The organism is Streptomyces sp. NPDC086777 (assembly GCF_040702065.1).
Taxonomy (GTDB): Bacteria; Actinomycetota; Actinomycetes; order Streptomycetales; family Streptomycetaceae; genus Streptomyces.
Window position 1 is genome coordinate 195,339 of record NZ_JBFBJI010000007.1, and the last position, 57,671, is coordinate 253,009.

48 protein-coding genes (1 of these 48 only partly in view) are annotated in these 57,671 nt (G+C 72.1%); 32 read left to right on the forward strand and 16 right to left on the reverse strand.

Annotated features, from left to right (window positions below; all coding sequences use genetic code 11):
- The first annotated feature begins 7 nt into the window (after nt 1–7).
- On the forward strand, nt 8–1,459 hold the full coding sequence (locus tag AB0472_RS13055) for an NCS2 family permease (RefSeq protein ID WP_366356001.1): 1,452 nt from the start codon (nt 8–10) through the stop codon (nt 1,457–1,459).
- 10 nt (nt 1,460–1,469) lie between these two features.
- Here the strand turns inward: AB0472_RS13055 and AB0472_RS13060 are convergent, their stop codons facing one another.
- The gene (locus AB0472_RS13060) at nt 1,470–1,664 is read right to left on the reverse strand and encodes a ribbon-helix-helix protein, CopG family (RefSeq protein ID WP_366356003.1); all 195 of its coding nucleotides are present in this window, start codon (nt 1,662–1,664) and stop codon (nt 1,470–1,472) included.
- A gap of 153 nt (nt 1,665–1,817) precedes the next feature.
- On the opposite strand from AB0472_RS13060, the gene AB0472_RS13065 reads away from it, so the two are divergent.
- Together AB0472_RS13065 and AB0472_RS13070 are read left to right on the forward strand one after the other, a co-directional pair.
- Nucleotides 1,818–2,255 (forward strand): MarR family transcriptional regulator, encoded by a 438-nt coding sequence (locus tag AB0472_RS13065; protein ID WP_089101888.1) that lies wholly within the window; start codon nt 1,818–1,820, stop codon nt 2,253–2,255.
- 29 nt (nt 2,256–2,284) lie between these two features.
- Nucleotides 2,285–3,634 carry an MFS transporter gene (locus AB0472_RS13070; protein ID WP_366356004.1) on the forward strand — a complete coding sequence of 450 codons (1,350 nt, stop codon included), beginning with the start codon at nt 2,285–2,287 and terminating at the stop codon, nt 3,632–3,634.
- A 37-nt stretch (nt 3,635–3,671) separates the two neighbouring features.
- Here AB0472_RS13070 and AB0472_RS13075 read toward each other — a convergent pair whose 3' ends face one another.
- Nucleotides 3,672–4,190, reverse strand: a complete 519-nt coding sequence (locus AB0472_RS13075; RefSeq protein WP_366356005.1) for a GNAT family N-acetyltransferase — start codon at nt 4,188–4,190, stop codon at nt 3,672–3,674.
- 26 nt (nt 4,191–4,216) lie between these two features.
- On the opposite strand from AB0472_RS13075, the gene thpR reads away from it, so the two are divergent.
- The gene (gene thpR / locus AB0472_RS13080; RefSeq protein WP_366356007.1) at nt 4,217–4,789 is read left to right on the forward strand and encodes an RNA 2',3'-cyclic phosphodiesterase; all 573 of its coding nucleotides are present in this window, start codon (nt 4,217–4,219) and stop codon (nt 4,787–4,789) included.
- A 237-nt stretch (nt 4,790–5,026) separates the two neighbouring features.
- On the opposite strand, the gene AB0472_RS13085 is transcribed toward thpR, so the two are convergent.
- The 3 genes from AB0472_RS13085 to AB0472_RS13095 all read right to left on the reverse strand — a co-directional run bounded on the left by AB0472_RS13085 (nt 5,027) and on the right by AB0472_RS13095 (nt 7,475).
- Nucleotides 5,027–6,019: an aldo/keto reductase gene (locus tag AB0472_RS13085; RefSeq protein ID WP_366356009.1), complete on the reverse strand. Its 993-nt coding sequence runs from the start codon at nt 6,017–6,019 to the stop codon at nt 5,027–5,029.
- Between the two features lie 96 nt (nt 6,020–6,115).
- Entirely contained in the window at nt 6,116–6,703 is a 588-nt protein-coding gene (locus tag AB0472_RS13090; RefSeq protein ID WP_366356010.1) for a Uma2 family endonuclease, read from the reverse strand.
- A gap of 88 nt (nt 6,704–6,791) precedes the next feature.
- Complete coding sequence (locus AB0472_RS13095) at nt 6,792–7,475, reverse strand: GDSL-type esterase/lipase family protein (RefSeq protein ID WP_366356012.1); 684 nt, start codon at nt 7,473–7,475, stop codon at nt 6,792–6,794.
- 94 nt (nt 7,476–7,569) lie between these two features.
- On the opposite strand from AB0472_RS13095, the gene AB0472_RS13100 reads away from it, so the two are divergent.
- From AB0472_RS13100 to gcvH, 4 genes are all read left to right on the forward strand, one after another.
- Nucleotides 7,570–8,580 carry a WD40 repeat domain-containing protein gene (locus AB0472_RS13100; protein ID WP_366356013.1) on the forward strand — a complete coding sequence of 337 codons (1,011 nt, stop codon included), beginning with the start codon at nt 7,570–7,572 and terminating at the stop codon, nt 8,578–8,580.
- A 148-nt stretch (nt 8,581–8,728) separates the two neighbouring features.
- Nucleotides 8,729–9,274 carry a hypothetical protein gene (locus AB0472_RS13105; RefSeq protein WP_366356015.1) on the forward strand — a complete coding sequence of 182 codons (546 nt, stop codon included), beginning with the start codon at nt 8,729–8,731 and terminating at the stop codon, nt 9,272–9,274.
- Nucleotides 9,275–9,417: 143 nt separating this feature from the next.
- The gene (locus tag AB0472_RS13110; protein ID WP_366356017.1) at nt 9,418–10,935 is read left to right on the forward strand and encodes a cellulase family glycosylhydrolase; all 1,518 of its coding nucleotides are present in this window, start codon (nt 9,418–9,420) and stop codon (nt 10,933–10,935) included.
- Nucleotides 10,936–11,081: 146 nt separating this feature from the next.
- A complete protein-coding gene (gene gcvH / locus AB0472_RS13115; protein ID WP_366356019.1) occupies nt 11,082–11,465 on the forward strand; it encodes a glycine cleavage system protein GcvH in 384 nt (127 codons plus the stop codon).
- Nucleotides 11,466–11,520: 55 nt separating this feature from the next.
- Here gcvH and AB0472_RS13120 read toward each other — a convergent pair whose 3' ends face one another.
- A complete protein-coding gene (locus tag AB0472_RS13120; RefSeq protein WP_366356021.1) occupies nt 11,521–12,003 on the reverse strand; it encodes a hypothetical protein in 483 nt (160 codons plus the stop codon).
- A gap of 178 nt (nt 12,004–12,181) precedes the next feature.
- Entirely contained in the window at nt 12,182–13,300 is a 1,119-nt protein-coding gene (gene serC / locus AB0472_RS13125; protein ID WP_366356023.1) for a phosphoserine transaminase, read from the reverse strand.
- Nucleotides 13,301–13,456: 156 nt separating this feature from the next.
- Between serC and AB0472_RS13130 the strand changes: the two genes are divergently transcribed.
- From AB0472_RS13130 to AB0472_RS13165, 8 genes are all read left to right on the forward strand, one after another.
- The gene (locus AB0472_RS13130; RefSeq protein ID WP_366356025.1) at nt 13,457–16,357 is read left to right on the forward strand and encodes an FAD-binding and (Fe-S)-binding domain-containing protein; all 2,901 of its coding nucleotides are present in this window, start codon (nt 13,457–13,459) and stop codon (nt 16,355–16,357) included.
- A 75-nt stretch (nt 16,358–16,432) separates the two neighbouring features.
- On the forward strand, nt 16,433–16,630 hold the full coding sequence (locus tag AB0472_RS13135; RefSeq protein WP_366356027.1) for a hypothetical protein: 198 nt from the start codon (nt 16,433–16,435) through the stop codon (nt 16,628–16,630).
- Between the two features lie 150 nt (nt 16,631–16,780).
- Entirely contained in the window at nt 16,781–17,908 is a 1,128-nt protein-coding gene (locus tag AB0472_RS13140) for a peptidoglycan bridge formation glycyltransferase FemA/FemB family protein (protein ID WP_366356029.1), read from the forward strand.
- 286 nt (nt 17,909–18,194) lie between these two features.
- Nucleotides 18,195–18,326 (forward strand): hypothetical protein, encoded by a 132-nt coding sequence (locus tag AB0472_RS13145; protein ID WP_366356030.1) that lies wholly within the window; start codon nt 18,195–18,197, stop codon nt 18,324–18,326.
- Between the two features lie 108 nt (nt 18,327–18,434).
- Nucleotides 18,435–20,609: an ABC transporter ATP-binding protein gene (locus tag AB0472_RS13150; protein ID WP_366356032.1), complete on the forward strand. Its 2,175-nt coding sequence runs from the start codon at nt 18,435–18,437 to the stop codon at nt 20,607–20,609.
- 496 nt (nt 20,610–21,105) lie between these two features.
- Nucleotides 21,106–25,899: an RNase A-like domain-containing protein gene (locus AB0472_RS13155; RefSeq protein ID WP_366356033.1), complete on the forward strand. Its 4,794-nt coding sequence runs from the start codon at nt 21,106–21,108 to the stop codon at nt 25,897–25,899.
- A gap of 2 nt (nt 25,900–25,901) precedes the next feature.
- Nucleotides 25,902–26,579 carry a hypothetical protein gene (locus AB0472_RS13160; protein ID WP_366356035.1) on the forward strand — a complete coding sequence of 226 codons (678 nt, stop codon included), beginning with the start codon at nt 25,902–25,904 and terminating at the stop codon, nt 26,577–26,579.
- A 155-nt stretch (nt 26,580–26,734) separates the two neighbouring features.
- Nucleotides 26,735–27,757: an EamA family transporter gene (locus AB0472_RS13165; RefSeq protein WP_366356037.1), complete on the forward strand. Its 1,023-nt coding sequence runs from the start codon at nt 26,735–26,737 to the stop codon at nt 27,755–27,757.
- Here the strand turns inward: AB0472_RS13165 and AB0472_RS13170 are convergent.
- On the reverse strand, nt 27,727–28,554 hold the full coding sequence (locus AB0472_RS13170) for a TIGR03943 family protein (RefSeq protein ID WP_366356038.1): 828 nt from the start codon (nt 28,552–28,554) through the stop codon (nt 27,727–27,729). The two genes, AB0472_RS13165 and AB0472_RS13170, sit on opposite strands and share 31 nt — an antisense overlap.
- Nucleotides 28,551–29,528 carry a permease gene (locus AB0472_RS13175; protein WP_366356144.1) on the reverse strand — a complete coding sequence of 326 codons (978 nt, stop codon included), beginning with the start codon at nt 29,526–29,528 and terminating at the stop codon, nt 28,551–28,553. The genes AB0472_RS13170 and AB0472_RS13175 overlap by 4 nt, the downstream gene beginning before the upstream one ends.
- A gap of 379 nt (nt 29,529–29,907) precedes the next feature.
- Here AB0472_RS13175 and AB0472_RS13180 point away from each other — a divergent pair, with 379 nt between their 5' ends.
- The 8 genes from AB0472_RS13180 to AB0472_RS13215 all read left to right on the forward strand — a co-directional run bounded on the left by AB0472_RS13180 (nt 29,908) and on the right by AB0472_RS13215 (nt 40,099).
- The gene (locus tag AB0472_RS13180) at nt 29,908–30,702 is read left to right on the forward strand and encodes a TIGR03084 family metal-binding protein (protein ID WP_366356039.1); all 795 of its coding nucleotides are present in this window, start codon (nt 29,908–29,910) and stop codon (nt 30,700–30,702) included.
- Nucleotides 30,699–32,396: an acyclic terpene utilization AtuA family protein gene (locus AB0472_RS13185; protein WP_366356040.1), complete on the forward strand. Its 1,698-nt coding sequence runs from the start codon at nt 30,699–30,701 to the stop codon at nt 32,394–32,396. The genes AB0472_RS13180 and AB0472_RS13185 overlap by 4 nt, the downstream gene beginning before the upstream one ends.
- Nucleotides 32,393–33,991, forward strand: coding sequence for a carboxyl transferase domain-containing protein (locus AB0472_RS13190; protein ID WP_366356041.1), 1,599 nt, complete (start codon nt 32,393–32,395; stop codon nt 33,989–33,991). Before AB0472_RS13185 ends, AB0472_RS13190 begins: the two co-directional genes overlap by 4 nt.
- 8 nt (nt 33,992–33,999) lie before the next feature.
- A complete protein-coding gene (locus tag AB0472_RS13195; RefSeq protein ID WP_366356042.1) occupies nt 34,000–35,841 on the forward strand; it encodes a biotin carboxylase N-terminal domain-containing protein in 1,842 nt (613 codons plus the stop codon).
- A gap of 83 nt (nt 35,842–35,924) precedes the next feature.
- A complete protein-coding gene (locus AB0472_RS13200) occupies nt 35,925–37,091 on the forward strand; it encodes an acyl-CoA dehydrogenase family protein (protein ID WP_366356043.1) in 1,167 nt (388 codons plus the stop codon).
- Between the two features lie 58 nt (nt 37,092–37,149).
- On the forward strand, nt 37,150–38,745 hold the full coding sequence (locus tag AB0472_RS13205) for a 4-coumarate--CoA ligase family protein (protein WP_366356044.1): 1,596 nt from the start codon (nt 37,150–37,152) through the stop codon (nt 38,743–38,745).
- The gene (locus AB0472_RS13210) at nt 38,742–39,500 is read left to right on the forward strand and encodes an enoyl-CoA hydratase family protein (RefSeq protein ID WP_366356046.1); all 759 of its coding nucleotides are present in this window, start codon (nt 38,742–38,744) and stop codon (nt 39,498–39,500) included. The genes AB0472_RS13205 and AB0472_RS13210 overlap by 4 nt, the downstream gene beginning before the upstream one ends.
- Entirely contained in the window at nt 39,488–40,099 is a 612-nt protein-coding gene (locus AB0472_RS13215; RefSeq protein WP_366356048.1) for a TetR/AcrR family transcriptional regulator, read from the forward strand. The genes AB0472_RS13210 and AB0472_RS13215 overlap by 13 nt, the downstream gene beginning before the upstream one ends.
- Nucleotides 40,100–40,128: 29 nt before the next feature.
- Here AB0472_RS13215 and AB0472_RS13220 read toward each other — a convergent pair whose 3' ends face one another.
- A complete protein-coding gene (locus AB0472_RS13220; RefSeq protein WP_366356049.1) occupies nt 40,129–41,229 on the reverse strand; it encodes a citrate synthase 2 in 1,101 nt (366 codons plus the stop codon).
- A gap of 121 nt (nt 41,230–41,350) precedes the next feature.
- Here AB0472_RS13220 and pdxH point away from each other — a divergent pair, with 121 nt between their 5' ends.
- From pdxH to AB0472_RS13235, 3 genes are all read left to right on the forward strand, one after another.
- The gene (gene pdxH, locus AB0472_RS13225; RefSeq protein WP_366356051.1) at nt 41,351–42,067 is read left to right on the forward strand and encodes a pyridoxamine 5'-phosphate oxidase; all 717 of its coding nucleotides are present in this window, start codon (nt 41,351–41,353) and stop codon (nt 42,065–42,067) included.
- A 658-nt stretch (nt 42,068–42,725) separates the two neighbouring features.
- Nucleotides 42,726–43,172, forward strand: a complete 447-nt coding sequence (locus tag AB0472_RS13230) for a GNAT family N-acetyltransferase (RefSeq protein WP_366356146.1) — start codon at nt 42,726–42,728, stop codon at nt 43,170–43,172.
- A gap of 114 nt (nt 43,173–43,286) precedes the next feature.
- The gene (locus tag AB0472_RS13235; RefSeq protein ID WP_366356053.1) at nt 43,287–44,705 is read left to right on the forward strand and encodes a PAS domain-containing protein; all 1,419 of its coding nucleotides are present in this window, start codon (nt 43,287–43,289) and stop codon (nt 44,703–44,705) included.
- Nucleotides 44,706–44,713: 8 nt separating this feature from the next.
- Here the strand turns inward: AB0472_RS13235 and AB0472_RS13240 are convergent, their stop codons facing one another.
- Together AB0472_RS13240 and AB0472_RS13245 are read right to left on the reverse strand one after the other, a co-directional pair.
- Entirely contained in the window at nt 44,714–45,610 is an 897-nt protein-coding gene (locus AB0472_RS13240; RefSeq protein WP_366356055.1) for an aminoglycoside phosphotransferase family protein, read from the reverse strand.
- 51 nt (nt 45,611–45,661) lie between these two features.
- A complete protein-coding gene (locus AB0472_RS13245; protein WP_366356056.1) occupies nt 45,662–46,417 on the reverse strand; it encodes an SIS domain-containing protein in 756 nt (251 codons plus the stop codon).
- Between the two features lie 454 nt (nt 46,418–46,871).
- Between AB0472_RS13245 and AB0472_RS13250 the strand changes: the two genes are divergently transcribed.
- Both AB0472_RS13250 and AB0472_RS13255 read left to right on the forward strand, forming a co-directional pair.
- Complete coding sequence (locus tag AB0472_RS13250; RefSeq protein ID WP_093501586.1) at nt 46,872–47,564, forward strand: metal-dependent transcriptional regulator; 693 nt, start codon at nt 46,872–46,874, stop codon at nt 47,562–47,564.
- A gap of 488 nt (nt 47,565–48,052) precedes the next feature.
- On the forward strand, nt 48,053–48,925 hold the full coding sequence (locus tag AB0472_RS13255) for an alpha/beta hydrolase (RefSeq protein WP_366356058.1): 873 nt from the start codon (nt 48,053–48,055) through the stop codon (nt 48,923–48,925).
- Between the two features lie 53 nt (nt 48,926–48,978).
- Here AB0472_RS13255 and AB0472_RS13260 read toward each other — a convergent pair whose 3' ends face one another.
- The 3 genes from AB0472_RS13260 to AB0472_RS13270 form a co-directional block, all read right to left on the reverse strand.
- The gene (locus AB0472_RS13260; RefSeq protein ID WP_366356059.1) at nt 48,979–50,571 is read right to left on the reverse strand and encodes a transporter; all 1,593 of its coding nucleotides are present in this window, start codon (nt 50,569–50,571) and stop codon (nt 48,979–48,981) included.
- On the reverse strand, nt 50,568–51,341 hold the full coding sequence (locus AB0472_RS13265) for an ABC transporter ATP-binding protein (protein ID WP_366356060.1): 774 nt from the start codon (nt 51,339–51,341) through the stop codon (nt 50,568–50,570). Before AB0472_RS13265 ends, AB0472_RS13260 begins: the two co-directional genes overlap by 4 nt.
- A gap of 284 nt (nt 51,342–51,625) precedes the next feature.
- Nucleotides 51,626–52,288 carry a bifunctional DNA primase/polymerase gene (locus AB0472_RS13270; protein WP_366356061.1) on the reverse strand — a complete coding sequence of 221 codons (663 nt, stop codon included), beginning with the start codon at nt 52,286–52,288 and terminating at the stop codon, nt 51,626–51,628.
- A 274-nt stretch (nt 52,289–52,562) separates the two neighbouring features.
- On the opposite strand from AB0472_RS13270, the gene AB0472_RS13275 reads away from it, so the two are divergent.
- Nucleotides 52,563–53,948 carry a transcriptional regulator gene (locus tag AB0472_RS13275; protein WP_366356063.1) on the forward strand — a complete coding sequence of 462 codons (1,386 nt, stop codon included), beginning with the start codon at nt 52,563–52,565 and terminating at the stop codon, nt 53,946–53,948.
- Nucleotides 53,949–54,147: 199 nt separating this feature from the next.
- A complete protein-coding gene (locus AB0472_RS13280) occupies nt 54,148–55,776 on the forward strand; it encodes a hypothetical protein (protein WP_366356065.1) in 1,629 nt (542 codons plus the stop codon).
- A 30-nt stretch (nt 55,777–55,806) separates the two neighbouring features.
- On the opposite strand, the gene AB0472_RS13285 is transcribed toward AB0472_RS13280, so the two are convergent.
- Nucleotides 55,807–57,123 carry an ABC transporter substrate-binding protein gene (locus AB0472_RS13285; protein WP_366356066.1) on the reverse strand — a complete coding sequence of 439 codons (1,317 nt, stop codon included), beginning with the start codon at nt 57,121–57,123 and terminating at the stop codon, nt 55,807–55,809.
- Between the two features lie 172 nt (nt 57,124–57,295).
- On the opposite strand from AB0472_RS13285, the gene AB0472_RS13290 reads away from it, so the two are divergent.
- Nucleotides 57,296–57,671, forward strand: partial view of a hypothetical protein gene (locus AB0472_RS13290; protein ID WP_366356068.1) — the 5' portion only. The gene runs 71 nt beyond the window's last position; the window shows 376 of its 447 coding nt (coding positions 1–376); the start codon lies at nt 57,296–57,298; the stop codon falls past the right edge of the window.

The window sequence follows — 57,671 nt, forward strand, 5'->3', positions numbered from 1 at the left end:
ACCTCCAATGTCGACCCCGGCTTCCACTCAGGCCCCCGCCCCCGAACAGCCGGGTGCGACCCCCGCGTACGGCGCGCTGGATCGTTACTTCAAGATCTCCGAGCGGGGCAGCACCCTGGCCCGCGAGGTGCGCGGTGGCTTCGCCACGTTCTTCGCGATGGCGTACATCATCGTGCTGAACCCGATCATCCTCGGCAGCGCGAAGGACATGTACGGCCACCAGCTCGACCACGGTCAGCTGGTCACCGCCACCGTCATCACCGCGGCCTTCACGACGCTGCTGATGGGCGTCATCGGCAACGTCCCGATCGCCCTCGCCGCCGGCCTCGGCGTGAACTCCGTCGTCGCCCTCCAGCTGGCGCCCCGGATGTCCTGGCCGGACGCCATGGGCATGGTGGTGCTCGCCGGCATCGTCGTGATGCTGCTGGTCGCCAGCGGTCTGCGGGAGCGCGTGATGAACGCCGTCCCCTACAGCCTGCGCAAGGCGATCTCGATCGGTATCGGCCTGTTCATCATGCTGATCGGCCTGGTGGACTCCGGTTTCGTCACCCGTATCCCGGACGTCGCCCAGACCACCGTCCCGCTCCAGCTCGGCGCCGACGGTCACCTCAACGGCTGGCCGGTGCTCGTCTTCGTGCTCGGCGTGCTGCTCACCCTCGCGCTGATCGTCCGCAAGGTCTCCGGCGCGATCCTGATCTCGATCGTCGCGATGACCGTGCTGGCGCTGGTCATCAACGCCGTGGCGCACGTCACCACCTGGGGCCTGACCGTTCCGAAGTGGCCCGGCAGCCCGGCCGCCACCCCGGACTTCGGCCTGCTCGGCAAGGTCAGCCTGTTCGGCGGCTTCGGCAAGGTCGGCGTGCTGACCGGCATCCTCTTCGTCTTCACGGTCCTGCTGTCCTGCTTCTTCGACGCCATGGGCACGATCATGGGCGTCAGCGACGAGGCCAGGCTGACCGACGCCCAGGGCTACATGCCGGGCATCAACAAGGTCCTGTTCATCGACGGGGTCGCGGTCGCGGTCGGTGGTGCCAGCTCCTCCTCGGCCACCACCTGCTTCGTCGAGTCGACGGCGGGCGTCGGCGAGGGCGCCCGCACCGGCTTCGCCAACGTCGTCACCGGCGGCCTGTTCACCGTGGCCCTGTTCCTCACCCCCGTCGCCACGATGGTCCCGTCCCAGGCGGCCACCCCGGCGCTGTTCGCGGTCGGCTTCCTGATCCTGGCCGGGTCGATCAAGGAGATCGACTGGGCCGACCACACGCTCGCGATCCCGGCCTTCGTGACCATGGTGATGATGCCGTTCACCTACTCGATCACGAACGGCATCGGCATGGGCTTCATCACCTTCGTGGTGCTGCGCCTGGCCGCCGGCCGGGCCAGGGAGATCCCGGTCGCGATGTACGTGGTCTCGGCGGTGTTCGCCTTCTACTACCTGATGCCGGCCCTCGGCCTCACCTGACCGGCCGGGGTCAGGTGACCTTCACCTGGTCGCCGTAGAACCTCTCCGTCTCCTCGACGGCGGCCGAGAACCGTTCGTCGAAGTCGTCCCGAATGAGCGTCCGGACCACGTAGTCCTGGACGCTCATTCCTCTTTTTTCCGCATGACGCCGGAGCCGGTCGAGCAGCTCCTTGTCTATCCGCAGGCTGAGCACACTGGTCCCCATGGGTACGAGGGCGCCACATCCGCGCGCCCGATGCGTCACTTTCCGGACTTGACTCACCCGTAAGGGTGACGAAGAGGTTCAGTGGCCGAGGTCACGGGCATATCGGCGTGTCCGAGTGGTCTTTAGAGAGAGTAATGAGTTACTCTAAAGAACATGCCGGACCTTACCCATGGCGACGACGCGGCCGCCGTGAACTCCCTCCGCTCCGCCGTGATGCGACTCTCGCGACGGCTCAAGCACCAGAGGGTCGACGAGTCACTGAGCCCCACCGAGATGTCGGTGCTGGGCACCCTCTCCAACTGCGGCCAGGCCACCCCCGGTGAGCTGGCCCGCAAGGAGCACGTACAGCCGCCCTCGATGACCCGCATCGTCGCGCTGCTGGAAGCCAAGGGACTGGTCCGGCTGGAGCCGCACCCCGAGGACCGGCGCCAGAAGGTCGTCACCAGGACCGAGCAGGCCGAGGCGATGCTCGAGGAGAGCCGTCGCAAGCGCAACGCGTTCCTGGCCGGCCTGGTCGACGGCCTCGACGAGGACGAGTGGGCGAAACTCCGCGCCGCCGCCCCCGTGCTGGAGAAGCTCGCCCACCTGTAACAGCCGATAGAAGGAGGAGGCGAATCCGTTTGAGTACGGGATCCGGAACACCTTCCGCCCCCGCACCGACCGCCCCTACTACCCCCACAGCCCGGAAGTCCTCGATGTTCAGCTCGCTGAAGGTCAGGAACTACCGGCTGTTCTTCGCCGGCCAGGTCGTCTCGAACATAGGCACCTGGATGCAGCGCATCGCGCAGGACTGGCTGGTCCTCAGCCTCACCGGCTCCGCGACCGCCGTCGGCGTCACCACCGCCCTGCAGTTCCTGCCGATGCTCCTCTTCGGCCTCTACGGCGGGGTCCTGGTCGACCGCCTCAACAAGCGGCGCGCCCTCCTCGTCACGCAGACCTCGATGGCCCTCACCGGCATCGCGCTGGCCCTGCTGACCCTCTCCGGCCACGTCCAGGTCTGGCACGTGTACCTCGCCGCCTTCGCCGTCGGCCTCGCCACGGTCGTCGACAACCCGGCCCGCCAGTCCTTCGTCTCCGAGATGGTCGGCCCGGCCCAGCTGCAGAACGCGGTCAGTCTGAACTCCGCGAACTTCCAGTCCGCCCGCCTCGTCGGCCCGGCCGTCGCCGGCCTCATGATCACCGGCGTGGGCACCGGCTGGGCGTTCCTCTTCAACGGGCTGTCGTTCGTCGCCCCGCTCGTCGGCCTGCTGCTCATGCGGGCGCGCGACCTGCACGTCGTGCGGCGCACCCCGAAGGGGAAGGGCCAGCTCAGGGAGGGCCTGCGCTATGTCGCCGGGCGCCCGGACCTGACCTGGACCATCATCCTGATCGGGTTCATCGGCACCTTCGGCTTCAACTTCCCCGTCTACCTCTCCGCCTTCGCGGACGACGTCTTCCACGCCGGTGCCGGCTCCTACAGCCTCTTCAACACCCTGATGGCGGTCGGCTCGCTGGCCGGTGCCCTGCTCGCGGCCAGACGCGGCACGGCGAAGATGCGGGTGATGCTCGCGGCGGCGGTGGCCTTCGGCGGCCTGGAGCTGGTGGCCGCGACCGCCCCCTCCCTCTGGTTGTTCTCGCTGCTCATGGTCCCGATCGGCATGTTCGGCATGACGGTCAACGTCACCGCCAACACCACCGTCCAGATGGGCACCGACCCTGCCATGCGGGGCCGGGTGATGGCCCTCTACATGATGGTGTTCATGGGCGGCTCGCCCATCGGCGCGCCCATCGCCGGCTGGATCACGGACGCCTACGGCGTCCGGGCGGGCCTGGCCGTCGGCGGCGCGATCGCCGCGGCCGCGGCGATCGGCATCGGCCTCGTGCTGGCCCGGGTCGGCAACCTCCGCCTGTCGGTCGGCTGGCACGGCGGCCACCCGCGGGTCCGCTTCGTCCCGAGAGAGCAGCAGGAAGAACTCGCACCGGCGGCCTGAGCCACCTCCAGCCGCGACTGCCGGCCCGGAGGCGGACTCACAGCCTCCGGGCCAGTACCTGTCCCGGCCAGTCGCGCGTCGCCGTGTAGGTGTCGGTACGGGTGAAGCCGTTGCTCTCGTAGTAGCGGACGAGTTTCCCGTCGGCGCCCGCGTAGCAGTCCACCCGCAGCAGCGCGACCCCGGCCCGCCGGGTCTCCTCGGCCGCGTGCGCCAGCAGGGCGCTGCCGATGCCGTGGCCCTTGAAGCGGCGGTCGGAGGCGAGCCAGTGGATGTACCGCTCGGGCTCACCGGGCGACGGCAGATGGGCCAGGTAGGCGCCGGGCGCGTCGGTGAGGGTGAGGGTGGCCGCCGGCACCCCGTCCGCCTCGGCGAGGTAGGTCACCCCCTCGGCCATGTACCGGGCGACCGACTCCACGGTCTTCTCGTTCGCCGACAGCGGTGTCGTCCCCCACTGCTCGGTCCGCCCCAGCCCCACCAGCCACTCCACGCAGCTGTCGAGCATGCCGAGGATCGCGGGTATGTCGTCGGGTCCGGCTTCTCTGATAGTGATCCGCATCGCCCCATGATGGCAGGGTGGTCGGCATGAGACTCTTCGCCGCCGTGCTGCCCCCGGACGACGTGGCCGCCGAACTCGCCGGGTGCGTGGCCGAGTTGAAGAAGCTGCCCGGTGCGGGGGCGCTGCGCTGGACCGGCCGCCCCGGCTGGCACTACACCCTCGCGTTCTACGGCGAGGTCGACGACGACGTCGTACCCGACCTCTCGGACCGCCTCGCCCGCGCCGCCCACCGCACCCGACCCTTCGCGCTGGCCGTCGCGGGCGGCGGGCAGTTCGGACACGGCAGGGCGCTGTGGGCGGGGGCCGACGGCGACCTGGACACCCTCCGCCTGCTGGCCGACCGCGCGGAGGCGGCGGCCCGGAAGGCGGGCCTGCCGATGGGGGAGCACCGCCGCTACAAGGCTCACCTGACGGTGGCCCGCAGCCGGGACGCGGCCCAGGTACGGCCGTACGTGGACCTGCTCGCCGGGTTCGCGAGCCGGAGCTGGACGGTCGGGGAGCTGGTGCTGGTGCGGAGCAGCCTGCCGACGTCGGGGGTGCCGGGGGAGCAGCCGCGGTACGAGGCGGTCGGCCGCTGGCAGCTGGGGGCGGCCGGTTAGGCTCGGTGCCGTGGACCCGAAGACCCGGAACCGGATCATGGCCGGTGCGCTCGTGTTGTTGTTCGTGGTGGTTGCCGTGGCCTCCGCCATGAGGTGAGGGCCGGCCGGCTGGGGAACTGCGGCCGCCGTTGTCGGCCGCGGGCCCGGCGGTGGCTGGTCGCGCAGTTCCTCCCCCACCCTTCGGCCGGGGCTGCCCCGAGCCCCTACGGGGCTGCCCCCAGCTTTCCTACGGGGCGCTTACCAGGCGAAGGCCTCCGGGGACGGGCCCGGGCCCGGGAAGATCTCGTCCAGTCCGGCCAGCAGCTCCTCGCCCAGTTCGAGCTCCACGGCCCGCAGCGCCGACTCCAGCTGCTCCGCGGTCCGGGGACCGACGATCGGGCCGGTGACGCCGGGGCGGGTGAGCAGCCAGGCCAGGGCGGCCTCGCCCGGCTCCACGCCGTGCTTGTCCAGCAGGTCCTCGTAGGCCTGGATCTGGGCGCGGATGGTGGTGTTGGCGAGGGAGTCGGCGGCCCGGCCACCGGCCCGGCGCCCGCCCTCGGCCTCCTTCTTGATCACACCGCCGAGCAGCCCGCCGTGCAGCGGCGACCAGGGGATGACCCCGAGGCCGTACTCCTGCGCGGCCGGGATGACCTCCATCTCGGCGCGGCGCTCGGCGAGGTTGTAGAGGCACTGCTCGCTGACCAGGCCGATGGTCCCGCCGCGCCGGGCGGCGATCTCGTTGGCCTGGGCGATCTTGTAGCCGGGGAAGTTCGAGGAGCCGACGTAGAGGATCTTCCCCTGTGTGACGAGGGTGTCGATCGCCTGCCAGATCTCCTCGAAGGGGGTCCGCCGGTCGACGTGGTGGAACTGGTAGACGTCGATGTAGTCGGTCTGCAGCCGCTTGAGGCTGGCGTCGACCGCGCGCCGGATGTTCAGCGCGGAGAGCTTGTCGTGGTTGGGCCAGGCGTCCCCGTCGGCGGCCATGTTGCCGTACACCTTGGTGGCGAGCACGACCTTGTCGCGGTGGACGGGGCTCTTGGCGAACCAGTTGCCGATGATCTCCTCGGTCCGCCCCTTGTTCTCACCCCACCCGTACACGTTGGCGGTGTCGAAGAAGTTGATGCCGGCGTCGAGGGCCGCGTCCATGATCGCGTGGCTGTCGGCCTCGTCGGTCTGGGGGCCGAAGTTCATGGTGCCGAGGACGAGTCGGCTGACCTTGAGTCCGGTACGTCCGAGCTGCGTGTACTTCATGGTCACCCAGCCAACGGCGTGGAGTGCGCTCTAGGCAAGGGCTTCGGGGCGGTCGGCCGGGGGGAACTAGTCGGTCGGGAACTAGTCGGTCGGGAACTAGTCGGTCGGGAACTCGTCGGTCCTGAGGACGAGGCCGACCACCGTGCCGGTCAGGTCGACGTCGGTGCCGAAGGCGACCCTCGTCTCGGTCGCGTAGTCCTCGCCCTTGGGGTGGGTGAAGACGTGGCAGCGGCGCTGGTAGGGGTCGGCGATCAGGTAGACGGGGACCTCGGCCACGGCGTACGCGGTCTTCTTGAGGCCGTAGTCGTTGGCCGCGGTGCCCTTGGAGATGACCTCGGCGACGAACTCGACGTCCTGATGCCGCCAGAGCCCGCTGTCCGTCCTGGCGGCGTCCTCGGTCATCACCGTCACGTCCGACGCGAACCCGTTGAGGTGTCCCGGGTAGTCGATCCGGACGTCGGACTTGACCCGCTTCCGGGGATACTTGGTCCGCAACTGCTCGACGACGTCCAGGATGATCTCCCAGTGGGTGTCCCGCTGTGGCGACATGAAGACGGTCCCCTCGACGATCTCGACCTTGTATCCCTCGGGGGCGGGCATCTTCTCGATCTGCTCGAACAGCTCGTCGAGCGTGATCTCGTCGTCGCTCTTGGCCATCGCGATCCTGTCTTCGAGGACGGTCATCCTGGCGCTCCTCCCCGGCTGCTCCCCGCACGAGTGCAGCCGCGCGGTTCAACGATACGCAGGGTGACCGGGAAGCGGCCGAAATCGGTCAACTGCTTCCGGCCGCGTACTCCCCGCCCAGGTCCCAGGCCTGCCACAACGCCTCCGCGAACGCCCCCGCGATCCGGTGCTCGCCGTTCGCGTTGGGGTGCGTGCCGTCGTAGGTGTCCGTGTCGATGTCGTACGGCTCCGGCGGTGCGGCCATGAGGACCGGGGAGCGGGGCTCGTCGAGGTCCGCTGCCGTCTTCGCCAGGAGTTCGTTGAAGAGGGCCACCTGTTCCGCGAACGGCTCGTCCGTCGTGGCGCGGATGTTCGGGATCACCGGCAGCAGCACCATGTGGATGCGCGCGTTGGCCTCCCGCGCCGCCGCGACGAAGGTGCGCGCGTTCGCCGCCGTCTGCTCCGCGTTCGTGTAGAAGCCCAGGTCGATCAGGCCGAGGGAGACGAGGAGGACGTCGGCGCGGCAGGAGCGCACCGACTCCCCGACCAGCGGCGCCATGTGCAGCCAGCCCTCGCCCCAGCCGGCCAGGTGGGCGCGGGGGAAGCCGGGGTCGGCGTAGGCGTACGAGGTGGGTGCCTCGGCCTGCTTGTCGTACAGCGTCTCGCGGGGGCCGACCAGCGTGAACGGGCCGCCGTAGGTCGCGCACAGGTGCTGCCACATGCGGTACCGCCATGTGTGCTCGCCCGCGCTGCCGATCGTCATCGAGTCCCCGACGGGCATGAACCTGAGCATCCGCTCATGATGGACGATCAGCGGGAGCGGCGGGGTGTGAGGACCGACACGTCCGCCGCGTCCGGACACAGCGCGGGATGGCAGGCTTGGGCCCATGCGTCCACGATCGCTCGCCCTCCTCGCCGGTGTCCTGCTCACGGGTGCCCTCGCCGCCGCACCCGCCTCCGCCGCCGACGGCTCCGGTGGCGGCACCGGTGACAAGGGATTCACGATCAAGGACCCGCGGATCGCCGAGTCCAGTGGTCTGGCCGCCTCCCACCTGCACCCCGGCATCTACTGGACGCACAACGACAGCGGCGACGGCCCGTACATCTACGCCGTCGACAGCGCCACCGGGAAGACCGTCGCCAGGATCACGCTCAGCGGCGTCGGCACGCCCCGGGACGTCGAGGCCATCTCCATCGGCCCCGACGACCAGATCTACGTCGGCGACATCGGCGACAACCTCGACGGCAGCTGGCCCTACGTCTGGATCTACCGGCTGCCCGAGCCGAAGAAGCTGGTCGACCAGACCGTCCGGGCCACGCAGTACGTCGTCAAGTACTCCAACGGCGCCCGGAACGCCGAGTCGCTGGTCGTCCACCCCAGGACCGGGCGGGTGTACATCATCGACAAGAAGGAGGACGGCGGGCACCTGTACGAGGGCCCGGCGACCCTCTCCCCGACGGGCACGAACATCTTCCGGCCCGTCGCCTCCGTCGACCTCTGGGCCACCGACGCCGCCTTCTCGCCCGACGGCACGCAGCTCGCCGTACGCGGCTACTTCGGCGGCATCTACTACGACTGGAACGGCGGGAAGATCAAGCGCGAGGGACGGCTCGACGTGCCGCTCCAGAAGCAGGGCGAGTCGATCACCTACTCCGCCGACGGCACCAGGCTGCTGTACGGCAGCGAGGGCGCCGACAGCCCGGTGCAGGCGGAGGACGTGCCGGGTGGGTCGGGCAAGACGTCGTCGCCGTCGGCCGGCAGCGGTTCGGCCGCCGGGGGTGACGGCGGGAGCTCGCCGGGCGCCGGGGCCAAGGTCGGTGCCGTCGCCGTCGGGGTCGCCGTGCTCGCCCTCTTCGGACTGCGCCGGCTGCGGCGCCCGTCCGCCCGCCGGCACTGACCGGGCGCACCCCGGACGCCCGCCGGGCGTCACTCGTCCGGCCCACCGGCCGGGCGGCGTCGCACCGGGCCGGGCAGGCTGGAACCGTCCGCGGGACGGGTCGGCAACCAGGCGGCACCGGGTCCCGCCGCACGGAACGGGAGCACCCATGCGCCGTAACGCCCCGCGCCCGGCCGCACGCGTCTGCCTGCTCACGGCAGCCCTGGCCCTGACCGTCCCCGCCACCGCGGGCCCCGCCACCGCGGGCGCCGGGCCGGCCCCGACGGCCCGGGCCGCTGCCGCCGCCGTCCCGCAGGTCCGCACGGTGAGCCTGCCGGTCAAGGGCACCTTCAAGGGGCCGAGCGGGAACATCGCCGTCACGGGCACCCTCGACGTCTCCGTCGTCACCGTCCCGGACGCCGCCGGCGGCGGCACCGCGCAGATCATCAGCAGCCTGGACGACACCTCCGGCACCGGCGCCCCCGGCGGCGGGACGTACGACCTCGTCGGCGCGGACCGGGGCAGCCTGCCCTTCTCGGCGGCGGCGACCACGACGCTCAAGATCAAGCCCCGCTTGCTGCTGATCTCCCCCGTCGTGCCGCCGAACCCGGTCGTCCCGCCCAACCCGATCCGGCCGGTCACGGTCTCGGTCGTCCTCGGCAGCACCGGCACGATCGGCGCCGTCACCGCCACGGTCGGGGACCCCGGCGCCTGACACGCCGCGCGGGCAGCCGGGGCGCCGTACGTCTTGACGTAGTGACGGTGTGTCAGTTTCCTGGGAGGTGCGCGGTGAATGGGAGCGCTCCCATCAGTTCCGGGGCCGCGCCTCACTCATGAGACTCCGAGAGGAACAGACACATGTTCCGCTTACGCAGCCTGCGAAGAGCACTGTGCGCGGCCGCCGCGCTCCTGCTGCCCCTGTCCGCCGGCCTCGCCGGCGCGACGGGCGCCGCGCACGCGGCGGACGCTCCCGGCGCCGGCTACTGGCACACCAGCGGCCGGCAGATCCTGGACGCGGCCGGGCGGCCGGTCCGGATCGCCGGGATCAACTGGTTCGGCTTCGAGACGGCCAACTACGTGGTGCACGGCCTCTGGTCGCGCGACTACAGGAGCATGATCGACCAGATGAGATCGCTGGGCTACAACACCGTCCGGCTGCCCTACAGCGACGACCTCTTCAAGACCACCACCGTGCCCAACGGCATCGACTTCAGCAACGGCAAGAACGCCGACCTGCAAGGGCTGAACTCGCTCCAGGTGATGGACCGGATCGTGGCCTACGCCGGGCAGGACGGACTCAAGGTCATCCTGGACCGGCACCGGCCGGACAGCGGTGGCCAGTCGGCGCTCTGGTACACCTCGTCCGTCCCCGAGTCGACCTGGATCGCCGACCTGAAGGCGCTCGCGGCGCGGTACGCGGCGAACCCGGCCGTCATCGGCATCGACCTCCACAACGAGCCCCACGATCCCGCCTGCTGGGGCTGCGGGGACGTCTCCGTGGACTGGCGGCTGGCCGCCCAGCGCGCCGGGAACGCCGTCCTGTCCGTCAACCCGGACCTGCTGGTCTTCGTCGAGGGCGTGCAGACCTACGACGGCGTCTCGGGCTGGTGGGGCGGCAACCTGATGGGCGTCGGCCGGTACCCGGTGCAGCTGTCCGTGCCGAACCGCGTGGTGTACTCGGCCCACGACTACGCCACCAGCGTGGCCCAGCAGAGCTGGTTCAGCGATCCGGCGTTCCCCGCCAACATGCCGGGGGTGTGGGACTCGTACTGGGGCTACATCTTCAAGCAGGACATCGCCCCGGTGTGGGTGGGCGAGTTCGGGACGACGCTCGCCTCGGCCGTGGACCAGAAGTGGCTGGCCGCGCTGGTGGACTACCTCCGGCCGACCTCGGCGTACGGCGCGGACTCCTTCCAGTGGACCTTCTGGTCGTGGAACCCCAACTCCGGTGACACGGGCGGGATCCTGAAGGACGACTGGGTGACCGTGGACACGGTGAAGGACGGGTATCTGGCGAGCGTCAAGGCACCGCTGTTCCCGGGCACCGGGGGCGGCGGAGGCGGCGGGGGCACGACGGCCTCCTGCGCGGCCTCCTACGCCGTCAGCAGCGACTGGGGGAGCGGCTTCAACGCCGCCGTCACGGTCACCAACACCGGTACGACCGCGATCGGTTCATGGCGCGTGAGCTGGACGTGGAGCGGGTCGCAGCAGGTGACGAACATGTGGAACGCGTCGTACACCCAGAGCGGCGGGACCGTCACCGCCGTGAACGCCGCGCACAACGGGTCGGTCCCGGCCGGCGGCTCGGTGAGCTTCGGGTTCGGCGGCGCGCCCGGCGGCGGTGCCGTGCCGGGCGTGACCTGTACGGCGGCCTGAGGCGGGCGGCGGCGCCTCCCGCGCCGCACGGGAGGCGCCGCGCCGTCACCTGCATGGTCGACCGTGGCGCCGGAAATGCGCGGATGCGCGGATATGTGGCGTCAGGCTGTCCCTGATCGCACCGCGACCGCCGAAGGAGCCCTGACATGTCCCAAGTGCCCGCCGACCTGCGCTACACCGACGAACACGAGTGGATCCGCACCGAGGCCGACGGCAACCTGACCGTCGGTATCACCGACCACGCCCAGAACACGCTGGGTGACATCGTCTTCTTCGAGCTGCCCAAGGTCGGCAGCAAGGTCCAGGCGGGTGATGCCATCGGCGTGGTCGAGTCGGTCAAGGCCGCGTCCGACATCTTCAGCCCGTTGGACGGCGAGATCGTCGCGGTCAACGAGGAGGCCGTCGAGACCCCCGAGGACGTCAACTCCGGTCCCTACGACACGTGGCTCTTCAGGATCAAGGCCATGGGCGGGACGTCCTCCAACGGACTGCTCGACGCAGAGGCGTACCGCAAGCTCATCGGGGAGTGACGGCGTGAGGGGCGCCCGCGGTGATCCGCCGGGCGCCCCTCGGTGCGCCCGGCGCTCAGCCCTTCACGGGTCTGATCGCGTGCCTGCGCCGTGGTTTGGGGGCGTCCAGCAGGCTGACGCCGTTGTAGACGCGGCTTCGGATGGCGAGCGCCGGAGTGACGGCGAACGTGACGAAGACCGAGACGATGCTGATCGGGAACAGGGCCGGCAGCGACTGGCCTTCGGGCAGGGTCCTGCCGCCCTCGTGGACGGCGTAGACCAGGGCCGAGAAGAAGGCGATCGCGCAGAGGGCGGCCAGGACGCCGAAGACGACCCTGGCCCTCCGGGCGTGGGCCTCGGTGCGGACCTCGGCCAGCAGGGACGCGTCACAGACGGGGCAGGTGAGCTCCACGGTCTGCTTGCCGGACTGCGGGCGACGTACCCGGAAGACGCTGTCCCGCCAGGTGATGCTGCGGGTCCGGACGAGGAAGCCGGTGACCTTGTCGCTGAGGATGTGGCGCACCGCGACCTCGACGGTGCCCGGTATCGGTCTGTTCATGTACGCGTGGATCTCCTTCGTCGCACGGTCCGGCGGGGACACATGGGGCACATAGTGTCCGGTGTGCGACGAAGGGGACTCAACGGCACGCGGCAGGCTTTGCCTTGATCATGCCTTCTGCGTAAACCACCAGCTTGTTACGGGAGTTGCCGTCCTCGGGCTTCGGCCCGAGGTGCGGTCAGAGCTTCTCGATGACGTAGTCGACGCACTTCGTCAGTGCCTCGACGTCCGCCGGGTCGACGGCCGGGAACATCGCGACGCGGAGCTGGTTGCGGCCGAGCTTGCGGTAGGGCTCGGTGTCGACGATGCCGTTGGCGCGCAGGGCCTTGGCGACGGCGGCCGCGTCGATCTCGTCGGCGAAGTCGATCGTGCCGATGACCTGGGAGCGCTTGGCCGGGTCGGAGACGAACGGCGTGGCGTACTTCGACTCCTCCGCCCAGGTGTACAGGCGGGTCGAGGAGTCCTTCGTGCGGCCCGTGGCGAAGGCGAGGCCGCCCTGCCCGTTGAGCCACTCCAGCTGCTGGTTGAGCAGGAAGAGGGTGGCCAGGGCCGGGGTGTTGTACGTCTGGTTCTTGCGGGAGTTGTCGATCGCCGTGGGGAGGCTGAAGAACTCCGGGACGTGGCGGCCGGAGGCGTGGACGCGCTCGGCGCGCTCGATCGCGGCCGGCGAGAAGACGCCGATCCACAGGCCGCCGTCGGAGGCGAAGGACTTCTGCGGGGCGAAGTAGTAGACGTCGGTCTCGGCGACGTCGACCGGGAGGCCGCCGGCGCCGGAGGTGGCGTCCACGAGGACCAGCGCGCCCTCGTCGGCGCCCGCGACCCGCCTGATGGGCATGGCGACACCGGTCGAGGTCTCGTTGTGCGTGAAGGCGTAGACGTCGACGCCGGGCTCGGCCTGCGGCTCGGGGTGGGTGCCCGGGTCGGAGGCGATGACGGTGGGCTCCGCCAGCCAGGGGGCGAGCTTGGCGGCCTTGGCGAACTTGGAGGAGAACTCGCCGAAGTTCAGGTGCTGCGACTTGGCGTCGATCAGGCCGTGGGTGGCGACGTCCCAGAAGGCGGTGGAGCCGCCGTTGCCGAGGACGACCTCGTAACCGTCCGGGAGGGAGAAGAGGGAGCTGATGCCCTCGCGGACCTGGCCGACCAGGTTCTTGACCGGAGCCTGGCGGTGGGAGGTACCGAGGAGGGATGTACCGGTGGCGGCCAGCGCGTCCAGCGCCTCCACCCGCACCTTGGAGGGACCCGCGCCGAACCGACCGTCCGCGGGCTTGATGTCAGCAGGAATCTGGATGTCAGCCACGAGTCGGAGGGTAGCCGTTGGGCGAAACGGGACGGAACCGTGTCCGTTCGATGAGACGAGATCACCAAGCCCTGGACTTGTGAGGTTGTACGACGATATTGGCGTGGCTGTGGAAAAGGATCGGTGACTGAGCGTGATCGGATGCATCCTGGACGCATGACGGATCTGGCGGGACTCGAGGCGGAGCTGAGGGGCGCGGTCCGGGGCGAGGTCGGCTTCGACGTCACGTCCCGGGCCCTGGTCACCATGGACGCGTCCAACTACCGGCGGGTTCCGGCCGGGGTCGTGGCCCCCCGGGACGCGGACGACGTGGCGGCCGTACTGGAGGTGTGCCGGGCCCGCGGCGTGCCGGTGGTCGCGCGCGGCGGCGGCACGTCGATCGCGGGCCAGGCGACGGGCACGGGCGTGGTCCTGGACTTCACCCGTCACATGAACCGCCTGGTCGGCCTCGACCCGGCCACCCGTACGGCCGTCGTCCAGCCGGGTCTGGTCCTCGACCGTCTCCAGGAGGCCGCCGCCCCGTACGGCCTGCGGTTCGGCCCGGACCCCTCCACGCACGGCCGCTGCACGCTCGGCGGGATGATCGGCAACAACTCCTGCGGCTCGCACAGCGTGGCCTGGGGGACCACCGCGGACAACGTCCGGGCCCTGGACGTGCTCACCGCACGGGGGCGGCGGCTGCGGCCCGGGCGGGACTGGGCCGGGGCGCCGGAGGGCCTGCGGGAGCTGGTCGAGGGGGAGTTGGCGCGGCTGCGCACGGGCTTCCCCGACCTCCCCCGCCGGATCTCCGGCTATGCCCTGGACGCCCTCCTCCCCGAGCATGGCGCGGACGTCGCCCGCTCCTTCTGCGGCAGCGAGGGCACCCTGGGGATCCTCACGGAGGCGACCGTCCGGCTCGTGGACGCGCCCCGCGCGCGGGCGCTGGCGGTGCTCGGTTACGGCGACGAGAGCGCGGCCGCGGAGGCGGCGGCCGGGCTGCTGCCGCACGGCCCGCTCACCGTCGAGGGCATGGCGGCCGACCTGGTGCCGTCCCCGGCCGGCCTGCCCCGCGGCGGGGCCTGGCTGTTCGTCGAGACGGGCGGCGGCACGGCGGCGGAGGCACGCGCACGTGCGGAGAGCATCGTCCGGGCCGCGGACGTCCTGGACGCCCTGGTCGTCACCGAAGCGGCGGGGCAGCGCGCGCTGTGGCGCGTCCGCGAGGACGCCTCCGGCACGGCCACCCGGATGCCGGACGGCACGGAGGCCTGGCCGGGCTGGGAGGACTGCGCGGTGCCGCCGGCCCGGCTGGGCGCGTACCTGCGCGACTTCCGTGCCCTGCTGACGGCCCACCGGCTGCGCGGCACGCCGTACGGCCACTTCGGCGACGGCTGCATCCACGTCCGCATCGACTTCGACCTGCTGAGCGAGGCGGGCGTGGCCCGCTTCCGCCGGTTCTCGGAGGAACTGGCCGACGTGGTGGTGGCCCACGGCGGCTCGCTGTCCGGGGAGCACGGGGACGGCCAGGCGCGGGCGGAGCTGCTCCCGAGGATGTACGGCGCCGGACTGGTGACCCTGTTCGAGCGGGCGAAGGGCATCTGGGACCCCGACGACCTCCTGAACCCGGGCATGCTGGTCCGCCCCGCCCCGCTGGACACGAACCTCCGCTTCGCCGTCCTGCCGCGCGAGCCGGTGCCGGTGGCCTTCGGCTACCCGTCCGACGGCGGCGACTTCTCGGCCGCGGTCCGCCGGTGCGTGGGCGTGGCGAAGTGCCGTACGACCGGGCCGTCCGGCCCGTCCGTCATGTGCCCGTCCTTCCGGGCCACGGGCGAGGAGGCGCACTCCACACGCGGCCGGGCCCGGTTGCTGCACGAGATGCTGGCGGGCGACCTGGTGACGGACGGCTGGCGCTCGACGGAGGTCCGCGACGCCCTCGACCTCTGCCTGTCCTGCAAGGGCTGCCGGTCGGACTGCCCGGTCGGGGTGGACATGGCGACGTACAAGGCGGAGTTCCTGCACCACCACTACGCGGGCAGACGCCGGCCGGCCGGCCACTACAGCATGGGGTGGCTGCCGAAGTGGCTGGGCTGGGCGGCCCGGACCCGCACGGCGCGGCTGGTCAACGCGCTCGCCTCGGTCCGGCCGCTGGCGGCGCTCGCCAAGCGGCTGGGCGGGATCGCTCCGGAGCGGCGGATCCCCCGCCTGGCGGCGCAGCCGTTCAGCCGCTGGGAGCGGCGCCGGGAGCGCGGGCGCCCGCGGGAGCGGACGGCGTACCTGTGGCCGGACACGTTCACCGAACACCTGGCGCCGTCCGCCGGCCGTGCCGCCGTACGGGTCCTGGAGGCGGCGGGCGTGACGGTCCTGCCGCTGCCGGACCGGCGGCGCATGCGCGGTGTCGGCGTGTTCCCGTGGGCGAGCCGCCGGAAGCGCCCCTGCTGCGGACTGACGTACCTGTCGACGGGGCAACTGGACCGGGCCCGCGCGGTCTCACGCCGGACGCTGGACCTCCTGGAGCCGCTGCTGGCGTCGGCCGCCCCGGCACCGGAGCCGGCCGACGGGGCCGGGGACCCGCCGCCGTTCGTCGTCCTGGAGCCCAGCTGTGCCGCGGCCCTCCGCGCCGACCTGCCGGAGCTGCTCCCGGACGACCCCCGGGCCGCCCGGCTCGCCGCGCGGGTGGTCACCTTCGCGGAGGCACTGGAACGCCTGGCGCCCGACTGGACCCCGCCCCGCCTGGACCGCCCGGTCACCGGCCAGACCCACTGCCACCAGCACGCGGTCCTCGGCGACGCCCCCGACCGCCGTCTTCGCGAGGCCGCCGCCCTCACCGGCGACCTCGTCGGCGGCTGCTGCGGGCTGGCCGGCAACTTCGGCTTCGAGAAGGGGCACTTCGAGGTGTCCAGGACGTGCGCGGAGGAACAGCTCCTGCCGGCGGTACGGGACGCGGAGCCCGGCACGGTGGTCCTGGCCGACGGCTTCTCGTGCCGGACGCAGCTGGACCAGCTTGCCGGGGTACGGGGGAGGCACCTGGCGGAGGTGCTAGCCGAGGCGCTCGACGAGGCGCTCGACGAGGAGGGCGGGTGACGGTCGCCGGGGCCGGGTTCGGCCGGGTGGCGGTGGTCTCCGACGTCCACAGGGGGGTGTTCCTGCTTCCTGCGGGTGCTTCCTGCGGGCCGGGGCCTCGCGGGGGGCCGGCCCCGGCGCCCGCCGTGCCGCGGGGGACACAGCGTCACCCTGGTCAAGGACGCCACCGGCGCCTTCGTCCACGAGGGCATGCATGCGGCCCACGCCATCAACGGCCCGACCTTCGCCCACGCCATCCTCACGACCGAGGAACTGCTCGCACAGCTGGGATGACGCCCGCGGCCGGACCTCTCCCCGCGCGGGGTGCCCGCCGTCCCCGGCCGCCGCCGACGCGCCTTCGCCCACCTGCGCGCCGAAACGATTCCCGGCAGGCCCGCGTCTGTTGTCCTTGAAGCCGACGCCGACCTGCCGAGGAGCACGCCCATGACCGCACCCCTCCGCCTCCAGCCCATCTCCCGTGCCGAGCACCTCGCCTTCGCCGGGTCCCGGCCCTCCGTCAGCCATATGCAGCTGCCGTCCTGGGGGGACGTCAAGCCCGACTGGGCGGCCGAGAGCCTGGGATGGTTCGACGGGGCGGGCCGGATCGTCGGCGCCGGGCTGGTGCTGCTGCGGGCGGTGCCCAGGACGAAGCGGTGTCTGGCGTACCTGCCGGAGGGACCCGTCATCGACTGGCACGACCCGGAGCTGGAGCGGTGGCTCGACCCGCTGCTGGCGTACCTGAAGGGACGCGGGGCGTTCACGGTGAAGATGGGGCCGCCGGTCGCCGTACGGCGGTGGAGCGCTGAGGCGGTGAAGGAGGCCATCGCCGATCCGGCCGCCCGGCGGCTGGGGGACACCGAGCCGACGTCGTACGACGCCCTCGGCGCCGGCCTCGCCGAGCGGCTGCGCCGGACGGGGTGGCGGCAGGCCGAGGCGGGCGGCGAAGAGGGTTTCGCGGCCGGGCAGCCCCGGTACGTGTTCCAGGTGCCGTTCGCGGGGCGGTCGTTGGAGGACATCCAGCGCGGGCTCAACCAGCAGTGGCGGCGCAACGTGAAGAAAGCGGAGAAGGCCGGGGTCAAGGTGGTCCGGGGCGGTTACGAGGACCTGCCCGCCTTCTACGGCCTGTACACGGAGACCGCCGAGCGCGACCGCTTCATCGCGCGCCCCCTCACCTACTTCCAGCGCATGTGGACCGCGCTCACCGCCGAACACCCCGACCGCATGCGCCTCTACCTCGCCCACCACGACGGCGACGTCCTCGCCGCGGCCACCATGCTCACCGTCGGCGACCACGTCTGGTACTCCTACGGCGCCTCCACCAGCCGCCGCCGGGAGGTCCAGCCCAACAACGCCATGCAGTGGCGGATGATGTGCGACGCCCACGAACTCGGCGCCGCCGTCTACGACTTCCGGGGCATCACCGACACCCTGGAGGAGTCCAACCACCTGCTCGGACTGCTCCGCTTCAAGGTGGGCACCGGCGGCGAGGCCGTCGAGTACGCCGGGGAGTGGGACTTCCCGCTCAACAAGCTGCTCCACAGGGCGTTCGACCTGTACATGGCCCGCCGCTGAGACCTGTCAGGGGCTCGCCCGGTCCGGCTTCATAAGCCGGCTCTCAGGTTCATAAGAGAACTCTCAGGTTCGGGCTCGTTATACAGCTGTTACCCAGGTATTCACAGCACCTGTTTGCCGTTCGGAAGCCGACTTTGCCGGTGCTTGGGAGCTGGGCCGTGTAAGTTTCTCGGTGTCGGGCGGCGGGGATTGCCGAGGATGACGATCCGAAATCCCCGGACGTTGCCCCAAGAGAATTCTCGTACCATCTCGCACCACTTGCACTTCGAACTCTCAAGGAGTCGGAATGAGCCTCAAGAAGCTCGCCCCGCTGCCCCCCAAGCCCAAGAAGCAGCTGCCCCCGCCCCCGCCGCCGAAGCCCAGGAAGAAGGCTCCGAAGCCGGCTCCGAAGCCGATCCCCGGCGGCCAGGACAACTGAGCCGGCCGTAAAAAGGACCGACGGTTCGCCGTCGGTCCTTTTTCGCTCGCGAATATCGGTGACGCGGTTGTTCGGTAATTCTGGCTCGGCGGACGGAGGTAGTGTGAAATGCGCGCGAAGGGGAGTGCGGGAGCGGAATTCGAGCAAGAAGTCGTCGGCTCGGAACACGACGACGAGTATGCGGACGAGGACGCCGGCGAGGACGGCGACGCGTACACGCCCACCATCCCGGCCCGCGTGGCCTTCCGCCGTTTCTGGCCGCTGACCAGGGGGCTGCGCGGCCGGCTGGTGATCGTCTGGGTGTGCACGGTGATCGCCGCGCTCGCCGAGACCGAGGCCATCCTGCTCTTCGGCGACCTCACCGACCACGCCCTGCAGAAGGGCTCGCTGAGCGCCTTCTGGAGCCCGGCGGCACAATGGCTGGCCGTCGCGGTCGTCGGCGCGATCGTCGCCTACGCCGGCAACTCCACGGCCGCCTGGGTCACCGAACGCTTCGTCATGAGGCTGCGCGAACACGTCTTCGACCACGTCCAGCAACTGCCCCCGCACTTCTTCCAGCGCCACCGCCAGGGCGACCTGCTCTCCCGCCTGACCGGCGACGTCGAGGCCATCGAGACCATGGTCGTGTCCGGGCTCGTCGGCGCCGCGTCGGCCCTGTTCAGCGCGATCTTCTACGCGGCCGCCGCGTTCTGGCTGCGCTGGGATCTGGCCGCCGCCACCTTCGTCCTCGCGCCCCTGTTCTGGCTGGCCGCCCGCCGCTTCTCCGGCTCCATCAAGGACGTCTCACGGGAAGGCCGGGTCGCCGACGGCGCGATCACCTCCGTCGTCGAGGAGTCCCTCGGCAACATCGTGCTGACGCAGGCTTACGACCGGCGCGACGCCGAGCGCCGCCGCCTGAACGAGGAGGCGAGCGCCTGGTTCCGCGCCTCCGTGCGCTCCACCCGCCTCAACGAGGCCTACGAACAGCTCGTCCAGGTCATCGAGACGATCTGCGTCCTCGCCGTCATCGGCATCGGCGCCTGGGAGATCTCCACCGGCCGTATGACCCTCGGTCAGCTCCTCGCCTTCTCGGCCTTCCTCGGCTACCTCTACCCGCCCGTGCGCGGGCTCGCCCAGCTCGGGCTCACCGTCACCGCCGCCACGGCGGGCGCGGAACGGCTGATCGAGATCCTGGACGTGCGGCCGTCGGTCACCGACCCCCGCCGCGGCACCGGCACCGACGCCGGCCGCCCGGACGGCGCCGTCGAGGTCCGCGACGTCGGCTTCCGGTACCCCGGCGCCGACCGGACCGCCCTGGAGGGCCTCTCCTTCGCCGTCAGTCCCGGCGAACTCGTGATCATCACCGGACCCAGCGGCGCGGGCAAGTCCACCGTCTCCAAGCTGCTGCTCCGCTTCTACGACCCGGACAGCGGCGAGATCCTCCTCGACGGCGTCCCGATCCGCGACTTCCCGCTGGCCCGGCTGCGCGAGTACGTCACCCTGCTCCCCCAGGAGACCCTCGTCCTGCACGACACCGTCCGCGCCAACATCGCCTGCGGCCGACCCGGCGCCAGCGACCAGGCCATCGAGGACGCCGCCAGGGCCGCCGACGCCCACGACTTCATCGTCCGGCTCCCCGACGGCTACGACACCCGGGTCGACCCCAACTCCGCCCGGCTCTCCGGCGGCCAGCTCCAGCGCCTGGCCATCGCCCGCGCGATCCTGCGCGACGCCCCCGTCCTCGTCCTCGACGAGCCGACCACCGGCCTGGACGCGATGGCCGCCCGCCGGGTGGTCAAACCGCTGCGCCGCCTGATGGCCGGCCGCACCACCATCATGATCACCCACGACCTCAACCTCGCCCCGGACGCCGACCGCATCCTCGTCGTCGACCGCGGCCGCGTCGTCGAGACCGGCCACCACGACGAACTCCTCGCCCGCGGCGGCGCCTACTCCCGCCTCCACCGCTCCCAGAACAACGCGGTGATGGACACCGGCGAGCTGCGGCTGCCGCTGTTCGTGGAACAGGGCGGCCCGGCACCGGCACCGGCGGCAGAGGCCGTGGGGGCGGGAGTGGGGGCGCCCCAGGCCGGCGGGTACACCTACCAGCAGCCGTACGGGAACATGTACGACTACAACGCGTACGCGACCGCGGGGCCATGGCCCCAACCCATGTACGAGCCTCATACGGAGACCTACATGGAGGCCGCCCACATGGACGTCGGCGACGGGGCGGATGTGCCCACCACACTCCCCGACGGCCGCCCGCTCTTCCGCGACGAGGAGCCCTGGCCGGGCATCTGAGAAGACAGAGCTTTTACCGTGGCGGGTCGCCTCTTGGCCTTGCTTTGGTTGCCATTTTTTCACGTGCGTTCACCTGGGCTACACATCGTGTCGTGACCATGATCAATGCCCTGGTTCGGGGTTCGGCTTCGGCCGGACCCTCCCGGGCTGCCAATTGGGCGACGGGGGGCCGGTTGCCGCAGGCGGGGGATTTGGTCATGCCGTGACACGTGTCGGTCTCGCGCACCCTGGAGGCCGGTGGGTGACGGGAAAGGCTCTCCGCGCCTGAACGGGCCTTCTGTCCGCCTCCGTCACGGAGAGGGACAGTCCTTTGCTGTTCAGACGTCTGTACAGACCCTTCCACCGCCCTCCCGCGGCCGAGCGCCCGCCGGGTGCCTCGTCCGGTGGTCGGCTCGCACGGCGACGCCGTGCCAACGGCTCTCTCGTTCCGCTGGTCGTCGCCACCGCGGTTCTCGGGGGACTGCTGGGTGGCAGCCCCGCACCGACGGCGGCCGCCATGACGAACGTGGCGGACGGCTACGACGGCTTCGACGCCGCGGCCGCCGAGCAACTGCGCCAGGACCAGTGCCTGATGGCCGACGCGCTGCGGCTCGGCGGCACCTCCACGGTGCCGCTGGCACAGAACGCCCTGAACCAGACCGCCGACCAGTTGCACACCGCCGCCAACCGCGAGTACTGGAACGACACACCGCTGTCGACCGCGTTCCAGCAGGACCGGGACACCATCGACGCCGCGAGCGACGTGCTGCCCACCCGGCTCGCGGCCTGGCAGACACCACTCAAGGGCCTGTCCTTCCCCGCCAACTTCGCCACCGACGCCGAGTTCTACTGGCCGCCGGGCGTCCCAGCCACCACGGACAACTTCTTCGACCAGGTGGGCTACGGGAAGTGGCTCGGCGCGCAGTGGTGGAAGACCGAGGGCGACCTCTACAAGGACCCCACCGCGCCGGCCGACGACGCCACCGTCCAGGCCGTGAAGGCTCTGGGCACGCCTCTGTACGGGACCGTCGACCCGTCGCTGCCCACGCCGCAGTGGCAGCAGGCCTACGCCGAGCATCAGGCGTTCGAGCAGCTGGTCAGCGACTACAACGGGACCGGTGCCGACGACGCCCGGATGTTCCTGTCCTCCGGCGGTTTCCCCCGTACCGCAGCCGAACCGGGCAGCCTTGAGTTCCGGATCGCCGTCGAGGACCTGAAGTCCCGGTTCGCGGCCTGCGCCTGGCGCAACCCGATCGACCCGAACAAGGTCCTGGGGCAGGAGGTCGCCACCGCATCGGCGGAGTGGCAGCAGGAACTGGCCGCACAGGCCACCCAGCGCAACCAGATCCTCGACGCGAACACCTCCGCGACCAAGGCGCTCACCACGACCGCGCAGGCGCTCGGTGAGATGCTCGGCCAGTCCTGGATCGCCGACCACCTGGCCCGCTGGCAGGACTACTGGTCCGCCGGGGGCGCCGGCTGGATCGGGGACAGTCCGATGGCCATCCACGTCCACGGATCCTCCGACAAGTGCCTTGAGGTCGGCGGGAATTCGACCGCCAACGCCGCCATCGTGCAGATCTACACCTGCAACGGCAACGCGAACCAGCAGTGGCGGATCTCCGGCGACACGCTGGTCAACGTCAACTCCGGCAAGTGCCTGGTACCGAAGGCCTCCGCGAGCGCGGACGGCACGGCGATGGTGCAGGGGGCCTGCGACGTCAGCAGCACCAGCGCCAACCGGTGGAAGTACAACCCGCACGCCACCACGCCGCTGACGAACCTCGCCAACGGCAAGTGCCTGAACCTGCCGTCCTACACCAACAGCCAGGACGCCACCCTGGCGACCTGCTCCGGCAGCGCCTTCCAGAAGCTGGACCTCGTCCCTGTCGGGCACAACGGCACCGACGACCTCGACTACCCGACCTCGGCCCAGTTCCTCCAGGCCACCAAGGGCATCGCCGCTGCCCAGTCCGCCGCGCAGACCCAGCTCACGCTGATCCAGAAGCAGGCGCAGACCGCCACCTCCGCCGTCACCAGCACCGACACCTCGCTCAACGCTGCCTACGCGATCGCCGACCAGGCGGGCGCGCCACGGGGCCGGGGCCTGCTGGTCGGTCTGCAGAAGGCGCAGGTGACCAAGGCGTCGTCGGCCGCGATCAACGCGATGCAGGCCGCCGCCCAGACCGCGCTCTCGGCGACCAAGGCGTCCGCGGCCGACAGCGCGACCATCGCCGCCCGCGCCGTGACCCAGGGCGCGGCCTCGACAGCGGCGTTCCGCAACGCTGCCGCCGAGGCGGCGAAGGAGCAGGCGAAGGCCGCCGCCGACGCCGCCGCGGTCCAGGCCGGCAACGCCAAGGCCGCCCGCGACACCGCCAAGGCCAAGCTGGCCGTGGCCGTACAGGCGGAGACGGACGCGAAGGCCGCCGCGGCCACCGCGCACGCCCGCCGCCTTGACGCGGAGGCCGAGGAGGCCACCGCCGAGGCGGAGAAGGAGACCGCCGCCCAGAAGCAGGCGGAGGCCGCCGAGCACAAGACCAAAGCCCAGGGCTACGCGAGCCAGGCGGAGGACGCCAAGGACAAGGCCGAAGCGGCCGACGCCACCGCCACCGCGAAGCGGCAGGCCGCGGAGACCGCCTCGGACAACGCGAAGGACCTGCGCGACAAGGCCTGGGACGCCAAGCAGAAGGCGGACGCCGCCCGCGCGAAGTCGTACGCCAAGGAAACCTTCGCCGAGGCACACGAGTCCGACGACCAGGCCCAGTCGTCCCGGCAGGCCGCGGATGCCGCGGACGCCGCCGCCGACGACGCGGAGAGCGCCGCCGACTCGGCCCGCTCGGAGGCGGACGCGGCCACCCAGGCCGCGGCCGACGCGGACGCAGCCGCCACCCGCGCGGAGGCCGCCGCCAAGCGGGCCCACGCCGACGCCGACGCCGCCCAGTCCGCCAAGGAGGACGCGGACGCCGCCGTCGCCACCGCGACCAGCGCCGCCGCCGACGCCATCGCCGCTTCCAGGACGGCGGCCACCGCCGCGAGCGCCGCGGTGAAACTCGCCGACGAGGCGGAGGGGCACGCAGCCGACGCCAAGGCACAGGCCGACGCGGCCAACACGGCCGCCCAGACCGCGATCGCCGGCGCCAACGTCGCCACCGGCCACGCCTACGCCGCCTCCCAGGCCGCCGTCGACGCCGGCAACGCCGCCCGCCAGGTGGCCGCCCCCGCCAACGACGCCGTCCAGCTCGGCGCCCCCTATGTCACCACCGACTCCGCCGCCGGCCTCGCCGTCCTGACCGGGCAGTCCAGCAGGACGATCGCCGAGCAGCAGCAGGCCGTCGCGGAGGCCCACGCCCAGAACGCCCAGGAAGCCGCCGCCCAGGCGACGAGCACCGCCAACGCGGCCACCGGCGACGCAAAGGCCGCGTACACCCTCGCCGCCGAAGCCGCCGGATACGCAGCCGACGCCCGCGCCTCCGCGAAGCAGGCCCTGGACTACTCCGCCGAAGCGGCCGGATACGCCTCGCAGGCCGCCCAGTCCCTCGCCCGCACCATCGCCTACGACAAGCAGGCCACCGACGACGCCAAGGCCGCCGACGACGCCGCCGGCCGCGCCGACGGCTATGCCGCGCAGGCCCGCGACTCCGCGGACGCCGCCGCCCTCGACGCCCAGGCCGCCCGCGATGCCGCCAGTCAGGCGGAACAGGCGGCCGAGGACGCCCGGGCCGCCGCCAAGGACGCCGACGCCCAGGCCACCGCGGCGGAAGAAGCCGCCAAGGACGCCCAGAAGTACGCCGAATCCGCCCAGCAGGCGGCCACGGAGGCGGCCAACGCGCAGGCCAACCAGCAGGTCGGCGCCGGTGCGGGAACGGGCATCGGCGGCACCTTCTACGTCGTCGACAAGGACACCATCAACGTCACGGACGTCAAGCAGGACAAGCCCTGCGAGATCCCACCGGGCTTCGGCACCAGTTGCACGGTGACCTTCACCTACACGTTCGACGTCTCGGTCGACTTCTACCTGTGCGTCAACCCCGACGTACCCGCGACCGCGGCCGGCTGCCCGGACGAGGACACCCTGTTCCTCAAGACCGAGCGGCTCAAGGGCCTGACGAAGGACGACACCAAGACCTTCACCCAGCTCGACATCCTCAAGGGCCTGCTGAACACCTACCAGACCATCGGCAAGGAGATCCTGGTCCAGGACTTCGTGGACTGCTGGCACGGCAGTGCCGGCGGCTGCGCCTGGGCCGCCTCCAACTTCATCCCCGGCAAGACTCTGGAGAAGATCGCCGAGGGGTTCCGGGCTCTCGACGCGGCGATGCAGGCCGGCACCGGCATCCGGGACGCGTTCGACGCCCTGAAGGTCATCGACGGCCTCGACCCCTCGACGCTGAAGCACATCGAGGACGCCGTCGACGAACTCGAAGACGTCATCTCGGTCTGCACCAAGGACAGCTTTCCTGCGAGCACGGGCGTGGTGCTGGCCGACGGCTCCGTGAAGAGCATCCGAGCGGTCCGCAGCGGCGACCTCCTTCGCACCACGGATCCGGTCACCGGCCGGACCGTCACCGAACCGGTGATCTCCACCCACCGGCACGACACCTCCGCACTCACGGACGTCACCGTCGGCGGCGCGCTGGTCACCAGCACCACAGGCCACCGCTTCTACGTCGAGGGCCGTGGCTGGACTGCGGTGTCGGACCTGCGCGTCGGGGATCTGCTCCGCGCTTCCGACGGTTCGCTCAGCCCGGTGACCGCCCTGCGCGAGCACGGCGTCCTCGCGCCCCGCGATGTGTACGACCTCACCGTCCAGGGCACGCACACCTTCTACGTCCGTGCCGACGGATCCCGGTCCCGGGACGTCCTCGTCCACAACTGCACCGACATCATCGGGGACGAGGGGCTGGGGGGCGCACACACCCTCAGGGACCACGTCGAAAAGTCGGACCAGCAGATGTTGGACAAGGCGAATGCCGAGACGAAGGGCGTCGCCACCCGGTGGACCGACGAGGCGACGGCTGCCGAAGCGGTCAACAAGGCCGTCACCGCCTGGACGGAGAAGAACGCCGTTCAGCTCCAGAACTGGGTGACGAGGCAGGCACAGCGGATGGGGAAGAAACAACTGCTGGAGCCGAAGTCGTTCACCTGGGACGTCCGGGACATGGGCCCCTCGCTGGGCAAGGTCTGGGTACGTGGCGGTTCTCTCGCGGGGGAGGCGGCCGGGACCAAGGTGGTCGTCACTCTGAAATACGTTGGTAAGGTCCAGGGCCACTCGGAGAAGTGGGTCGTCTACACCGCGTACCCGGAGGGGTGATCATGACGGCGGAATTCGGGCTCTCCTGGCTGTCCATGCAGTGCGACGGCCTGGAGCAGACCCTGACCGTGGCGGAACTGGACTGCCTCGTGGAAAGCGGCCCCAGGACCTCCCTGCTCATGATCGCTGCCCGTTCGGTGACCGACCTTCCTGCGCCGCGCCACACCTTGCTCGGCCGGGACGTACGACGGCTGCTGGAGTCGCCTCTCGACGACACAGTGCTGCGCACGGTGTGGGCCGGAGGCACGGACAGTGCCTTCGATCCCGCATGGAACGAGGAGAGCATGCGGGACTGGCTGGCCGGGATCCAGGCGGCGTGGCTGGACGCCGAACGGCTGACGGACCCGGGCTTCGTCCCGCCTCCGCCGGCGTCGGCGCCTGACCCGGGTCTGCGCGCGGCGGTCCTGGAAACCATCGACGGCGTGGCGCCCAGGCTGGCGGCCGCGACGGAGAACCGCGTCTGGCGTCCAGCGCTCACAGGCCTGGTGGCCGCTCTGACCGAGGTGGTCGAGAGCGTCGACGAGGACCTGGGTTTCCGGCTCTTCCTCCGGGTGCTGAAGGCTTCGGCCCTGCCCGTGGACCCGCGTGAGCACCAGGTGTGCCTCGCGGTCGGCGAACGGTTCGGCTACCCGGACCTGGTCGACGAAGGCTACCTCCACGTCGTTCCGGCCGTGCCCTAGGTACGGCTCGCGGCAAGGCGCGGGGCCCCGGTACGGCAACCAGCCGTACCGGGGCCCCGCGCTTGACGCGCCGACATCTCACCATCCAGGACAGCCCCATAAGGGGTTCACGCGCCTGTCGAAGTCCATTACCCTGGACTGAGAAGTGCACCGTAATGAACAGCTACCCTCCTGGACCGCCCGTGACCACCTCACAGCCGACGCCGACGTCCACGCCCGCCGCCACCGGTGTCCCGGGCCGGCTCGGCGCGCTCGGTCCCGTCGGGCTGGTCCTGGCAGGCGGGATCTCCGTGCAGTTCGGCGGCGCCCTCGCGGTGACCCTGATGCCCCGGGCCGGCGCGCTCGGCGTGGTGACCCTGCGGCTCCTCGCGGCCGCGGTGATCCTGCTCGTGGTCTGCCGGCCACGGCTGCGCGGCCACTCCCGCACCGACTGGGGCACGGTGATCGTCTTCGGCATCACCATGGGCGCGATGAACGGTCTCTTCTACGAGGCCGTCGACCGCATCCCGCTGGGCCTCGCCGTCACCCTCGAAGTGCTCGGGCCGCTCGCCCTGTCCGTGCTGGCCTCCCGGCGCCTGATCAACGCCCTCTGGGCGGGACTGGCGCTGGGCGGTGTCTTCCTGCTCGGCGGCGGCGACTTCAGCGGCCTCGACCCCGTGGGTGTGGGCCTGGCCCTGGGCGCCGGCGCCATGTGGGCCACCTACATCATCTTCAGCGCCCGTACCGGCCGCCGCTTTCCGCAGGCCGACGGTCTGGCCCTGGCCATGGCGGTCGCGGCCCTGTTGTTCCTCCCGCTCGGCGTCGTCGGGGCCGGCGGCAGACTCCTGGACCCGACCACCGTCGCCCTGGGCTCGTCGGTCGCGGTCCTCTCCTCGGTCCTGCCCTACACCCTCGAACTCCTCGCCCTGCGCCGCCTTCCCGCCCACACCTTCGCCGTCCTCATGAGCCTGGAGCCCGCCATCGCCGCCACCGCCGGGTTCCTCGTCCTCGGCCAGGCCCTGTCGGCCACCCAGGCGGCCGCCGTCGCCCTCGTCATCGCGGCGAGCATCGGCGCGGTCCGCTCCCAGGTGGGACGCGGCCGGCCGGCGGCAGGCGGCCCGCAGCAGGACCCGGTGGCCGCGGTCCTGCCGGAGCCGGTGGCGAGCGCTCAGCCGGAGGGGAACGGCAGCGCGTCCTGATAGCCGTTCGACGGCCGCTGGATCTTCTTCACGGTCTGCGCGTCCAGCGCGACCGGCGCCGACTTCGTGCCCAGCTTCCCGCCCGGATGCCAGTTCCCGGTGACGGACACCCAGGTGTCGGCGGGCGGGATGCTGTCGCTGTAGATCCGCACCTTCACGGACTGCGCGTCGGCCGCGCAGCAGGAGATGATGATCCGGGTCAGGTCCCAGGACCCGCCCCCGGTCACGGGCGTGACCAGCCCGCTCATCTCCACGGTGCGCGCCCTGATGGCCAGCGAGCGGTCCTGCTGCACCCGCGTGGTGAAGTCCGTCAGCGTGATGGGCAGCGGCGACGTCCTCGGCAGCGGCTCGAAGTCGTCCTGCTCCGCGACGACCTTGGCGGGCTGCCGGGACGCGGTGTACGCGCCGAGCGCCGGCGGGGCGTAGAAGAGCAGACTCAGCGCCGGGAGCAGGAGCAGCCAGGCGACCCGGGGGACGGCCGAGTGGTCGTGCCCATGCCGCTGTTCCGGCTCGCTGTGTGATCCGGCGACATGTGCGGGCGCATCATGTGTGTCGGCTCCGTGCGCGGGTGCGTCGTGTGCGTGGCCATCCTGTCTGCGCTGCCCCCTGCGTCCTGTCCGTCCCTCCCGTGCCGCCGCCTCCACGATGCCCAGCGCCAGCAGCACGACCCCCGACGCGATCAGCAGCGGCCGCATCCCGGGCTTGACGTAGCGCAGGCACAGGTCGGTGAAGAGGGAGGCGTGCAGCAGGCCGAGGCCGCTGAGGACCAGCAGGGTGACCTGAAGCGGACGTCTCACAGCAGCACCCCTCCGACCAGCACACTGCACAGGACCGCGACCACCGTCGTGGCGGCCGAGAAGCGGGCCGCGAAGGCCCGCCCGAACGTGCCCGCCTGCAGAGCGATCAGCTTGAGGTCCACCATGGGCCCGACCACCATGAACGCCAGCCGCGCGGTGGGCGAGAAACCGGTGAGCGACGACGCCACGAACGCGTCCGCCTCGGAGCACACCGCGAGGATGACCGCCAGCGCGGCCAGGAACAGCACCGACAGCCAGGGCGAACCGGAGAAGGTGTCGAGGACCGAGCGCGGCACGGCCACGTTGAAGGTGGCCGCGGCCATGGCGCCGACCACCAGGAAACCGCCGGCCTGGAGGAAGTCGTGCTGGAAGCCGCGCCGGAACTCCGTCCAGCGGCTGTGCCCGGGCTGGTGCCCGGTGTGCCGTACGGCGGGCCGCAGCCACTCCTCCCGCCCCAGCCAGAGCCACAGCCACCCCATCACGGCCGCGGTGACCAGCGAGGCGACCAGCCGGGCCAGCACCATGAGCGGGGTGCCGGGGAAGGCGATGGCGGTGGCGGTCAGCACCACCGGGTTGATGGCGGGCGCGGAGAGCAGGAACGCGAAGGCGGCGGCCGGGGTGACCCCGCGCCCGATCAGGCTGCCGGCCACCGGCACCGACGCGCACTCGCACCCCGGCAGCACGACCCCGGCGATCCCGGCGACCGGCACGGCCAGCGCCGGCCGCTTGGGCAGCAGCCGCGTGAACACCCGCTCGGGCACGAACGCGTTGATCGCCCCCGACAGTGCCGTACCGAGCAGCAGGAACGGTGTCGCCTGCACGATCACGGCCAGGCACACCGTCTGCCAGGCCTGCAGCGCGGCCTTGCTGACGCCCTGGCCCACGAGGAAGAGGGCGGTACCGGGCAGGACGGCGGCGGCCACGAGGAGCAGGGGCCAGAAGCGGGGCGGTTCGCGTCGGGGCGGATCCTCGATGCCCGCGTCACCCGGGCCCGCCGGGGAGCCCGTCGGGTGGCCGGCGGTCCCGGCCTCCGGGGACGCCACGCCGGCCCTCGGCCGCGCCCCTACCGCGAGTTCATCGGTCCTCCGCACGCCCCGCACGCCTCACACATCACTCCATCGCCCTGTGTTCGCATCGAACATAGGGCATGCCGGTCCCCCTGCCGCGACGGTTTGAGCCAAGGATTGCCCCAGGGCGACCCCGGAGGTCGCCAAGGAGCGCCGCCCCGGGGCGGCGGTCACGTGTACCGGACCGCGGCCGCCCCGCGGTGGCGGTCACGTGCTCCGGTCGCGGCTCCCCCAAATTCATGCAAGCGTGCTTGATTGTTTCTGGGGGCGCTGCCATGCTCCCCCCATGTCCGATCCGACGCCCGTCATCGACGACCTGCGTGAGGAAAGTGCGGAACTCGACCGGCTGGTAGCCGGGTTGGGAGCCGAGCAGTGGGCTCTCGCCACCCCCGCACCCCGCTGGACCGTCGCCCACCAGATCGCGCACCTCGCCTGGACCGACCACTCCTCGCTGCTGGCCGTGACCGACCAGGACGCCTTCTCCCGCGAGGTCGAGAAGGCGCTGGCCCAGCCCGGGGACTTCGTGGACAACGGGGCCGAGGAAGGCGCCGCCAAGCCCGCCGCCCGGTTGCTGGCGGACTGGCGGGCCGGACGCGAGGCCCTCGACCAGGCACTGCGCGCGGCGCCCGCACGGGCGCGTTTCCCCTGGTACGGCCCCCCTATGTCGGTCGCCTCCATGGCCACCGCCCGGCTGATGGAGACCTGGGCGCACGGCCTCGACATCGCCGACGCGCTGGGCGTGACCCGTACCCCCACCGACCGGCTCCGGCACATCGCCCGGCTCGGCGTCCGCACCCGGGACTTCGCCTTCGGCGTGCACGGACAGCCCGTGCCCTTCGAGGAGTTCCGCGTCGAACTGACCGCCCCCTCCGGCGAGCTGTGGGCGTACGGTCCCGAGGACGCCGACGACCGCGTCACCGGCGCCGCGCTCGACTTCTGCCTCCTGGTCACCCAGCGCGCCCACCGCGCCGACCTCGCACTCGAAGCCACCGGCCCGGACGCCGACCGCTGGCTGGACGTCGCCCAGGCCTTCGCGGGCCCGCCGGGTACCGGCCGCGCCCCGAAGGGCGGCACTCCGTGACCCTGCGCATAGGCAATGCCTCCGGCTTCTACGGCGACCGCTTCGACGCGCTGCGCGAGATGCTCACCGGCGGCGAACTCGACGTCCTCACCGGCGACTACCTGGCCGAGCTGACCATGCTCATCCTCGGCCGCGACCGCCTGAAGGACCCCGGCGCCGGATACGCCCGCACCTTCCTGCGCCAGCTGGAGGACTGCCTGGGCCTGGCCCACGAGCGGGGCGTGCGGATCGTCACCAACGCCGGCGGCCTCAACCCGGCCGGACTCGCCGACGCCGTACGGGGGCTGGCCGACCGGCTCGGCATACCCGTGCGCGTCGCACATGTGGAGGGCGACGACCTCACCGCCGCCCACCCCGGCAGCCTCGCCGCCCACGCCTACCTCGGCGGGTTCGGGATCGCCGCGTGCCTGCGGGCCGGCGCCGACATCGTGGTCACCGGCCGGGTCACCGACGCGGCCCTGGTCACCGGCCCCGCCGCCGCCCACTTCGGCTGGGGCCCGGGGGAGTACGACCGGCTCGCGGGCGCGGTCGTCGCCGGGCACGTCCTGGAGTGCGGGACCCAGGCCACCGGCGGCAACTACGCCTTCTTCGCCGAGGCGGCGACCGCGGGCCGGGACCTGCGCCGCCCCGGCTTCCCGCTCGCCGAACTCGACGAGGACGGCGGCTGCGTCATCACCAAGCACCCCGGCACCGGCGGCCTCGTCGACGTCGGCACGGTGACCGCCCAGCTCCTCTACGAGACCGGCGGAGCACGCTACGCGGGCCCCGACGTCACCGCCCGGCTGGACAGTGTCCGGCTGAGCCAGGACGGCCCGGACCGGGTGCGGATCGAGGGCGTCCGGGGCGAGGCGCCGCCGCCCACCCTCAAGGTCGGCCGCAACCGGCTGGGCGGCTTCCGCAACGAGGTCGTCTTCGTGCTCACCGGGCTCGACATCGAGGCGAAGGCCGCCCTGGTGCGCGAGCAGATGACCGACGCGTTCGCGCTCGCCAAGTCACCGCCCGCCGGGATCCGCTGGGAACTGGTCCGCACCGACCGCCCCGACGCGGACACCGAGGAGACGGCCGGCGCGCTGCTCCGGCTCGTCGTACGGGACCGGGACCAGGAGACCGTCGGCCGGGCGCTGACCGGAGCCGCCGTGGAACTCGCGCTCGCCAGCTACCCCGGTTTCCATGTGCTCGCCCCACCGGGAAAGGGCGCGCCCTATGGGGTCTTCGAGGATGTGTACGTCCCCCATGGCGAGGTGCCCCATGTGGCCGTCCTCCATGACGGGCGACGGATCCCCGTGCCGCCGGCCCAGGACACCCTTGTACTCCAGGACCCGCCCGAGCCACCGCTGCCGGAGCCGTACCCGGCCGGCGGTCCCACCCGGCGGGCGCCCCTCGGGCTCGTCGCCGGGGCCCGCAGCGGGGACAAGGGCGGGAACGCCAACGTCGGCGTCTGGGTGCGCTCGGACGAGGCGTGGTGCTGGCTCGCGCACACCCTGACCGTCGACGCCTTCCGCCGCCTGCTGCCCGAGACGGCCGGGTTGCCGGTCACCCGGCACCTCCTCCCCAACCTCCGCGCCCTCAACTTCACCGTCGAGGGCCTGCTCGGCGAGGGGGTGGCCGCCCAGCACCGTTTCGACCCCCAGGCCAAGGCCCTCGGCGAATGGCTCCGCTCCCGCCACCTGGACATCCCGGAGGCCCTGCTGTGACGGTCATCGAGACCACCCTCGACCCCCGCACCCCCGACCACCGGGCCAACCGCGAGGCCATGCTCGCCAAGCTCGCCGACCTGGAGGCCGAGCACGCCAAGGCCCTCGCGGGCGGCGGCCCGAAGTACGTCGAACGCCACCGGGGGCGCGGCAAGCTCCTGGCCCGCGAGCGCATCGAACTCCTCCTCGACCCCGACACCCCCTTCCTGGAGCTGTCCCCGCTGGCCGCCTGGGGCAGCGAGTATGCCGTCGGCGCCTCGCTGGTCACCGGCATCGGGATCGTCGAGGGCGTGGAGTGCCTGATCACCGCCAACGACCCGACCGTGCGCGGCGGGGCCAGCAACCCCTGGTCGCTCAAGAAGGCGCTGCGCGCCAACGACATCGCCCTCGCCAACCGGCTGCCCTGCATCAGCCTGGTCGAGTCCGGCGGCGCCGACCTGCCCTCGCAGAAGGAGATCTTCATCCCGGGCGGCGCCATCTTCCGCGACCTCACCCGCCTCTCGGCCGCCGGCATCCCCACCGTCGCCGTCGTCTTCGGCAACTCGACCGCAGGCGGCGCCTACATCCCCGGCATGTCCGACCACGTGATCATGGTCAAGGAGCGCGCGAAGGTCTTCCTCGGCGGACCGCCCCTGGTGAAGATGGCCACCGGCGAGGAGAGCGACGACGAGTCGCTGGGCGGCGCCGAGATGCACGCGCGCGTGTCGGGCCTCGCCGACTACTTCGCCGTCGACGAACCCGACGCGCTCCGCCAGGCCCGCCGCGTGGTGGCCCGCCTCAACCACCGCAAGGCCCACCCCGACCCCGGCCCCGCCGCACCGCCCAAGTACGCGGCCGACGAACTGCTCGGCATCGTCCCCGGCGACCTGAAGATCCCCTTCGACCCCCGCGAGGTGATCGCCCGCCTGGTCGACGCCTCCGACTTCGACGAGTTCAAGCCGCTGTACGGCACCAGCCTCGCCACCGGCTGGGCGAGCCTGCACGGCTACCCGGTCGGCATCCTGGCCAACGCGCAGGGCGTGCTGTTCAGCCAGGAGTCCCAGAAGGCCGCCCAGTTCATCCAGCTCGCCAACCAGCGCGACATCCCCCTCCTCTTCCTCCACAACACCACCGGCTACATGGTCGGCAAGGAGTACGAGCAGGGCGGCATCATCAAGCACGGCGCCATGATGATCAACGCGGTCAGCAACAGCCGCGTCCCGCACCTCTCCGTCCTCATGGGCGCCTCCTACGGCGCCGGGCACTACGGGATGTGCGGCCGCGCCTACGACCCCCGCTTCCTGTTCGCCTGGCCCAGCGCCAAGTCCGCCGTCATGGGTCCCCAGCAGCTCGCCGGCGTGCTCTCGATCGTCGCCCGCCAGTCGGCGGTCGCGAAGGGCCAGCCGTACGACGAGGACGGCGACGCGGCCCTGCGCGCCATGGTCGAGCAGCAGATCGAGTCCGAGTCGCTGCCCAAGTTCCTGTCCGGGCGGCTGTACGACGACGGCGTCATCGACCCGCGCGACACCCGCACCGTCCTCGGCCTGTGCCTGTCCGCCATCCACACCGCCCCCTACGAAGGCGCACGCGGCGGCTTCGGCGTCTTCCGGATGTGAGGGACCACGTGATCTCGACCCTGCTCGTCGCCAACCGCGGCGAGATCGCCTGCCGGATCTTCCGCACCTGCGCCGAACTCGGCATCAGGACCGTCGCCGTGCACTCCGACGCCGACGAGAACGCCCTCCACGCGCGCGTGGCCGACACGGCCGTACGGCTGCCGGGCTCGACACCCGCCGACACCTACCTGCGCGCCGACCTGGTGGTGAAGGCCGCCGTGAGCGCCGGCGCGGACGCCGTGCACCCCGGATACGGCTTCCTCTCCGAGAACGCCGACTTCGCGCGCGCCGTCCTCGACGCCGGCCTGGTCTGGATCGGCCCGCCGCCGGAGGCGATCGAGGCGATGGCGTCCAAGACCCGCGCCAAGGAACTGATGGGCATCGCTCCCTTGGGCGAGGTGACCGAGTCCGACCTGCCCGTGCTGGTCAAGGCGGCCGCCGGCGGCGGCGGGCGCGGCATGCGCGTCGTGCGCAGCCTCGACGACCTGGCCGCCGCGCTGGAGGGCGCACGCGCCGAGGCCGCGAGTGCCTTCGGCGACGGCGAGGTCTTCGTCGAGCCCTACCTCGAGCGCGGCCGCCACGTGGAGGTGCAGATCCTCGCCGACGCCCACGGCACGGTCTGGCCGCTCGGCACCCGCGACTGCTCACTCCAGCGCAGGCACCAGAAGGTCATCGAGGAGGCACCGGCACCCGGCCTCCCCGAAGGGCTGGTGAAGGAGCTGCACGCGCTGGCCGTACGCGCCGCCCGCTCCGTCGCCTACGTCGGCGCGGGCACCGTCGAGTTCCTCGTCGCCGACGGCCGGGCGCACTTCCTGGAGATGAACACCCGCCTCCAGGTCGAACACCCCGTCACCGAGGCCGTCTTCGGCCTCGACCTGGTCGCCGAACAGATCCGCGTCGCCGAGGGGCACCCCCTCACCCTCGACCCGCCGCACGCGCGCGGCCACGCGATCGAGGCCCGCCTCTACGCCGAGGACCCCGCCCGCGACTGGGCCCCGCAGACCGGCACCCTGCACCGCCTCGCCGTACCGGCCGGCGTCCGCCTGGACACCGGTTACACCGACGGCGACGAGATCGGCGTCCACTACGACGCCATGCTCGCGAAGGCCGTCGCCCACGCCCCCACCCGCGCGGAGGCCCTCCGCAAACTCGCCCACGCCCTCGAACAGGCCACCGTGCACGGCCCCACCACCAACCGTGACCTCCTCGTCCGCTCCCTGCGGCACGAGGAGTTCACGACGGCCCGGATGGACACCGGCTTCTACGACCGCCACCTCACCGAACTGACGGCACCCGCCCCCGACCCGCACGCCCCCCTCGCCGCCGCCCTCGCCGACGCCCACGGCCGCTCCCGCTTCGGCGGCTGGCGCAACCTGCCCTCCCAGCCCCAGACCAAGCGCTACCTGATGGCGGGCGAGGAACACGAGGCCCACTACCGGCACACCCGCGAGGGACTCACGGCGGACGGCGTACGGGTCGTGCACGCCGACGCGCGTCTCGTCGTACTCGACATCGACGGCGTACACCGCAAGTTCGAGGTGACGAGCTACGGCGACCGGATCCACGTCAACAACACCTCCCTCACCGCCCTGCCCCGCTTTGCCGATGCCAAGGCTCAGTTGGCACCGGGTTCGCTGCTGGCCCCGATGCCGGGGACGGTCGTACGGATCGCGGACGGCCTGGAGGCGGGCGCGCCGGTCGAGGCCGGCCAGCCCCTCCTCTGGCTGGAGGCGATGAAGATGCAGCACCAGATCACCGCACCGGTCACCGGCACGCTGAGCGAACTGCGGGCCGCGGTCGGCCAACAAGTAGAGCCCGGCTCTCTACTGGCGGTAGTGCAAGCAACCTAGGGGCGCTGGGGGTCCCCCCGGCCGAAGGCTGGGGGAGGAACTGCGCGACCAGCCACGACAGACCCGCACCCGAAGGAGCCACCTTGACCGCCCAGATCGAGACAGACGAACACAAGGCACTCCGCGCAGCGGTAGCCGCCCTCGGCACGAAGTACGGCCGCGACTACATCACCCGGACCGTCGCCGAAGGCCGCCACCCCACCGAACTCTGGAACGAGGCCGGAAAGCTCGGCTACCTCGGCGTCAACCTCCCGGAGGAGCACGGCGGCGGAGGCGGCGGCATCGCCGAACTCTCCATCGTCCTGGAGGAACTGGGCGCCGCGGGCTCCCCGCTCCTCATGCTCGTCGTCTCGCCCGCGATCTGCGGCACGGTGATCGCCCGCTTCGGCACCGAGGAACAGAAACGGACCTGGCTCCCCGGCCTCTCCGACGGCTCCCGCCTCATGGCCTTCGGCATCACCGAACCCGACGCCGGCTCCAACTCCCACCGCATCACCACCACCGCCCGCCGCGACCCGGCGAGCGGCGACTGGCTCCTCACCGGCCGCAAGGTCTTCATCTCCGGCGTCGACATGGCCGACGCCGTCCTGATCGTCGGCCGCACCGAGGACGCCCGCACCGGCCGCCTCAAGCCCTGCCTGTTCATCGTCCCCACGGACGCCGAGGGCTTCCACAAGCGCCCCATCGACATGGAACTGAACGCCGCCGAGAAGCAGTTCGAGCTGACCCTGGACGACGTACGGCTGCCCGCCGACGCGCTCGTCGGCGACGAGGACGCCGGCCTGCTGCAGCTGTTCGCCGGACTCAACCCCGAACGGATCATGACCGCCGCGTTCGCGATCGGCATGGGCCGCTACGCACTCTCCAGGGCGATCGAGTACGCACGCGACCGCACCGTCTGGAAGGCCCCCATCGGCGCGCACCAGGCCATCGCCCACCCGCTCGCCCAGGCCCACATCGACCTCGAACTCGCCCGCCTGATGATGCAGAAGGCCGCCCACCTCTACGACGCGGGCGACGACATCGGCGCAGGCGAGGCCGCCAACATGGCCAAGTACGCGGCAGGCGAGGCCTGCGTGCGGGCCGTCGACCAGGCCGTGCACACCCTCGGCGGCAACGGACTCACCCGGGAATTCGGGCTCGCCTCGTTGATAACGGCCGCACGCGTGGCTCGTATTGCTCCGGTGAGCAGGGAGATGATTCTCAACTACGTCTCCCACCAGACCCTCGGCCTGCCCAAGTCGTACTGAGGTCGCACGCAGGCCGAACCGAGGCCGTGACGAGGCCAGAGGCCGCCTTGGAGGAACCGTGTTCCGCAGTGAGTACGCAGACGTTCCACCCGTAGAACTCCCCATCCACGAGGCCGTCCTCGGCCACGCCGCCGCATTCGGCGACACACCCGCCCTGATCGACGGCACCGACGGCACCACCCTCACGTACGCCCAACTGGACCGGTTCCACCGGCGGATCGCGGCCGCGTTCGCCGACGCCGGCGTCCGCAAGGGCGACGTCATCGCCCTGCACAGCCCCAACACGGTCGCCTTCCCGACCGCGTTCTACGCGGCCACGCGCGCGGGCGCCTCCGTCACCACCGTGCACCCGCTCGCCACGCCCGAGGAGTTCGCCAAACAGCTCAGGGACTCCGCGGCCCGCTGGATCGTCACCGTCTCACCGCTCCTGGCAGCCGCCCGCCGGGCCGCCGAACTCGCTGGCGGCATAGCGGAGATATTCGTCTGCGACAGCGCACCCGGCCACCGCTCCCTGATGGACATGCTGACCGGCGAAGCCCCCGAGCCCGAGGTCGACATCGACCCCGTCGAGGACGTCGCCGCCCTGCCCTACTCCTCCGGCACCACCGGCGTCCCCAAGGGCGTGATGCTCACCCACCGGCAGATCGCCACCAACCTCGCCCAGCTCGAACCCGCCGTCCCGGCCGGCCCCGGCGACCGCATCCTCGCCGTCCTCCCCCTCTTCCACATCTACGGCCTCACCGCCCTCATGAACGCACCACTGCGCAAGGGCGCCACCGTCGTCGTCCTGCCCCGCTTCGACCTGGAGACCTTCCTCGCGGCCATCCAGAACCACCGCATCACCGGCCTGTACGTCGCCCCGCCGATCGTCCTCGCCCTCGCCAAGCACCCCGCCGTCGCCGCGTACGACCTGTCCTCCCTGAAGTACGTCATGAGCGCCGCCGCCCCCCTGGACGCCCGCCTCGCCGCCGCCTGCTCCGAGCGCCTCGGCCTGCCGCCGGTCGCCCAGGCCTACGGCATGACGGAACTCTCGCCCGGCACCCACGTCACCCCGCTCGACGCCCTGGACCAGGCACCGCCCGGCACCGTCGGCAAGCTCATCGCCGGCACCGAGATGCGGATCGTCTCCCTCGACGACCCGCACAAGGACATCGGCACCGGCGAACCCGGCGAGATCCTCATCCGCGGCCCCCAGGTCATGAAGGGCTACCTCGGCCGCCCCGACGCCACCGCCGACATGATCGACACCGACGGCTGGCTGCACACCGGGGACGTCGGCCACGTCGACGCCGACGGCTGGCTCTTCGTCGTCGACCGGGTGAAGGAACTCATCAAGTACAAGGGCTTCCAGGTGGCCCCCGCCGAACTGGAGGCCCTCCTGCTCACCCACCCGGGCATCGCCGACGCCGCCGTCGTCGGCGCCTACAACGAGGACGGCAACGAGATCCCGCACGCCTTCGTCGTCCGCCAGCCCACCGCAGGCGACCTCACCGAGAACGAGACCATGCTGTACGTCGCCGAACACGTCGCGCCCTACAAGCGCGTCCGCAAGGTCACCTTCATCGCCGGAGTGCCCCGCGCGGCCTCCGGGAAGATACTCCGCCGCGAACTGCGCACCCTCGCGAAGACCGCGGAACCCGAGGAGCGCCCATGACGCCGACCGGAACGCCGACCGGAACCTCCGTCGGACGCACACACACGCGTGCCGTCACCACCCTCAGCCTCGACGCCACCGCCACCCGCAACGCCCTGTCCGCCACCCTCGTCGCCGAACTCGCCGAGGCCCTCACCGACTGCACCAAGGACCCCGACGTCCGCGCCGTCGTCCTCACCCACACCGGTACCACCTTCAGCGCCGGCGCCGACCTGCGCGACCCGCCCGACCCCGACGCCCTCGTGGGCCTCCTGCGCCAGATCGTCGAACTGCCCAAACCCGTCGTCGCCCGCGTCACCGGCCACGTCCGCGCCGGCGGCCTCGGCCTCCTCGCCGCCTGCGACATCGCCGCCGCCTCCACCGACTCCACCTTCGCCTTCACCGAGGTACGCATCGGCGTCGCCCCCGCGGTGATCTCCCTGTCCCTCCTTCCGCGCACCGACCCCCGCGCCCTCGCCCGCTACTACCTCACCGGCGAACGCTTCGGCCCCACCGACGCCGTCCACCTCGGCCTCCTCACCACCACGGCCGACGACGTCGACACCGCCCTCGAACCCGTCCTCGACGGCCTGCGCCGCTCCGCCCCCCACGCCCTGGCCGAGACGAAACAGCTGCTCACGGCTAGGGTGCTGGAGACATTCGACCGGGACGCGGCTACCCTCACCGCACTCTCGGCCCGGCTGTTCTCCTCCGACCAGGCCCGCGAGGGGATGACGGCCTTCCTCGAACGACGGGACGCAGCGTGGGTGGTGTGAACACGGGGGCGGGCACGGCGGAACGCGCCCCCAAACAGGACCGCAGCCGGGCCACCCGGCAGCGGCTCCTGGAGGCCGCCGTCGCCTGCCTCGCCGAACACGGCTGGACCGGCTCCACGGTCGCCGTCGTCGCCGAACGCGCCGGCGTCTCCCGCGGCGCCGCCCAGCACCACTTCCCGACCCGCGAGGACCTCTTCACCGCCGCCGTCGAATACGTCGCCGAAGAACGCTCCACGGCCCTGCGCGCCCTGTTCCCGCAGGGCGCGGCCGACGACCGCGAAGCAGTCGTCTCCGCCCTCGTCGACCTCTACACCGGCCCCCTCTTCCGCGCCGCCCTCCACCTCTGGGTCGCCGCCTCCAACGAGGACCAGCTCCGCCCCCGCGTCACCGAACTGGAAGCCCGCGTAGGCCGCGAGACCCATCGCATCGCCGTCGACCTCCTCGCCGCCGACGAATCCCACCCCGGCACCCGGGAGACCGTCCAGGGGCTCCTCGACATGGCGAGAGGCCTGGGCCTCGCCAACCTCCTCACGGACGACAGGACGAGGCGGGAGCGAGTGGTGACGCAGTGGGCGGCACTGCTGGACGAGGTCCTCTGAGCATCGGGGCGCGCAGCGCCACAGCCCCTCTAATGGGCGATATCCCCGTACCCCTCGATGTCCTGCGGCCTCCGCACCCCCGGCCCCACATACTCCGCCGACGGCCGCACCAACCGCCCCGTCCGCTTCTGCTCAAGAATGTGCGCCGACCACCCCGCCGTCCGCGCACACGTGAACATCGACGTGAACATGTGCGCCGGCACCTCCGCGAAGTCCAGCATGATCGCCGCCCAGAACTCCACATTGGTGGCGAGCACACGATCCGGCCGCCGATTGTGGAGCTCCTCCAGCGCCGCCTTCTCCAGCGCCTCCGCGATCTCGAACCGCGGCGCACCCAGCTCCCGCGCCGTCCGCCGCAGCACCCGCGCCCGCGGATCCTCCGCCCGGTACACCCGGTGCCCGAACCCCATCAGCCGCTCACCCCGGTCCAGCGCCCGCCTCACGTACCCCACCGCGTCCCCGGTCCGCTCGATCTCCTCGATCATCCCGAGCACCCGCGACGGTGCACCCCCGTGCAACGGCCCCGACATGGCCCCCACCGCACCCGACAGCGCCGCGGCGACATCCGCACCGGTCGAGGCGATCACCCGCGCCGTGAACGTGGACGCGTTCATCCCGTGCTCGGCGGCCGAGGTCCAGTAGGCGTCCACGGCCGCCACGTGCTTCGGATCCGGCTCCCCACGCCACCGGATCATGAACCGCTCGACCACCGAGTGCGCCTTGTCGATCTCCCGCTGCGGCACCATCGCCAGCCCCTGCCCGCGCGCGGACTGGGCCACGTACGACAGCGCCATGACCGCGGCCCGCGCCAGATCGTCCCGGGCCTGCTCGGCGTCGATGTCCAGCAGCGGCTTCAGCCCCCACACCGGCGCGAGCATCGCGAGCGCCGACTGCACGTCCACCCGGATGTCACCCGAATGGACGGGGATCGGGAACGGCTCGGCCGGCGGCAGCCCCGGATTGAAGGCCCCGTCCACCAGCAGCCCCCACACGTTCCCGAACGAGACGTGCCCGACCAGATCCTCGATGTCGACGCCCCGGTACCGCAGGGCGCCGCCCTCCTTGTCCGGTTCGGCGATCTCCGTCTCGAACGCGACGACTCCTTCGAGCCCAGGCACGAAGTCGGACATGGGGCGGCTCCTCATGGGTGTAGGCGGAGGCAACTGCACCATAACCCCGAGTGCCACAGTTGGGGACCCCAGCGGCACTCAGTGCCACGATAGGTGTGCGTCACATGTGCCCCGTACCCATATGCGCATACGGCAGGATGACCGCGTGACCGATCGCGACGCCGCCGCCACCGACGAACCCGTCCTCGACCCCGCCGCGATGCGCAAGCACTACCGGGCCGAGGGATTCGAGGAGCACGACCTGGCCGCCCACCCCATGGACCAGTTCACCCGCTGGTTCGAACAGGCCGCGCGGGCCGCCGCCGACGGCATGATCTACGAACCCAACGCGATGGTCCTCGCCACCGCCGACGCCGAGGGCCGCCCCAGCTCCCGCACGGTCCTGATGAAGCAGTACGACACCCGCGGCTTCGTCTTCTACACCAACTACGACTCCCGCAAGGCCCGGGACCTCGCCGCGAACCCGTACGTCTCGCTGGTCTTCCCCTGGCACGCCATCGCCCGCCAGGTCGTCGTCGCCGGCACCGCCCGCCGCACCGGCCGCGACGAGACCGCCGCCTACTTCCGCACCCGCCCGCACGGCTCCCAGCTCGGCGCCTGGGCCAGCACCCAGTCCACGGTCATCTACTCCCGCGCCGAACTCGACGCCTCCTACGCGGAGCTCAGCGCCCGCTACCCCGAGGGCGAACAGGTCCCGGTCCCCCCGCACTGGGGCGGCTTCCGCATCGCCCCCCAGACCGTCGAGTTCTGGCAGGGCCGCCAGAACCGCCTCCACGACCGTCTCCGCTACGTCGCCGACCCCGCCGGCACCTGGCACGTGGAACGCCTCAGCCCCTGAGGCCCCCCGCGGGCCGTCCATACGGCCGAAAACGCAGACGACCCGCGAGCTCGGGTCCCTCCGCCATACGGCGAAGAAGCCGGCCGGACGTACCGGCGAGCTCGCGGGTCGGGTGACTGCATTGGATTGGGCCGGCTGCGTGTTTCGAGCACACGCTGGTCCGGCACCGCACATCGTGTGGTGGCGAGCCGCTAGCCCGCAGCCACCTCGCGCGTCCGGGTTTCACTCATGTACCCGATCACCTCCTTTCGGCGTACGGCCACACTAAGAAGCTCCTCGGACGGACTCAACTGTTTTTTTGGAGATGCTTGCGGGGGCGCCTCCAGCTGGGCGCTGTGGCCGTACCCGTCGCCTCGCTGCAGCAGCCGCGGATTCCGGTGCGGGACATTGAGACGGCCTTGCGGCGTGGCGAGGCTGTGCTGCCCCCCGGCCCGGACGGAAATGCGTCCGGGCCGCGTACCCGCCCACCTTCCCGAGGGGACGACGGCACGGACGAGGTCCCCTGTGACCTACCCGAAATGCTGCTTGGTACGGGAGCGCTGCCAGGAGAGACATTCGGCAGCCGGCTGTCGGTGCGGATCAGTACCCGCGAGGCACACCGGCCCGGCATCACCCGGTCCTGGTCAGTAGCGTTCCGTGCATGACAAAGCGATGGGTGATGTCCCGTGGGTTGCGGATCGGGCTCGTGGACGGTGCTGGTGGGGGGTTGGAGGAGTGGCGGTATGTGCACAACGTCGTGGTGCCGCCGGCCGCCATGTCGGCGGGGGAGGCGCGGGAGCGGCTGGTGCGGGGCTATCGGCTGGAGAACGCGTACGACGGGGACGTGCTCGTGGGGTGTTCGACCGTGCGGCCTGTCGTCGGTGGGGTGGGGACGGTGATCGCGCGGGTGCTGCCGGAGTTCCGGCGGCGGGGCTTCGGGACGGCGCTGTACGAGCACGTGCTCGGGTACGCGCGCGGGCAGGGTGCCGAGGTCGTCGAGACGTGTGTGCTGGGTGTCAACGAGGACGGGGTGCGGTTCGCCCGGCGGCACGGGTTCGTCGAGGTGGAGCGGTACGTGCTCGACGGGGAGAGCGACGAGTGGGTGGATCTGCGGCTCGTGCTGTGAGGCGGTGGCGGGCGGCGGGTTGCAACGATTCCTTCAATCTTGCGGGAACACAGTGTGGGCTGCGTCACGTTCGAGTTGAATGAAGGGCAGTGAGTGAGCCTGATGGGGGTCCAGGTGAGTGCTTCCCGGCGTAGTGGGGCCACGGACGAGCTGGGGCCCGACGAGCCCGAGCCGGAGCGGGATGCTCCGGAGGACTCGGGCGGGTCCGACCTGCTCGCGGCGCTGCTCGACGGCATGGACGCGGCACTGTGTGCCTTCGACGCGGACGGTTTCGTCACCCACTGGAACCGTGAGGCCGAGCGGATCCTGGGGTGGACGGCGGGCGAGGCGGTGGGCCGGCACGGGTTCGCCGGGTGGGCGGTGCGTGAGGCGGACGCGGACGAGGTCGAGGGGCGGCTGTTGTCCGCCATGCATGCTCCGGGGCGCCAGGTGCACGAGTTCGCGCTGCTCACGAAGGACGGCGGGCGGGTGCTCGTGCGGACGCAGTCGGCGGCCGTACGGGGGCCGGACGGGAAGCCCGCGGGGGTGTACTGCGCGTTCAGCGAGGTGCACGCGCAGATCGACCTGGAGCGGTCGATCGCGCTGAGCGAGGCGCTGTTCGAGGACGCTGCCTGGGGTGTGGTGGTCGTGGACGCGGATCTGCGGCCGGCCGTCGTCAACGCGTATGCCGCGCGGGCGCTCGGTATCGGGCGTACGTCGGCGCTGGGGCGGCCGCTGGGGGAGTTGCTGGCACTGGGTGTGGAGGACCTGGAGAGCGCGCTGACGCACGTGCTGGCCGAGGGGGCGCCGCCGGCGCCGGCCGAGATGTGGGTGAGCGTGCGGACGGCGGAGGGCGAGCAGCGGCGCTGCTGGCGGTCGGGGTTCCTGCGGCTGGCGTCGCCGCTGGCGGAGGAGCCGGTGCCGCTCGGGGTCGGCTGGCTGTTCGTGGACGTCACGGAGGCCAGGCAGGCCGAGCAGGAGGCGGCGATGCTGCGCTTCCGGGCCAACCAGCTGCATCGTGCGGCCCGTGCGGCCGCGGAGTGCGAGGACCCGGCGGAGGCGGCGACGGTCCATCTGGACTTCGCGCTGGCCGGGTTCGCCGATCATGCGGTGATCGACCGGGTGGTGGGCGGTTCGCGGGCCGACGGGGAGGTGGGGCCGGTGCGGCTGGTGCGGATCGCGGCCACGCCGTCGGGGGCGCCGGGGCCGAGCATGCTGACGGGCGCGGCGGGGCTGCCGGTGCGCTACGAGGAGGGGCATCCGGCGTTGCAGTGCGTGGCGCGGGCCGGGAGTGTGCGGGCGGACGCCGGTTCGGTGCCGCTGGACCGGGCGCGGGCCTGGGCGCTGGACCGGCAGTGGCCCGGGGACGCGGTGCATGCGTTGTGCGCGGTGCTGCGCAGCCGGGGCCGGACGCTGGGCGTCGTGACGTTCCTGCGCGGGGCGGGCCGCAGCCGCTTCGAGCGCGCGGACGCGACGTACGCCGAGGACGTGGCCGTACGCATCGCCACCGCGCTGGATCTCGCCCACCTCGCGAAGGACCGTCCCGCGGGCTGAGCCTGCCGTCAGAGGGCCTTCAGGACACGGTCGAGGGCCGCGCGGCCCACGGGCCCCCAGTGCGGTTTGCCACCGGGCAGGCCCCGGTCTCCGTTTTGGCCCATGAGCATCAGGAAGAGGCTCTTCATCGCGGCCAGTCCGCGGGCGCGCCGGATCGCCGCCTCGTCCGCACGGGCGTAGGCGTCGAAGAACCGTGCGGCCGTGCCGGCGGGCAGCAGTACCCATGCGGCGGCGAGGTCCCATGCCGGATCACCGGCGGACAGGGCACCGAAGTCGACGATGCCCGAGAGCGTTCCGTCCGAGACGACGACGTTCGCGGGATGGAGGTCGCCGTGCACCCACGTGGGTGGTCCCTGCCACGCCCGGGCGGTGACGGCGTCGTCCCAGACGGCCCGGATGCCGGCGGCGGTGTCGCGGGGGGCGACGGCGCGGAGGAGGTTCTCGAAGCCGTCCGAGTGGTTCCCGGGACGGTCACCGCGGTCCGTGGCGACCGGGGCGTCGGCGGGCGCCGGCGCGTGGAGGGCCCGGAGGAAGTCCGCCAGTGTGTCGGCCGCGTGGGTGCCGCGGCTGATCGAGTCGTGGTCCAGCGGCTCGCCGGGAACCCACGTCATCACGGTCCAGTGCTTGGGGAAGCGCTCCGACGGTTCGCCGAACCGCACCGGGGTCGGCACCGGGAGGGGCAGCCGCGGGGCCAGCACGGGCAGCCACCGCCGCTCGTTGAGCTGGAGTTCCGGGGTGGGGTCCATGCGCTGCATGCGCACGGCCAGTTCGTCCCCGAGCCGCCACATCTGGTTGCCCCAGCCGCCCGCGACCTCGCGGACGGCCAGGTCCGCGAGGTCGGGATGCTGTTCCCGCAGCAGGTCGCGGACCAGGTCCGCGCTGATCTCGATCTCGGTTCCGGTCATGTGGGGTCACGGTAGCGAGGCGCGCGGCAAAGCGGTGGCCGTTGCCGGGCTTCAGTGCTGGTAGAAGATCCGGTCGTGGTACTGCTCGAAGACGCGGGCGTTCCACTCGTGGCCGCCGTCGACGTTGCCGGAGCGCAGCAGCGGGGGTTCGGTGCCGCGGTCGGCGAGGGTGGCGGCGGTGGTGGCCAGAACCGCCTGGAGCAGGGCGCTGGTGACGACGGTGGAGGCGGGCGCGAAGGGCGCCGGGATGGTGTCGAGGGTGAGTTCGGCGTCGCCTACGGCGATCTTCGAGTCGAGGACGATGTCGCAGTGGTCCTTGAGGTAGGTGCCGGAGGCGTGCCGGGAGGTGGTCTCGGTGGCGTACGCGACCGATGTCACGCCGATGACCTTGGCGCCGCGGTCGCGGGCGCTGACGGCCATCTCGACGGGCAGCGCGTTGCGGCCGGAGAGGGAGATGATCACGAGGGCGTCGCCGGCGCGCAGGGGTGAGGTGTCGAGGACGGCGGTGGCGAGTCCGTCGACGCGTTCGAGGCGGGAGCCGAGGGTGGCGGGCATGACGTCGACGCCGACGAGGCCGGGGGCGGCAAGGAGGTTCATGAGGGCGAGGCCGCCGGCGCGGTAGACGACGTCCTGGGCGGCGAGGGAGGAGTGCCCGGCGCCGAAGGCGAAGAGGCGGCCGCCGGCGGTGACGGTGTCGGCGAGGAGGACGCCGGCGGCGGCGATGGTCTCGGCCTCCTCGTCGCGGACCCGTTGCAGGAGGCCGATGGCGGCGTCGAAGAACAGGTCGGCGGGTGTGCCGTCGCTCATGCGGTGCCCCTTCGCGGCGTCAGCGTCAGCGTGTGTGTCGCGGATCACCCTCAGGTCTGGACCAGTGCGGTGTCAATACGGCCGGTGGTTCGGGCGGACGGACGGCGGACGGCGGGCGGGCGACGGGAGGCGGGGGACGGGGGGCGGTGGACGGGGGCAGGGATGCTCACCGCGTATCTCCCGCCTGCACGCCTGCACGCCTGCACGCCTGCACGCCTGCACGCCTGCACGCCTGCACGCCTGCACGCCTGCACGCCTGCACGCCTGCACGCCTGCACGCCACCGTGCAGGCAGGGGGAGAAACTGCGCGGCCGGCCCCCGGGCCGCGGGTGGAGGTCGGCCCGTACCCCCCGTTTTTCCGGTGTCCCCCGCTTGTCAGTGGGATCCGGCAGAATTGGTTGCAGGGCCAGCGCACGCCGCCGGGGCTTCCGGCAGAGGTAATCGAGGGGCACGAATGTCCGGACTGATCGACACCACGGAGATGTATCTCCGCACCATCCTCGAACTCGAAGAGGAAGGCGTTGTCCCCATGCGCGCCCGCATCGCGGAGCGGCTCGACCAGAGCGGGCCGACGGTGAGCCAGACGGTGGCACGGATGGAGCGGGACGGTCTGGTGTCCGTCGCCACCGACCGGCACCTGGAGCTGACCGACGAGGGGCGCAGGCTGGCGACGCGTGTGATGCGCAAGCACCGGCTCGCCGAGTGCCTGCTGGTCGACGTGATCGGCCTGGAGTGGGAGCAGGTGCACGCCGAGGCGTGTCGTTGGGAGCACGTGATGAGCGAGGCCGTGGAGCGGCGGGTGCTCGAGCTGCTGCGGCACCCCACCGAGTCGCCGTACGGCAACCCGATCCCGGGGCTGGAGGAGCTGGGCGAGAAGGACGGTGCGGATCCGTTCCTGGACGAGAGCATGGTGTCGCTGGCCGACCTGGACCCGGGGGCGGACGGCAAGACGGTGGTCGTGCGCCGGATCGGCGAGCCCATCCAGACCGACGCGCAGCTGATGTACACGCTGCGGCGGGCGGGTGTGCAGCCCGGCTCGGTGGTGAGCGTGACGGAGGCGGCCGGCGGGGTGCTGGTGGGCAGCGGCGGCGAGGCGGCCGAGCTGGAGGCGGACGTCGCCTCCCACGTGTTCGTCGCCAAGCGCTGAGCGTCCCGGGCGCGTCGTTCAACTTCCTTTGCTCGTGGGGAAGTTGACGTCCGCCGTCGGTCTCTCCGGCGGGCGTGTCGAACGCGTCGAATCCAAGATTCAGTGCGCCGAATCGCAGCGCTGGAACGTTTCGCGTGCGAGGCTGTCGCGAGAGGCATATGACCTGAGGGGGCGGGAGGATGTGCCGAAGACATGGGATTGGCCCCGGCACCCTTCGGTGCCGGGGCCTGTCCTCCCCAGTGCTGACCCGGAGCCCCGAGCTCCCAGGGTCATCCCCGCGGACCGTTTTCCCCGAGCGGCCCGCCCCCCGCAGAACAAATCCCCCCGGCGCCGCCGATCATGCCTGGCGAGGGGTCACTCGAATGAGGGGTGTTGCCCGCAGGAACCCGATTTTCGAATAGGGGTTCGATAGTCTGCAGTGGTAGCGGAGCACCAGGAAGCGATACGAGGCGACACTAGGCACGCGGAGCTAGGGGGGTGCCAGGCCCATGGCACGGCGCATCGACGTGACAGGAGCCGGCGGCGTACACCTCGCCGCCTGGGAGTTCGCGGACCCGCCCAAGACGGAGGATCCGGACCACTCCTCTCCCGGGGTGCTGTTACTGCACGGCCTGATGGGCCGCGCCTCGCACTGGGCGTCCACCGCCCGCTGGCTCTCCGGCCGGCACCCTGCCGTCGCCCTCGACCAGCGCGGCCACGGCCAGAGCGACAAGCCCCCGCAGGCCGCCTACACCCGCGAGGCGTACGTCGAGGACGCGGCCGCCGCCGTGGAGCAGCTGGACCTCGCCCCGGCCGTGCTCATCGGCCACGCCATGGGCGCGCTGACCGCCTGGCAGCTCGCCGCGAAACGCCCCGAGCTGGTGCGCGGCCTGATCATCTGCGACATGCGGGCCTCCGCGCTCGGCGCGGCCTCGCAGCGCGAGTGGGCCGACTGGTTCAGGTCCTGGCCCGTTCCCTTCGCGACGCTCGCCGACGTACGCAAGTGGTTCGGCGAGGACGACCCCTGGGTGGAGCGCCCGAACCCCGCCCGCGGCGAGTTCTACGCCGAGGTGATGCACGAGTGCGCCGACGGCTGGCGGCCGGTCTTCGACCCCGACCGGATGCTGAGCTCCCGGGAGACCTGGGTGTACGACGCGCACTGGGAGGAGCTGGCCCAGGTGCCGTGCCCCACGCTGGTCGTGCGCGGGGTGGACGGGGAGCTGGGGCGGGCCGAGGCGCAGGAGATGGTCCGGGTGCTGCCGAGGGGGGAGTACGCCGAGGTGGCCGATGCGGGGCACCTGCTGCCGTACGACCACCCGGACGCCTGGCGCGCGGCAGTCGAACCCTTTCTCGATCGGGTTCTTGACCGAGTGGGCGACTGACCGCGCCGGTCCGATCCGCCGCTGAACGGCCTGTGCGCCGCCGTCCGCCGCCGTCAGCCCTTGCTGACGGCCGTCAGGATCTCCGGCAGGCAGGCGGCCGTGCGCGGTGCCGCCAGGCGCAGCCCCGCCCACGTGATCCCCGCCGCGTAGGCCGCCCCCACCGGCAGCAGCAGCCAGGTCCACGCGTCGCCCCCCGCGCTCACGTTCAGCGCGATCGTCAGGGCGATGACGGGCGAGCAGAGCAGGGCCGCCGCGACCATGCCCCCGAAGATCGCGATCCAGGCGAGGCCGGCCTGGCCGGGGGCGACGTTCTTGTGGCCCTCCTGGGGGATGGAGTACGGGAACCGGGCGGAGGTCCAGGCGCCGGTCGCCAGCATCGCGCCGAGCAGGGCGAAGGAGAGGCCGAGCACCTCGGGCAGCCGGCGCCAGTCGCCCAGCATCGCCGTGGTCAGGACGGTCACCAGGGTGGCGTACGGCACGGTGATCACCAGCAGGGCCAGCGCCCGCCCGCGCAGTTCGGCGTAGGCGTCCCGCGCGGACGAGATGGTCGTCGCCACCATCCAGAAGGCGGAGGTGTCCTGCCCGAACTGGTTGTACATCTGGATGCCGAGCATCCCGGCGGCGAAGCACGCGAAGTAGATCGACCCGGTGCCCTGCAGGGCGTTGAAGACGGGCACGATCAGGCCGATGGCCAGCGAGGTCACCCAGGCGGCCTTGGTCTTGGGGTCGCGCCAGACGTAGCGCAGGCTGCGCGCCATGACCGTACCGGTACGCCCGCCGGGCAGCAGCCGTCCCAGACCGCCGCCCTGCGGCGAACGGCTCCGGACGGCCGCGTCGGGCGCCTGGAGCGTGGAACCGTCGGGTGAGGTCATCAGCCGGGTCAGCGTCCGCGCCCAGGCGCCGACGAGCAGCGCCAGCGCGGCCAGGGACAGGCCGAGCTGGAGGAGCGCCGTGCCGTACGCCCCCTCGCTCGCCGAGTGCACCGCGCCGATCGCCGACGCGGGCGGCAGCCACCGCAGCACGTCGGCGACCGGTGCGAGCCGCCCGAGCCCGGCCGAACCGAGGCTCTGGGCGCCGAAGTTGACGAGCTGCGCCCCCACGGCGACGACCAGGCCGCTCAGGACGGCCAGGTCCCGCCCCTTGCGGCTGCTGAGCAGCCGTACGTTCGCGGTGGCCACGGTGCGCGCGAGGGCCACGCAGACCAGCAGCGCGAGGACGACGGCGATCACCGCGACGCCGTAGCCGGCCGCGCCGTGCGCCACCGACACCGCGCAACCCACCAGCAGCAGCAGGCTGAACAGCGGGCCGATGCCGACCAGCGAGGCGGCCAGCAGGGCCCGCACCAGCGGCCGGGGCCGCAGCGGGAGCATCACCAGCCGGGTCGGGTCCAGGGTCTCGTCGCCGCTCGGGAAGAACAGCGGCATGAAGGCCCACCCCAGGGCCAGTACGGCGGCCCCCAGGACGGCCACCGCGTCCGCGTGCGCGTGTCCGCGCAGCAGGACCAGGCCCAGCAGCTGCAGGGCCGCGAACAGCAGCGCGACGACCGCCGACGCGACGAACGCGGCCCGCCGGCCGCCGGACTGCCGCAGCCCGTTGCGCAGCAGCGACAGCTTCAGCCGTACGACGGTGGCGGTCACGTCCGTCATCGGGCCGCCCCGCCGCCCAGCCAGTCCAGGTCGGAGGCCGTGTCCCGGCCGCTCGCCCCGACGAGTTCGAGGAACGCGGCCTGGAGGGTGGGATGCGTCCCGCGCACGTCCTCCAGCGTCCCGGTCGCGCGGATCCGCCCGGCCGCCAGCACCGCGACCCAGTCGCACAGCGACTCGACGAGCTCCATCACGTGGGAGGAGAAGACGACGGTCGCGCCGGAGGCGGTGTACCGCTCCAGCACGCCCCTGATGGTCTGCGCGGACACCGGGTCGACGCCCTCGAACGGCTCGTCCAGGAAGAGGACTTCGGGGTTGTGGAGGAGAGCGGCGGCGAGCCCGGTCTTCTTGCGCATGCCGGTCGAGTAGTCGACGACGAGTTTGTGCTGGGCGCCGGCGAGGTCGAGCACGTCGAGGAGCTGGGTGGCCCGCTTGTCGACCTCGGCGCCGGGGAGGCCGCGCAGGCGGCCGGCGTAGCCGAGCAGTTCGCGGCCGGAGAGCCGTTCGAAGAGGCGGAGCCCTTCGGGGAGGACGCCGATGCGGGCCTTCACGGCCACCGGGTCCCGCCACACGTCGTGACCGACGACCTCGACGGAGCCCTGATCCGGGCGGAGCAGCCCGGTCACCATGGAGAGCGTGGTGGTCTTGCCGGCGCCGTTGGGCCCGACCAGCCCGACGAACTTCCCGGCGGGCAGCGACAGGTCGATCCCACCGACGGCCACCTGCTGCCCAAACCGTTTCCAGAGCCCACGAACACGTACGGCATCGGTCATGCCAGCACCCTACGTGGGCGCCGAGGGTGAGGCCGGGGGGTGGGGACGCTTACCGGCGCTTGCAGGGTGCCTCCCCCAGCCTTCGGCCGGGGGTACCCCCAGTGCCCGCCCGTGCCACCCTGCGGCACGCCTGCCCGCAGCTGGGGTGCTGTGAAAGGAGCGGCCGGACAGCGCCCCGTCAGGGGCGCGCGGAACGGCGCGGTCAGCCACACCGCACCCGCGGCCGCCCACGACACCGCACCCGGCAGCCCACGACACCGCACCCGGCAGCCCAGTAGGCGCCGCTACCGGTCCCGCCCGCACGCGTACGCCAACGGCGAGAGCAACTCCTCCGCATCCGGCAGCCACCGGTTCGCGGCCGTCGGCCGGCACGCCCACTGCACGGCCCCCCGCGACCCGTACCGCGTCGGCGGCGCCGGCACGTACGCCCCCTCGCCCAGCGCCGTGAGATCCAGCGACGCGGGCGACCAGCCCAGCTTCCGGACCAGGTCCGGCACCTTCACCGACGCCCCGGGAAGGACGAAGAACTGCATCCGGCGGTCGGGCGTCAGGGTCACCGGCCCCAGCGTCAGCTCCATCCGCTCCATGCGCGCCAGCGCGAGAAACCCCGCCGTCTCCGGGACGGACAGCGCGTCGAAGGTACGTCCCGTCGGCAGCAGGATCGACGCGGTCGGCTGCTTCTGCCACATCCGGCGCGCCACCGTCGCACTACCGGTGGCCTGCGTCGCCCAGTCCGGGCGCGCAGCGTGCGCGCCGGGCGCGCCGCACGCGACCTCACCGCAGGAACAGCGTTGCACCCCCTCGACCGCTTCCAGCCAGGTGCCGGGAAAGACGTCCCAGTGGCGCTCCTCGGCGTAGCGTACGGCGGTCTCCAGCAGCGATTCCCCGCGCTGCTTCGGAATCTGGGCGGCTTCGGCGCCGGCGATCGTCTCTTCCACGCTCAACACAACTCCCGCACCCACCTGGAGTTACGGGCGTAACGCGCGCGGGGGAGGAGCATCCTTCCCGCAACTGGGGCGCATGGATGCATGTGTGGGGGCGCGCAGGAGGAACCGGGGCGTGAGCGGGTAGTCACACGTGGGGGGTTGGCGGCGGCCGTGCCCGCGATTCCGCCGCCTTTACCCGGCAATCCTCGCATGTCCCGCATTTTCGGTATGTCCGCTGGGCAGTGATCGCAAGGGCCGGATCTTTTCCCTACAGGGAGTTCGCAGGGGGTACGCCATGGCCGCAAGGCCGCTTGTCGCGCGGCAGCCGAACGAACGGTTGCAGGCGCTCATCCAGGAGGCGGGGTGCTCGAACGCCGGGCTGGCCCGCCGGGTCAACATGTGCGGCGCCGAGCACGGTCTCGACCTCCGGTACGACAAGACGTCCGTGGCCCGCTGGCTGCGCGGCCAGCAGCCGCGGGGCCGCGCGCCCGCGATCATCGCCGAGGCGCTGGGACGCAAGCTGGGCCGTACGGTCACGATCGACGAGATCGGCATGGCCAACGGCAAGAACCTGGCCTCGGGCGTCGGCCTCCAGTTCTCGCCGACCGTGCTGGGCGCCATCGAGCAGGTCTGCGAACTGTGGCGCAGCGACGTGGGGCGCCGGGACTTCCTGTCCGGTTCCTCGGTCGCCGCGTCCGCGCTGGTGGAGCCCAGCCGGGACTGGCTGATCTCGGCACCGGACGCGCAGGTGGCCCGGCAGGCGGGGCCGCGGGTCGGGCAGTCGGACGTCGCGGCCGTGAAGGCGATGACGCAGGCGCTCACCGACCTCGACCACCAGTTCGGCAGCGGGCATGTGCGGCCGGTCGTCGTGCACTACCTCAACAGCGTCGTCTCCGGGCTGCTGGCCGGCTCCTACCGGGAGTCCGTGGGGCGGGAGTTGTTCGCCGCGGTCGCCCGGCTCACCGAGCTGGCCGGGTACATGGCCGTCGACACCGGGCAACCCGGTCTCGCCCAGCGGTACTACATCCAGTCGCTGCGCCTGGCCCAGGCGGCGGGCGACCGCGGCTACGGCGGCTACGTGCTCGCCTCCTCCATGAGCCACCTCGCCGCGCAGCTCGGCAACCCGCGCGAGATCGCCCAGTTGGCACGGGCGGCGCAGGAAGGGGCGCGGGGTCGCGTGACGCCGCGCGCGGAGGCGATGTTCTTCGCGGCCGAGGCGCGCGGCCACGCCCTGCTGGGCGATGTGCGGTCGGCGCAGGTGGCGTCCGGGCGGGCGGTGTCGGCGATGGAGGCGGCCGACCCGGCGTCCGGGGACGACCCGGCGTGGATCAGGCACTTCGACGAGGCCTATCTGGCCGACGAGTTGGCGCACTGCCACCGCGACCTGGGCCAGGCCGAGGCGGCCGCCAGGTGCGCGCAGCAGTCGCTGGACGGGCATCCGGAGACCCGGGCGCGACGCCGGGCGATCGGCTATGTGCTCCTCGCCACAGCGCAGGTGCAGCAGCGCGAGATCGAACAGGCCTGTGCCACCGGGACGAAGGCGGTCGAGCTGCTGGAGACGGTCCGCTCCAACCGGGGTGCCGAGTACCTGGAGGACTTCCAGCAGCGCTTGGAGCCGTTCCGGGACGAACCCGTGGTCAGGGAGTTCGGAGCACGTCTGGATCTGCAGGCGGCCGCATGAATTCCTGCCCCGCGGCCGCGTGAACGTGTGGGAAACCACACGGTGCCGCGCAAGAAGCGGCATGTACAGCGCACCGCGGGGCGGATCCGTTACTGCCGCCGCAGGTGACAAGATCGCGCCCTTGGCTGCGTGGCACCTTGCTGAGGGGACCCGGTAGCGTGAGCCCGATTCACAAGGTCCCCCATTAGTAGGAGTCCCGGTGACGCAGAGTGGACAGGGCGAGCCCGCGCGCGAAGGCATCGTGCTGCCCTCCGACGGTGGCGAGCCGCTGCTGCCGGGTATGACGGGCAGCCCCGTCCCCGCAGCGCAGCCGCCCGCCCCGGCCGCCGCGCCGCCCGAGGGCCAGTCCTGGGGTCAGCCGTGGGGCCCCGGCCACCAGGGCAACCAGTCGAGCCCGCAGCCCGGCCAGGACTGGCCGCAGGCGGCCGGCCAGGAGTGGGCCGCTCCGGAGCAGCTCCCGGCCGCCTGGAACGCCCAGTCGCAGGCGGCCCAGGCCCACACCGGCCAGGCGGCCCGGTCCCAGGGCCCCGGCGCCGGTCCGCTTCCGCCGGAGGGACCGGCCGCCCCGTCGTACGGCGGCGGCTACGAGCAGTCCTACGGTTACGGCGCCTCCCAGCCCCAGCAGCCGTACGGCGCACCGCTGCCCCCGGCCGCCGGCCAGGACCCCTACGGTGCTCCCGGCGCCGCGCTGCCGCCCGCCGTCCCGCAGGGCGGCCACGGCGGCTACGGCGGTGCGCCCTCGTCCGCTGACGAGGGCGCGACCCAGTACATACCGCCGGTGCCCGCCGGGCCGGCGGACGAGGGCGCCACGCAGTTCATACCGCCGGTGCCCCTGGCCTCCGAGGGGGCCACCCAGCTCATACCGCCGGTGGGCCCCGGCGCGCTGCCGCCCGAGATGTCCCACGAGCGGAACGCCTACCTCGGCGGCCCTCCCGCCGCGCACTCCGACGCCGACGCCACGCAGTACATCGCGCCGTACCCGGCGGCCGGCGCGCAGGGCGGCGACCGCCAGCCGCCCGCCGAGTTCGACAACCTCTTCCGCAGCGCGCCCGGCGGCGAGCCCCCGGCCGCGTCCACGGCCCAGCTGCCGCGTTTCCAGCAGCAGCCCCAGGGCGGCTACCAGCAGCCGCCCGCGTACACGCCGCCCCCGGCGTCGTACGACCACCACGACGACGACGGCGGTGGCGGCCGGGGCGGCCGCGGCGGCAGGTCGAAGGTGCCGCTGATCGCGGCCGTCGGGATCGGCATCGCCGTGCTCGGCATCGGCGCCGGGGCCATGTTCAGCGGGGGCGGTGGGGGCTCGGACGACGCGAACAAGACGGTTTCCGCGTCCACGTCGGCCTCCGAGGATTCCTCGTCGGGCGCGGCCGACCCCGCGAAGGCGCAGGCCGTCGCACTGGACAAGCTGCTCGCCGACAGCGGCAGCAGCCGCGCCTCGGTGATCAACGCCGTCGCCCAGGTCAAGCAGTGCAAGGACCTCGACGGCTCCGCCTCCGACCTGCGCAACGCCGCCCAGCAGCGCGCCGCCCTGGTCACCCGGCTGTCGAAGCTGTCCGTCGACAAGCTGCCGGGCAACGCCGAGCTGACCGCCTCGCTCACCCAGGCCTGGCAGGCCTCCGCGAACGCCGACAACCACTACGCGGCCTGGGCCGACCAGGCCAAGGGCAAGCACGGCTGCCGCAAGGGCCAGGCCCGCACCACCGGCCAGACCGCCGCCGGCAACCGGGAGAGCGGCACCGCCAGCAGCCAGAAGGTGAAGGCGGCCGCGCTGTGGAACACGATCGCGAGCAAGTACGGACTGACCCAGCGGCAGCCGACCCAGCTGTGACCCCGGGCGGGCCGGGGGAGCCGGCCGCGGTCAGCTGAGGTCGGCGTCGCCCAGGATCTTGGTCATGTCCAGGGCCTGCTTGTTCGCCGACTGCAGCAGGCCGCTCCTGACGGTCTGGACGTTCACGTCGGCGTTGACCAGCCGGGCGAAGCCGGCCGCGGCCAGCTTGCCCTGGTAGGGCCAGGACAGGGACGGGGTGAGGCCGCCGGTGGTGACCTTCAGGCCGTCGTTGAGGGTGTGCCGCACGCTGTCGGCGCTGACCTCGCCGTCGCCGATCTTCTCCAGCGCGGCGGCGAGGACCTGGTAGGCGATCCAGGTGGTCTGCACCCCGGCGTCGGCCGGGTCGATCCGGTTGTCGCCGAAGGCCTCCTTGCTGATGACCTTCTTCATCCCGTCCCAGCGCCGGTCCGAGGCCACCGGGTACCAGCCGGTGATGTACGAGCCCTCGTACGGGCCGGCCGCGCCGCCGGTGGAGTTGATCACCGTCTGGTCGACGCTGCCGACCTCGGCGGCCGTCTTCACCTTCGGGTAGTCCTGGCGGGCCCGCTGGAAGCTGTCCATGAAGGTGGCCGTGTGGTCGCCCAGCTCGGGCACCACGCAGCCCGCCTTCTCCGCGTCCGAGGCGGCGCTCCCCAGGGCCTTCTGCGACTGCTGGTCGTACTCGGTGAGGTCCTCGGCCGCGAGCTGGTCGATCGCCTTGGCGTGACCGCCCGCGCGCAGGCCCGAGTCGAGCAGCTGGGGCAGCTGGTCGCCGGCGATGCTGTCCGGGCGGACCAGGGTGACCGGGCCGCAGGAGTCGGCCAGCGCCTCCCCGAGGCCCGCGAGCAGGGTCAGCGAGCCGCCGTTGACCGGGTAGGAGACGGGGCTGGTGAACTCCTCGTTCGAGGCCCCGTAGCCGCCTATGTAGGGGATGGCCGCGCCCTCCAGCGGGGCGAAGTAGGAGTCGCCGAACTGGCTGTAGGAGCCGACCACGGCGACGACGTTCTCGTCGACCGCGCGCTGCGCACAGGTCGCGGCGCCCACGCTGCTGTTGTGGTCGTTGCAGGTGAGGAGCTTGAGCTGGTGGCCGTGGACGCCGCCCTGGGAGTTGATCCACTTGATGTAGGCGGCGGCCATGGCGGGCATGCCGGGTTTGTTGGTGGCGCTGGTGCCCTGCGGTGCCCAGGTCATCACCTTGATCGAGTCGTCCGTCGAGGTGGACAGTCCTGGGACGACGCCGCACCCGGCCGCGAGCGCGGCGCAGGCCGTCATGGCCGCGGCGGACAGAGCGGTGGCTCTGACGCGCCGGTGGGCCGCGGGGCGGATGCTGCTGGCGGTGGTGCTGAGGATGGGGCGCCTGCCGGTCATGGACACGCACGATTCCCCCACATCGCTAACCCAGAAGTGACCCATGGTCAACGAAGGGTGACGTGCAGGTGAATTACGGGGGGCCCGCCACGGGTGTGTGACGAGGAACGTACGATCGACGACCGTGCAAGGTTCGGAGAACTCTTCCCGTCGCGGCCGTCGCTCCTCCACCATGGGCGGCATGCCACTCAACGACATGCCGTGGTGGCGCTGGCGCAGCAATGTGCGCTCCGCGCTGCACATGCTCTCCGACCCGGACTTCCAGCGGAACGTCTGGCTGGCCGGGCAGGAGGGGTACGGGGACGTGACCGACGCGGTCTACCGGCTGGTGGAGGACACCTGGCTGGACAACTGGTCCGCGGAGAAGTACGTCGGGACGATATTCCGCGACTCGCAGGAGGCGGCGCTCGTCGACACCGCCGTGCTGCGGGTGCTGCGCATCATGCACCAGGTGGGGCCGGACGCGCACGTCTCCGTGTACCTGGAGCACCAGGGGTGGCCGGACGCGGTCCGGGCCGCCCGGGACGCGCACATACGCCTGGCGGCGA

Excerpts from the sequence above, each read along its gene's own strand:
- AB0472_RS13055 (WP_366356001.1), top strand. The coding sequence starts at position 8 with ATGTCGACCCCGGCTTCCACTCAGGCCCCCGCCCCCGAACAGCCGGGT.
- AB0472_RS13060 (WP_366356003.1), bottom strand. The coding sequence starts at position 1,664 with ATGGGGACCAGTGTGCTCAGCCTGCGGATAGACAAGGAGCTGCTCGAC.
- AB0472_RS13065 (WP_089101888.1), top strand. The coding sequence starts at position 1,818 with ATGCCGGACCTTACCCATGGCGACGACGCGGCCGCCGTGAACTCCCTC.
- AB0472_RS13075 (WP_366356005.1), bottom strand. The coding sequence starts at position 4,190 with ATGCGGATCACTATCAGAGAAGCCGGACCCGACGACATACCCGCGATC.
- thpR (WP_366356007.1), top strand. The coding sequence starts at position 4,217 with ATGAGACTCTTCGCCGCCGTGCTGCCCCCGGACGACGTGGCCGCCGAA.
- AB0472_RS13085 (WP_366356009.1), bottom strand. The coding sequence starts at position 6,019 with ATGAAGTACACGCAGCTCGGACGTACCGGACTCAAGGTCAGCCGACTC.
- AB0472_RS13090 (WP_366356010.1), bottom strand. The coding sequence starts at position 6,703 with ATGACCGTCCTCGAAGACAGGATCGCGATGGCCAAGAGCGACGACGAG.
- AB0472_RS13095 (WP_366356012.1), bottom strand. The coding sequence starts at position 7,475 with ATGCTCAGGTTCATGCCCGTCGGGGACTCGATGACGATCGGCAGCGCG.
- AB0472_RS13100 (WP_366356013.1), top strand. The coding sequence starts at position 7,570 with ATGCGTCCACGATCGCTCGCCCTCCTCGCCGGTGTCCTGCTCACGGGT.
- AB0472_RS13105 (WP_366356015.1), top strand. The coding sequence starts at position 8,729 with ATGCGCCGTAACGCCCCGCGCCCGGCCGCACGCGTCTGCCTGCTCACG.
- AB0472_RS13110 (WP_366356017.1), top strand. The coding sequence starts at position 9,418 with ATGTTCCGCTTACGCAGCCTGCGAAGAGCACTGTGCGCGGCCGCCGCG.
- gcvH (WP_366356019.1), top strand. The coding sequence starts at position 11,082 with ATGTCCCAAGTGCCCGCCGACCTGCGCTACACCGACGAACACGAGTGG.
- AB0472_RS13120 (WP_366356021.1), bottom strand. The coding sequence starts at position 12,003 with ATGAACAGACCGATACCGGGCACCGTCGAGGTCGCGGTGCGCCACATC.
- AB0472_RS13130 (WP_366356025.1), top strand. The coding sequence starts at position 13,457 with ATGACGGATCTGGCGGGACTCGAGGCGGAGCTGAGGGGCGCGGTCCGG.
- AB0472_RS13140 (WP_366356029.1), top strand. The coding sequence starts at position 16,781 with ATGACCGCACCCCTCCGCCTCCAGCCCATCTCCCGTGCCGAGCACCTC.
- AB0472_RS13145 (WP_366356030.1), top strand. The coding sequence starts at position 18,195 with ATGAGCCTCAAGAAGCTCGCCCCGCTGCCCCCCAAGCCCAAGAAGCAG.
- AB0472_RS13150 (WP_366356032.1), top strand. The coding sequence starts at position 18,435 with ATGCGCGCGAAGGGGAGTGCGGGAGCGGAATTCGAGCAAGAAGTCGTC.
- AB0472_RS13155 (WP_366356033.1), top strand. The coding sequence starts at position 21,106 with ATGACGAACGTGGCGGACGGCTACGACGGCTTCGACGCCGCGGCCGCC.
- AB0472_RS13160 (WP_366356035.1), top strand. The coding sequence starts at position 25,902 with ATGACGGCGGAATTCGGGCTCTCCTGGCTGTCCATGCAGTGCGACGGC.
- AB0472_RS13165 (WP_366356037.1), top strand. The coding sequence starts at position 26,735 with ATGAACAGCTACCCTCCTGGACCGCCCGTGACCACCTCACAGCCGACG.
- AB0472_RS13180 (WP_366356039.1), top strand. The coding sequence starts at position 29,908 with ATGTCCGATCCGACGCCCGTCATCGACGACCTGCGTGAGGAAAGTGCG.
- AB0472_RS13210 (WP_366356046.1), top strand. The coding sequence starts at position 38,742 with ATGACGCCGACCGGAACGCCGACCGGAACCTCCGTCGGACGCACACAC.
- AB0472_RS13220 (WP_366356049.1), bottom strand. The coding sequence starts at position 41,229 with ATGTCCGACTTCGTGCCTGGGCTCGAAGGAGTCGTCGCGTTCGAGACG.
- pdxH (WP_366356051.1), top strand. The coding sequence starts at position 41,351 with ATGCGCATACGGCAGGATGACCGCGTGACCGATCGCGACGCCGCCGCC.
- AB0472_RS13230 (WP_366356146.1), top strand. The coding sequence starts at position 42,726 with ATGTCCCGTGGGTTGCGGATCGGGCTCGTGGACGGTGCTGGTGGGGGG.
- AB0472_RS13240 (WP_366356055.1), bottom strand. The coding sequence starts at position 45,610 with ATGACCGGAACCGAGATCGAGATCAGCGCGGACCTGGTCCGCGACCTG.
- AB0472_RS13245 (WP_366356056.1), bottom strand. The coding sequence starts at position 46,417 with ATGAGCGACGGCACACCCGCCGACCTGTTCTTCGACGCCGCCATCGGC.
- AB0472_RS13250 (WP_093501586.1), top strand. The coding sequence starts at position 46,872 with ATGTCCGGACTGATCGACACCACGGAGATGTATCTCCGCACCATCCTC.
- AB0472_RS13255 (WP_366356058.1), top strand. The coding sequence starts at position 48,053 with ATGGCACGGCGCATCGACGTGACAGGAGCCGGCGGCGTACACCTCGCC.
- AB0472_RS13260 (WP_366356059.1), bottom strand. The coding sequence starts at position 50,571 with ATGACGGACGTGACCGCCACCGTCGTACGGCTGAAGCTGTCGCTGCTG.
- AB0472_RS13265 (WP_366356060.1), bottom strand. The coding sequence starts at position 51,341 with ATGACCGATGCCGTACGTGTTCGTGGGCTCTGGAAACGGTTTGGGCAG.
- AB0472_RS13275 (WP_366356063.1), top strand. The coding sequence starts at position 52,563 with ATGGCCGCAAGGCCGCTTGTCGCGCGGCAGCCGAACGAACGGTTGCAG.
- AB0472_RS13285 (WP_366356066.1), bottom strand. The coding sequence starts at position 57,123 with ATGACCGGCAGGCGCCCCATCCTCAGCACCACCGCCAGCAGCATCCGC.